Genomic DNA, 54,927 nt, shown 5'->3' on the forward strand with positions numbered 1-54,927 from the left:
CGCATACGGAGACCGAAACCTTATCTGCACATGCCCACCCATGTCAGAATACGAAGACGCAGCAGAATAGCCAAAACCCCCGCCTCGGCGGGGGTTTTTTTCTAGGGTTGAAATCCTTCGGGCACGCCAAAAGGCGGCGTGTCCACGCTGGTTCCGGTCAGGGCGTGCAGAAACGCGATGAGGCTGTCAATTTCGGCGTCGGACAGATCAACAGGGGAGATGTCGATCTTGCTGCGCTGGCGGGCCATTTCCAGTTGGTCGTCCCATACGATGAAGTCTGCCCTTTGCAGCCACGGAACCTCGGGCAGCGCGGCCATGTCCGGGGACCATGCCGCAAGGCTGCGTTCGGGGTCCAGATGGTGGCGGATCATGCTTTCGAGGTCGGGGAATGCGCCGTTATGGCCGTAGGGGGCGGTCAGGGCAACATTGCGCAGCATCGGTGTGCGGAACCGGTAGGCGTCCTGCACCCGGTCGCTTTCGCCCATGCGGCCAACATCGCGGACATACGGGTCCCACTGACGGGTACGACCGGGGCCAAACGGCGGCAGTGCCAGTGCGTGGAACTTCTGATCGGACAATAGTGAACCGGAATGGCAGCTGGAACATCGGGCTTTGCCATAGAACAGGTCCATGCCGGCCCTTTGCGGTTGTGACAGCGCATCGCCCTCACCGGCCAGATACCGGTCAAACGGGCTGTCAGTGCTGCGCCATTCGGTGGCCATGAAGGCAGCGAGTGCGTTGGCGATCTGGGTGATCGTGATGTCTTCGGTCGTGGTAATTTCGCCAAAGGCCGCAACCATGGCCGGGCCATAGCGCGGATCGGTGCGCACGCGTTTAGCAAGGATCGGCCAGCCCTTGTCGATCCGGTCGTGTACCGCGCCGGTCACCTGATTTTCCGCGACATTTCCGGCCATTTCGAATTGCGAGATCAGCGGGAACAGCGCCTGCGCGGCCAACAGCGAGTTCAAACCTTCCGGCAACCATTCCTGCGCTGGTGAGTTGAAGCCGTTACCATAGACGTCCGACAGACTCAGGCGGCCGTCGTGAAACAGGGTGTGAATGTCCCGCGCGCCCAGGTTCCAAAGGCCCGGCGAATTGCGCGGGATACGTTTGCGGATCCGATCCGCGCCGGTGCCGGGCGTGCGCTCGGGGCCCAGGCCCTCACCGCCTTCGCCCATGCCCAGCGACAATCCGTCCGAGGTGCCGAATTCCGGGTGGTGGCAATGGGCGCAGGCGATGTTCCGGTTGCCCGACAGGATCGGGTCGTAAAACAGTTGATGTCCGATGGCCGCCTGTTTCATATCGAAGGGCAGAAAATCATCATCCGTCAGCGGGCGCGGCAAGTCTTGCGCCGCCGCAGTCCCTGCCAAAAGGAACGCAAACCCATGCGCCAGTTTGTATTTGCCCTTTGCCTGTTCGCGACCCCGGCTCTGGCCGAGCTGGAGCAGGCCCGCGATCTTATGGAGGCCGGCGAGTTCGAAGCCGCGCGCGAGGAACTTCTGCCCGCCGCCCGGTCGGGCAATGCCGAGGCCGAGGAACTGATCGGAGTGATGTACGGGCTTGGTCTTGGGGTCGAGCAGGATTACGAACGCGCCTTTGACTGGTATCTGCGCGCCTCGATGAAGGGTCATCCGGGGGCGCAGTCGGGTGTGGGCTGGTATTACGAACTGGGTCTCGGCATGCCCGCGCCCGATCTGGTGCGGGCCTATATGTGGTACACGCTCAGCGCGATTGGCGGTGACCCGGACGCCGCGATCAGCCTTGAGGAAGTGGTCAAGAAAATGTCGCCGGAGCAGATCGAAAGGGCGCATGTTCTGGTGAACGACTACAAAGGGTGGATGTACCCGTTTCGGTAAAGGGCCGGGCTGAATCCGCCCGGCCCGGTTTACATCAGTTCAGGTCCGCGTTGCGCGACGCGTTGACGTCCGCCTCGGCCGCGGCCACGGCTTCGGTCAGGGCGTTAAAGACCTCGTCGCCACGGGTCACGTTGGACTGGAACCATTCATAGACCGGGGTCGCGGCCTCTTTGAACGCGGCTTTCTGATCCGGGCTCGGAACATAGAGGTCACCACCACCGGCGACGAAATCCTCATAAGCCTGGATCGACTTGCGCTTGGGTGAGGCAAATGTGGCCTGTTGCAGCGCATAGAACCCGTCCACCACGACGCGGCGCATGTCTTCGGGCATCTCCTGGAACTTGGCGTTGTTCATCCACCACAGGGCACCCATATAGGCGTGACCGTCCAGCGTGACATATTGCAGACCCGCATCTGGGAATTTCATGCCCATGATGTCGGTTATGCCGTTCTTGGACCCTTCGACAACACCGGTCTGGAAGCTGGTGAACAGTTCCGGCCACGGGATCGGGGTCGGTGACGCGCCAAGTGCCTTGACCAGCTCCTGCGGCAGGTCGGCAACCACGGTGCGGATTTTCAGCCCTTCCATGTCGGCGGGTTCCGCAATCCGGCGCTGCGTGTTGGCGAAGTTGCGCCAGCCACCGGTGTTGCCGATGGTCATCAGGCGGATCGCGCCGCCGGAATCCTCAAGCGCCATGTCCCGCATCTTGCGGGTGAAATCACCGGACAACACATGTTCGGCAATGCGGTCATCGGCCATCAGGTAGGGCAGGTCCAGAACCTGCACGTAGGGAAAGATGCCCGAGGCGCCGCCCGAGGTGGAAATGTAGACGTCGATGGTGCCGTCCGCCACGCCCTGCAGGCATTCGGCCCCGTTCGAACACAGCTGCGTGCCGATGAACAGTTCCACCTCGATGGCGCCGTTCGAGGCCGCTTCGACATAGTTCTTGAAGACGATCAGACCGTCGTAATCCTCGTCGTTTTCATTCGAGTTTGCTGTGGCGCGCAGCGTGTAATCGGCTGCGGTTGCGGCAATGGCGGACGCGGCCACCAGCGATGTGGCCACCGCTGCGGTTTTGATGAAGCTTCTGAGCATGCGTTTCCTCCCTGTGATACTCAGTTAGTTTGCAAATCCCGTTATCCTCGGGATCGTCATGGAGATTGCGGGGACATAGGTGATCAGGAAGATCACTATGATTTCGACGGCCAGGAACGGCAGGATGGCCTTGGCAATGGTCTCGACCCGTTCGCGCGACACGGCAGCCGCCACAAACAGCACCAGCCCCATGGGCGGCGTGGCCAGGCCGACAGTCAGGTTGACGCTCATGATAATGGCAAAGTGGATCGGGTCCACACCAAGGCTGGTGAAGATCGGGGCCAGGATCGGGCCAAGGATGATGATCGCCGGTCCGGCGTCCAGAAACATGCCGACAATGAACAGCAGCAGGTTGATCAGTAGCAGCAGGATCAGCGGGTTTTCCGAAAGACTGAGGATCAGCTGCGCCAGCTGTTCCGGCGCGTGGCTGAGGCTGACCACGGTCTTGAACGCCATCGCGGCACCCACCAGCAGCAGAACAACGGCCGAGGTCAGCCCGGCATTGCTGAGGATCTCGGGCACTTCCTTCAGGGTCAGCGTGCGCAGGACGAAGAACCCGATGATGAAGGCATATCCCACCGCCACGGCGGCGGCCTCGGTTGGTGTGAAGATGCCGCCCAGGATGCCGCCCAGAATGATCACCGGGGTCATCAGCGGGAAAAAGGCCTTGAGGCTGGCTTGACGGCGTTCGGGCCATGTGTATTTGCGGCTGGCGACGGGAAAGTCATATTTGTCGGCCATGAATTTGATCATCAGCATCAGGCCCACACCGACCATCACGCCGGGCACGATGCCCGCCAGGAACAGGGCGGCAACGCTTTCGCCCATGACATAGGCGTAGATGATCATGATGCCCGAGGGCGGAATGATCGGACCGATCACCGAACTGGCGGCGGTGATCGCAGCGGCGAATTTCCGGGAATAGCCCTGCTTTTCCATTGCCGGGATCAGCATCGACCCCAGAGCCGATGTGTCGGCCACAGCCGAACCGGACAGCCCGGCGAACAGGATGGAACTCAGCACATTCACATGCGCCAGCCCGCCACGGAAATGGCCCATCAGGGCCTGGCTGAACTCGACCAGCCGGATGGTGATACCGCCCCGGTTCATCAACTCGCCGGCCAGCATGAAGAACGGAATCGCCATCAGCGGAAAACTGTCCATCCCGTTATAGACATTGCGATACAGCAACGTGATGTCATTGGTCTGACCGTTCAGCCACAGCAGGATGCCCGGCGCGGCCAGAAGCGCGAAAAAGACCGGCAGGCCGATCATCAGGAAGATAAGGAAGGTGGGAAGGAACCAAATCAGCATTTATTCAGCCCCCACTGGTGCTTCGGCAATTTCAGGCAGCAGGTCACCGCCGCCAAGCAAGGTGATGACGGCGCGCAGGATCAGCTCGATATTGACCGAGATCAGCAGAATGACCCCCACCAGCAACGACGCCATCATCCAGCTGCGCGGGACGCGGAACCATTCGTCAAAACCGAAGGAGGTGGGCAGGTACAGCGCCGCAGTGGCGAATTTGCCGCCAAAGCCGGTAACCTCGGACCAGCCAATGCCGACCGCAACCAGCAGCACCGCCAGCGACACCAGCAACAGGAAGATGTTCAGGGTCTGGCCCAGTACCCGGGGCAGCATCATCGGCACCATGTCGATGGCCACGAACCCGCCGCGCCGAAAGGCGGTCGGGGCCATCAGCCCGGTCATCCACAGCATGCAGAACCGCGCGGCTTCGTCTGGCCAGGGCAGGGCGTTGCCCAGCACGTACCGAAAGAAAACCTGAATCAGGATCGCGACCACCATCAGCGCAATTGCAACGACGCCAACCGCGCGGCCCAGTCGCAGCGCGGTTTCGTTCACGAATGCAATCGGCGCAAGCACCGATGTCAATCCGCCCATGCGGATCCTCCCTTTTTCAGCCGCAGGTTTTTCCCGCGGTCGTCATATCGCGCTTATTTATGCGCGAATTGGCCGAGTTTTCCGGCGTAAAAGGTCAGAGCGTCTCCATCCGCCATGCTGGCCCTCAGAACCTTGCCCACCACAATAACGTGATCGCCCGCATCGTGATACGCATGTTGTTCACATTCGAACCGCGCCAGGCAATCCGGCAGCAATGGCGTGCCGTTCTTGCAGTGGTCGTGGTCGATATCCTTCAGGGCATGGGCGTTTTTCGAACACCCGAAACAAAGCTCGGCCTGTTCGGTGGACAGGACATGCACGGTAAAGTGCCGCGCATTCCGAAAATAGGGGAACCGCCGCGAATTGCGATCTGCCGCCCACATCACCAGCGGCGGGTCCAGCGAAAGCGAGGAAAAACTGTTCGCGGTGATGCAGATCGGGCCGTCATCGCTGTTGCAGGTCACGATCGTGACACCGGTGGCAAAGCGGCCGAAGGCGTCGCGCAAGGTTCGGGTGTCGTCCTTGTGCGGGACGAATGTGTGGGTGAAATCCTTTGAGATTGCATTCATCATGGTACCTCATGTCCCAGCGCCGCCTCGTACAGGCGGAACCAGGTTTCGCGATCCAGTTTGACTTTCAAAGCGTCTGAAATGCCTTTGATGCGGTCCAGGTTGTTGGTGCCCAGAACCGGCAGGATGCCCGCCGGGTGCGCCAGCAGGAAGGCCACCGCAACAGCGGCGCGATCGACGCCGAATTCCGCCGCGACCTCGTCAGCCACAACGCCCACCGGAGGGTTCCCGGCCATCAGCATGCCGCCGCCCAGCGGCGACCACGCCATCAGCGGGTGCCCGTGCTGCTGGTGAAACGCCAGATCGCCATTGGTAAAGGCGCTGATTTCGCCCAGCGAGATTTCGATCTGGTTGGTGACCAGCGGGGTCTTCATCGCCGATTGCAGCAGCGACCAGTCCCAGGGTCTGAAGTTCGACACGCCCACCGCGCCCACCTTGCCGCTGGCGACGACCTCATCCAGCGCGGCCCCGGTTTCATGATGATCCATGAACGGGTCGGGGCGGTGGATCAGCAGCAGGTCGATATGGTCGATGGCCATCTCGGACAGCGAGGTTTCGACCGATTTCACGATATGCGCGCGCGACGTGTCGTAGTATTTCACCTTCGCATGCGCGTATCGGCCGCAGGGGGCGACGATGTCGCATTTGGTGACGATCTCCATCTTCTGGCGCAACGCGGGATTTGCGCGCAGCGCGGCGCCCAGCACGGCCTCGGCGTTGTAGTCGCCATAGATATCGGCCTGATCGAAGCTGGTGATGCCCTGATCCAGACAGGCCTGGATCTTGGCTTCGACGTGGCCCGCCGATGTATCGCTGTCATCGCCCAGCCGCCACATGCCATAGACCAGGCGGCTCATCTCCAGCGACTCGGTTAGTTTCACGCGTTGCATCAGCGGCGGACTCCGTTGCCCAGCGGGGTGGCCGGCGTATTTAGCGGCACGCGCCCATAAGCCTCGGGCAGCGAGCAGGTTTTCAGGTTCGGCATCACGCGGGTGCCGAAATGGCGAGCTTCGTCCATATGCGGATAGCCCGAGAAGATGAAAGCGCGGATGCCCATCTTCTGGTATTCCTCGATCTTGGTCATAACCTGATCGGTCGACCCGACCAGCGCTGCGCCGCAGCCCGAACGCGCCCGGCCAACACCGGTCCACAACCCGGGTTCGACATAGCCGTACTCATCCGCAAGATCGCGGTTCCTGGCCTGATGCGCCACGCCCAGCGAGGTTGCGTCCAGCGCCCGTTCGCGGATGGCGCGGCCATATTCGTCGTCCAGTTTGGACACGATGTAATCCGCGTATTCCTGCGCCTCGGCCTCGGTGTCGCGGACGATCATGTGCACGCGCAGACCGTAATCCAGCGTTCGGCTGTAGTTCTCCGCCACCGCGTGGACCGCCCTCATCCGTTCGGCCAGCTGGTCCTTGGTTTCCGGCCACATCAGGTAGACGTCGCAATGCTCGCCGCACAAATCCAAGGCGGATGGGGAATAGCCGCCGAAATACAGCAGCGGCCCGCCGGTCTGATAGGGTTTCGCGGGATCGGTGGTCAGGCCCGAGAAGTTATAGACCTCGCCCGCATGATTGATCTCATCCTGCGTCCAGGCCTGTTTCAGAATCTCCACCACTTCGCGCGAACGTTGATAGCGATAGGCGCTGTCGGCCTTTTCGCCGGGGAAGTCGGATGAGATGATGTTGACCGTCAGCCGCCCCTGCAGCATGTGATCCAGCGTAGCGATGGTGCGGGCCAGCATGATCGGCTGCATCTCGCCACAGCGCACGGCGGCCAGAAGGTTGATCTTTTCAGTGATCGGCGCGCAGCCGGCGACAAAGCTGAGCGTATCCTGACCGACCTGATAGGACGACGGGCACAGGATATTGCGGAACCCCTGCGCCTCGGCCTCTTTGACGATGCCGGAACAATGATCCCAGCTTGATCGCAGATCGCCCTCCGGCACACCGAGGAACTGATAGTCGTCCGAACACAGCGCCGCGAACCACGACACTTCGGCCGCGTCCAGATCGGAGGATGTGATGGGGACGATGGTCATTTGATTCGTTCTCCGGACAACTTTGACTTTCCTCTTGCGTAGCAACCGCTTTGATGTAGATCAATAGTGTATCAATTTTTTCTGCGACTCAGTGAAGCGCCCAAGAATGTCCACCAACGGCCGAAACCCGAACGCCCTTCCGATCTATGTTCAGATCGCCGAGCTTCTGATCCGCGATATCGCCGCCGGACGGCTGATCGACGGTGAGCGTCTGCCGCCCGAACGGGACATGGCGGCAAACCTGAATGTCTCGGTCGGAACGCTGCGAAAATCACTCGCCGAGCTTGAGAAAAAGGGAATGCTTGAGCGCATACAGGGGTCGGGTAATTACATCCGCGAGACAGGAACCCAGAACAGCGTCTATGCGATGTTCCGCCTGGAACTGCCCGAAGGGGGCGGCCTGCCGCGGGCGGATGTCCTGTCGGTCGATCAACTGGCCAAGCCCGGCTATCTGCCGCGTTTCGGAACTTCGGACCGAGGCTCGCGGGTGCGGCGGATGCGCTATCTGAATGACACAATTATCGCGGTTGAGGAAATCTGGCTGGACGAATCGGCCGGACGGATCGATCGGGCGCTGTTGTCGGACTCGCTGTATCGCTACTACCAGCACCAGCTGGGGTTCTGGATAACGCGGGCGGAAGACCGGGTTACGGTGCGCCCCTTGCCCGACTGGACACCGCTTGCCTTTACAAAGCCGGTCGGCGAAACGGCAGGTTATATCGAACGGTTCAGCTGGTCCGACCGGCCCGAGCCGGTGGAGTTTTCGAAAACGTGGTTCGATCCGGATCGGGCCACCTATGTCCAACGCCTGAAGTAAAAGGAAACACGCATGACCCGGACCATCAATTACGGGCTGATCGGATGCGGCATGATGGGGCAGGAGCACCTGCACAATATCGCCCTGCTGGAGGGTACGCGCGTTTCGGCGGTGTATGAACCGGATGCCGGCATGGCGCAGGCCGCGCGGACCATTGCGCCGGACGCGGTTCAGGTGTCCTCGGTTCAGGAGCTTCTGGCGGTCGGGGATCTGGACTGCATCGTGATCGCCAGCCCCAATCACCTGCATGTGGATCAGATCGACGAGATCGCCCGGACCCGGCCGCTGCCTCTGCTGGTGGAAAAACCCCTGTTCACCGATCCCGCAGACGCGACCCGGCTGGACGCCATTCAGCAAAGCTATCCGCATCCGATCTGGGTGGCGATGGAATACCGCTACATGCCGCCAATCGCGGCGCTGATTTCGGAACTGCAGGCAACCGGCGGCGTCAGAATGCTGTCGATCCGCGAGCACCGCTTTCCGTTTCTGGAAAAGGTCGGAAACTGGAACCGTTTCAACCGCAACACCGGCGGCACCTTTGTCGAGAAATGTTGCCATTTCTTCGACCTGATGCGGCTGATCCTGCAATCCGACCCGGTCCGCGTGACCGCAAGCGGCGGGCAGGCGGTCAATCACCTGTCCGAATCCTATGACGGCGAAGTGCCGGATGTTCTGGACCATGGCTATGTCATGGTGGATTTCGCCTCGGGCGCGCGGGCGATGCTTGAATTGTGCATGTTCGCCGAAGGCTCGCGCTATCAGGAGGAAATTTCCGCCATCGGTCCTGACGCAAAGATTGAGGCGCTGGTGCCCGGTCCGGGCCGGTTCTGGCCCGCCCATCTGGGCGCGCCGCCAGTGCCGCAGGTCATCGTCAGCCCGCGCAATCCCAAGGGGCCGGTGGTCAAGGACATTCCGGTTGATCCGCGCCTGCTGGCCGCCGGTGATCACAACGGATCGACCTATTACCAGCATCAGGGGTTTCTGGCGGTTCTGCGCGGTGAAAAGGCGCAGCCGGATGTCAGCCTGCAGGACGGTCTTTGGGCAGTAAAGATCGGTCTGGCGGCGCAACAGGCGCTGGCAACCGGCGAGACGGTTCGCTTTGACGATTGAAGCCGATAGGAAACCTGCGTTCCGGATTCGCACAAAAAGGGGTGTCGTTTTTGGCGTCTGATGGGTCTTTTTCACTTGCTGAGTGAATTTTGACGCAATAGCTCTGTCCGTGGGACACCCCTCCCCAACGAGGGGCGTGTATCTGGAAGGGTAATACAGATGACTATAGAACAACCGGTGTCGCACGACACCGTGCGCAAACCTGATGTGCGGCCGGCGAATCCGCGTTTCTCTTCGGGCCCCTGCGCCAAACCCCCCACATTTGATGTGACCAAACTGGCTGATGCCGCGCTGGGCCGGTCGCACCGGGCCGCCGTCGGCAAGGATAAGCTGAAGGCCGCCATCGAAGGCACGCGCGAGGTGCTGGGCATTCCGGCGGATTACCGGATCGGCATCGTGCCTGCCTCGGACACAGGCGCGGTTGAGATGGCGCTGTGGTCGCTGCTGGGCGAGCGCAAGGTCGAGATGCTGGCCTGGGAGAGCTTTGGCTCTGGCTGGGTGACCGATGTGGTCAAGCAGCTGAAGATCGACGCCGAGGTGAAAACTGCGGATTACGGGCAGATCGTGGATCTGGCTTCGGTCGATTTCGCCAATGACGTTGTGTTTACTTGGAACGGTACGACTTCGGGCGTGCGGGTTCCGAATGGCGAATGGATCACCGATGAACGTCAGGGTCTGACCATCTGTGATGCGACCTCGGCGGCTTTTGCCATGGACCTGCCGTGGGACAAGCTGGATGTGACCACCTTCAGCTGGCAGAAAGTGCTGGGCGGAGAAGCGGCCCATGGCATGCTGATCCTGTCGCCCCGTGCTGTAGAGCGGTTGGAGAGCTATACCCCCGCGTGGCCGCTGCCTAAGATTTTCCGTCTGACCAAAGGCGGCAAGCTGATCGAAGGTATCTTTGCTGGTGCAACGATCAACACGCCCTCGATGTTGGCGGTCGAAGATTACCTGTTTGCGCTGGACTGGGCACGCTCGGTCGGAGGTCTGCAAGGCTTGATCGCACGCGCCGATGCCAATGCCGGTGCAGTGCATGCGTTCTGCGACCAGAACGACTGGATTGCCAATCTGGCCGAGGACGCGGCGACGCAGTCGAACACTTCGGTCTGTCTGAAGTTCACCGACGCGCGCATTCAGGACGGTGCTGCGTTCGCCAAGGCCGTGGCCAAACGGCTGGAGGCCGAAAATATCGCGCTGGATATCGGTGCCTATCGCGACGCGCCCGCGGGTCTGCGCATCTGGTGCGGCGGCACGGTCGAGACCTCGGATATCGAGGCGATGCTGCCCTGGCTGGCATGGGCTTTTGAAACCGAGATCGCGGCGCAAACCGAAGCTGCCTGACATATTTACCGGGCCGTAACTGGCCCGGGCATTTTCCAATACATCAAGGACCAGAGATATGGCCCCCAAAGTACTCGTCTCCGACAAGCTTAGCGAAACCGCCGTGCAGATTTTCCGCGATCGCGGCATCGACGTGGATTTCATGCCCGATCTGGGCAAGGACAAAGACAAACTGGCCGAGGTGATCGGCCAGTATGACGGCCTTGCCATCCGTTCCGCCACCAAGGTCACGCCGACCATTCTGGACAAGGCCGACAAGCTGAAGGTTATCGGCCGCGCCGGGATCGGCACCGACAATATCGACAAGGAAGCCGCCAGCAAGAAGGGCGTGATCGTGATGAACACGCCGTATGGCAACATGATCACCACAGCCGAACATGCCATTGCGATGATGTTCGCCGTGGCGCGGCAAATCCCCGAAGCCAGCACCTCGACGCATGCAGGCAAGTGGGAGAAGTCCAAGTTCATGGGGATCGAGCTGACCAACAAGACGCTTGGCGTCATCGGTGCGGGCAATATCGGCGGCATCGTCTGTGAACGGGCGCTGGGCCTGAAGATGAAAGTGGTGGCATATGATCCCTATCTGAGCCAGGAGAAAGCCGCCAAGATGGGTGTCGAAAAGGTCGAACTGGATGATCTTCTGACCCGCGCCGACTTCATCACCCTGCACGTGCCGCTGACGGACCAGACCCGCAACATCCTGAGCCGCGAGAATCTGGCCAAAACCAAGCCGGGCGTGCGCATCGTCAACTGCGCCCGTGGCGGTCTTGTGGATGAGGCCGCGCTGGCCGAGATGCTGCAATCGGGTCATGTCGCTGGTGCCGCCTTTGACGTGTTCAGCCAGGAACCGGCCAAGGACAACCCGCTGTTCAACCTGCCCAACGTGGTCTGCACCCCGCATCTGGGCGCGGCGACGACCGAAGCGCAGGAGAATGTGGCGCTACAGGTGGCCGAGCAGATTTCCAACTATCTGCTGACCGGGGCCGTGGAAAACGCCCTTAACATGCCCAGTGTGACGGCCGAAGAGGCCAAGGTCATGGGGCCGTGGATCAAGCTGGCCGGTCATCTGGGCAGCTTTATCGGCCAGATGACGGATGAGCCGATCAAGGCGATCAACATCCTCTATGACGGTGTGGCGTCCGAGATGAACCTGGCGGCGCTGAACTGCTCGGTCGTGGCGGGGATCATGAAAAAGGTCAATCCCGAGGTGAATATGGTCTCGGCCCCGGTTGTGGCCAAGGAACGCGGTATTCAGCTTTCGACCACAAACCAGGACAAATCCGGTGCCTTTGAAGGTTATATCAAGGTGACCGTAGTGACCGAAAAGCGCGAGCGTTCGATCGGGGGCACCGTGTTCAGCGACGGCAAGCCGCGTTTCATTCAGATCAAGGGCATCAATATCGACGCCGAAGTTGGGGCCCACATGCTCTATACCACCAACGAAGATGTGCCGGGCATCATCGGGACGCTGGGCCGGACCATGGGGGAAAGCAACGTCAACATCGCCAACTTTACCCTAGGCCGGTCTGAGGCGGGCGGCGAAGCCATCGCGCTGTTGTATGTGGACGAGCCGGTTCCGGCCGAAGCGCGTGCCAAACTGGCGGAAACCGGTCTGTTCACCCAGATCAAACCGCTGGAATTCGACGTTGCCTGAACGGAAGTGTTGAATTTCCGAGACAATTTCTGCCCGCGCCCGCACCGGCGCGGGTATTTTCTTTTCCCGATCCGCATTTCGCGCCACAAGCAAACTATTCAAATCTCTGAGGGTTTTTCGTGACATCCCCCATTTACGCCATTGGCGACATTCACGGTCAGCTTGAGATGCTGGAACATGCCCTGCACCTGATCGCGCGCGACGGCGGGCCGGATGCCCGGATCGTGTTTCTGGGCGATTATGTGGATCGCGGCCCCGACAGCCGCGGCGTTCTGGACCTGCTGATCGCCGGGCAGCGCGCTGGGCGGAACTGGGTCATGGTCAAGGGCAATCACGACCGGATGATGACGCGTTTCGTGCAGGATTGCGAGATTGCGGACAGGCATCTGCCGGTCACGCTCAGCTGGTTGCACCCCCGGTTGGGAGGTCGCGAATCGCTGGCCTCCTACGGCGTCGAGGTGACGGACAATGACCGCATTTTTCAGGTGAACGAACGGGCCCGTGCTGCTGTGCCGCCTGCCCATGTCGATTTTGTCAACGCTCTGCCGACCTATCATCAGCACGGTGATTTGCTGTTCGTGCACGCAGGCATCCGCCCCGGTCTTCCGCTGGAGCAGCAGTCCGAGGACGATCTGGTCTGGATCCGGCACGTCTTTCTACGCCACGCCCAACCGCACCCGTGGCTGATCGTGCACGGGCACACGCCGGTGGACCGGGCCGAACATTGCGGCAATCGCATCAATCTGGATGCGGGCGCGGGCTATGGCCGGCCGCTGGCGACGGCGGTTTTCGAAGGGCGCCAATGCTGGTTGCTGACCGGGGTCGGGCGCGTGCCGCTGGTGCCTAGCCCGTCGTGAACAGGTCTTTGTACGTGTCACGCAGCACGTTCTTCTGAACCTTGCCCATGGTGTTGCGGGGCAACTCGTCCAGTACGATCAGCCTGCGGGGATGTTTGAACCGGGCCAGAGCATCATTTACACGGGTCAGAATGGCCTTTGGATTCAGGATCTGGCCCGGTTCCGGCACCAGAATGCCCAGAACGGTCTCGCCGAAGTCGGGATGTGGCACGCCGATTACAGCGCTTTCCAGCACGCCGGGCTGGTCGTCCAGCACCAGTTCGACCTCTTTGGGATAGATGTTGTACCCGCCCGAGATGATCAGGTCCTTGCCGCGCCCGACGATATGGACATAGCCGTCCTCATCCACGCGGCCCAGGTCGCCGGTGATAAAGAAGCCGTCCTCGCGCAGTTCGGCAGCGGTTTTCTCGGGCATCTGCCAATAGCCCTGGAACACGTTCGGGCCGCGCACCTCGATCATGCCAATCTCGCCCTGCGGCAAAGCCTCGCCTGATTCGGGGTCAGTCACTTTCAACTCGACATCCGGCAAGGGGAGGCCCACCGTCCCCGCGCGACGCTCGCCGTCATAGGGGTTTGAGGTGTTCATGTTGGTTTCGGTCATGCCATAGCGTTCAAGGATGCGGTGGCTGGTGCGGGCTTTGAACCGCTCATGGGTTTCCGCCAGCAATGGGGCCGAGCCCGAGATGAACAGCCGCATATGCCGGGCCAGATCGCCGGTGAAACGATCGTCGCCAAGCAGGCGCGTATAGAAAGTCGGAACCCCCATCATCGCGGTTGTGTCAGGCATCAGGCGCAACATGTCGTCCAGATCGAATTTCGGCAGAAAGATCATCGACCCGCCCGAGGCCAGCACCACATTCGTCGCCACAAACAGCCCGTGGGTGTGAAAGATCGGCAGCGCGTGCAGCAAGCAGTCCTGTGGCGTGAACCGCCATTCCGCTACCAGCGTTTCGGCGTTTGACAGCAGGTTCTGTTGCGTCAGCATCGCCCCTTTGGACCGGCCTGTTGTGCCCGATGTGTAAAGAAAGGCGGCCAGATCGTCCGCCTGGCGCCGGACCGGCGCGAACGCGGGCAGCATTCCCAGCGCCCGCCGTGTCAGGCTGCCTGATCCATCAGCATTCAGCGTTTCAAGCCGGGCGTTTTGCGCCTGCGCAATCGGTGCCAGCCCCTCTTTCCGCGCTGCGTCGCAAACCACCAGCGCCGCGCCACTGTTTTCTATGAAATAGCCGAGTTCGGCCGTTGTGTAGGCGGTGTTCAGAGGCAGGAAAATCAGCCCGGTCTGTACGCAGGCCGCATAGAGCGCCAACGCCTCCGGCGACTTTTCAACCTGAACCGCCACCCGGTCGCCGGGCTCAAGTTCGAACCCGTTCAGCGCGTTGGCGATCCGGGCGGCGGTGTCCAGAAATTCTGCATGGGTCAGGGTCCGGCCGTCAGGCAAACGCAGGAACGGCGTGTCCTTGCCCGCATGAATCCCAAACAAGCGATCATAAAGCGGGTTGCCCATTCCATTGTTCCCTCGTCCCGGATCAGTCTGGTCTGAATCTGGCGCGGATTGAAAAGGGGGTAAAGCCCCGTGCGCAGAATTTGGACCGATGATCAGAACTGTGTGGTCATGCGGTACCCGGCGGCAAAGAACATCTTGGCAAACGTCACCGGCTGGCCCTGTAGCCAGGTGATCCGCTCGGCCGTGAATACCGGCTCGCCTTCCGGCACATCCAGAAAGCCCGCGACCGTGGCATCCGCACGGCTGGCCAGAAAGCTCAGTTCGACATTGGTGAAAGGAACGGTCTGGATCAGCCATTCATTCGGGCCGACATCCGAGAAATCCGCCTGCGCGACCTGCGGAACCGAGGCAGTGACGATCCAGCGATCCTCGTACTGAAACGGGGTGTTGCCGTTGAAATGCATGCAGCGCACATGCACGACGCTTTGGCCGGGCGGCAGCGCCAGCCGCGCGCTCAGCCATTCCGGAGCGGTCTCGGAGCCGGAGGCCACCAGCGCATAGCGATAGGTGCCGCCCAAAGCCTCGACTTCATCGCGCACCATCGGGATGGTGAAACGGGCCTGTCGCCGCGGCGCGCTGAGAACCCGCGTGCCGGCCTTGCGCCGGCGTTCCAGAAACCCCTCATCCGCCAGTTCCCGCAGCGCCCGGTTGACGGTGGTGCGGGTGCAGGAAAACTCGACCGCAAGCTCCTGCTCGTTGGGCAACAGGGAGTCGGGCTGCCATTCGCCAGACCGGATCCGCTCAAGCACGGTCTGCTTGATGTCCTTGTAGCTGGTGGTGTCATTGGGTTGGGGCATGGTGCCGGTTCCTTTAAACCGAGGCCAAAAGGCCCGCAATCGCGGATCTGTATGCAGGAAGGATCTGGTCGCGGGCAACGTGGCGGCCTTGTTTGACCATATGCCGCCCGGCGCTCCACAGGTCGGTGACAAGCCCGTCGGGCGCGGCAAAGCACAGGCCATCCAGAAGCTGATCATCGGTCAGGGCGCAAAGCGCGGGATGCTGCCGGTCGATTGCCACCAGATCAGCCAGCTTGCCTTTGGCGATCACCCCCGCATCGCGGCCAAGGGCCTGAGCGCCGCCCTGTGCCGCGCCGGTATAGATCGCCTGTCCGACTGACCCCTCGCCCGTGATCAGAATGGCGCGTTCCTTGTCACGCAGGCGTTGAGAATATTCCAGCATTCGCAATTCCTCGGACATCGAAACCCTTATATTAGAGTCTGATCCCACGCCAAACCGCCCGTTTTCGACGATGTAGGTGGCACCGTTGAAAATGCCGTCGCCCAGATTGGCTTCGGTGATCGGGCACAGCCCCGCAACCGCACCAGAGCGGGCCAGCGCGCGGGTTTCCGCATCGGTCATATGGGTGGCGTGGATCAGGCACCAGCGCGCGTTGACCTCGGCAATCTCCAAAAGCCAGGCCACCGGGCGCTGCCCCAGCGCGGCCTGAACATCGTCCACTTCCTGAAGCTGTTCAGCGATATGGATATGCACCGGTCCGCCGGGCACGGCCTGAAGCACCGCGTGCAGATCGGCCGGGGACGTTGCCCGCAGGGAATGCGGTGCGATGCCGATTACGGAATCTGAATGGGGCAGGGTCGCACGACACTGTTGGACAAGGTCCAAAAACCGGCCCACATCATTGCCGAACCGCACCTGCCCGCCCGCCAGCGGCTCCTGCCGGACACCGCCATAGGTGTAGAGCACCGGCAAGTGGGTCAGGCCGATCCCCGTCAGATTTGCGGCGGCAAAGATACGCTGGCTCAACTCGGACAGGTGATCATAAGCGGTGCCGCCGGGTTGATGGTGGACATAGTGAAATTCACCGACCGAGGCATAGCCGGCCTCCTGCATCTCCATGAACACCAGCGCGGCGATGGCCTCGATCTGTTCCGGCGTAAGCCTGTCCAGGAACCGGTACATCAGGTCACGCCAGGTCCAGAAACTTTCGCGCCCCGCTGCCCGGCTTTCCGTCATTCCGGCCATGGCCCGCTGAAACGAATGGCTGTGCAGGTTGGCCGGCGCGGGCAGCAGAACGTCAACCCGCGTGTCCTCGGGCGATGCGGGCACATCGTGTTGCACGTCATTGATCCGCCCATGGTCAAGCTCGACCCGAAGGTTGCTGACCCAGTCAGAGCCTAACAAGGCCGTTTTGGCGTGAATCGACATTCCGTTTCCATTTTGTGTAGACTTTATCAAGTTACACATATACGAAAAATCAAGACAAGAGGGGAGCCCAAAAGAATCGCCATGCCGAAAAAAACGGTCCTCACCAGTGCTCAGGTCGCAACGATGGGTGGCGGTGGTACACCCTATGGGCTGTGTCAGGATGCGGCCATTGCCATGTCCGGCGCCGCAATCGACTGGGTCGGGCCCAGGCAGGATTTACCCGCGGAGTTCGCGGATTGGCCGGTCAGGGACTTCGGCGACAGGCTGATCACGCCCGCCCTGATCGACGCGCACACGCATGTCGTGTTTGGCGGTAACCGCGCGGCCGAGTTCGAAATGCGCCTGAACGGTGCGACTTACGAAGAAATCGCGCGCGCGGGCGGTGGTATTTTGTCCACGGTCAACGCGACCCGGGCAGCCAGCGAAGACGCCCTGCTGTCCGATGCTCTGACGCGCGTGGATGCATTGCTGGCCGAAGGGGTCGGCTGCATCGAGATTAAGTCCGGCTATGGTCTGGATACAGAGACTGAATTGAAGATGCTGCGCGTTGCCCGCCGGATCGGTCAGGCCCGCCCTGTGCAGATCAGAACCAGCTTTCTGGGGGCGCATGCGGTTCCGCCAGACTATGCCGGGCATCCGGACGCCTATATTCAAAAGGTCTGCATCCCGACTCTGCGTGCGGCGCATGCACAGGGGCTGGTGGATGCGGTGGACGGGTTTTGCGAAGGCATCGCGTTCACCCCGGACCAGATCGCACAGGTATTCGACGTCGCGCATGAGCTTGGCCTGCCGGTTAAATTGCACGCGGAACAGTTGTCAAACCTCGGCGGGGCGCGGCTTGCAGCTTCATACGGTGCCATGTCGGCGGATCACATCGAATATCTGGATGCCGACGGGGTGGCGGCGATGGCCCAGGCGGGCACGGTTGCCGTTCTGTTGCCGGGTGCGTTCTACACGTTGCGGGAAACGCAGATACCCCCGGTCGAACTGCTGCGCAGCCATCAGGTTCCGCTGGTTCTGGCAACGGATTGCAACCCCGGCTCGTCCCCTCTGGCGTCGCTGCTGTTGACCCTGAATATGGGTTGCACCCTGTTCCGCCTGACCCCCGAAGAGGCGCTGGCCGGTGTCACACGGAATGCCGCGCGCGCGCTGGGGATCGAAAACGCCGGCACAATAGCGCCCGGCCAACGCGCGGATCTAGCGGTCTGGGATGTCGCGCATCCGGCGGAACTCTCCTATCGCATCGGGTTCAACCCGTTGCACACACAAATTTTCGGAGGATCGGGATGACCCCCTTGTCGCTTCGTCCCGGGCAGGTATCGCTGCCGCAATTGGCCGAGATTTATTGGAACGAAACCGCCGCAGTGCTGGATGCCGGGTGCCGGCCAGGGGTGGAGGCCGCGGCGCAGCAGATTGCCAAGGCCGCTCAGGGCGCGGATCCCGTTTATGGTGTCAATACCGGGTTCGGCAAGCTGGCCAGTCACAAGATCGCGCCTGCGGATACCTCGACCCTGCAACGCAACCTGATCCTCAGCCATTGTTGCGGGGTCGGGCCAGCGGTGCCTGTTCGGCTGACCCGGTTGATGATGACGCTAAAGCTTTTGTCCTTTGGCCGCGGCGCTTCCGGGGTGCGGTGGGAGTTGATCGAACTGCTGCAACAGATGCTGGCCCGTGGGGTGACACCGGTGATCCCGGCGCAGGGCTCGGTCGGGGCGTCGGGTGATCTTGCGCCGCTGGCCCATATGACAGCGGTGATCATAGGCGCGGGTGAGGCCGAGGTGAACGGCACCGTCCTGCCGGGTGATCAGGCCCTCAGATTCGTCGGGTTAGAGCCTGTTGAGCTGGGCCCCAAGGAGGGACTCGCCTTCATCAACGGCACCCAGTTTTCCACTGCTTTCGCGCTGGCCGGTCTGTTCGAGGCCTGGCGCGCCGCGCAGAGCGCGCTGGTCATCTCGGCCCTGTCGACCGACGCGATCATGGGGTCCACGGCCCCGTTGCAGCCCGAAATCCACACCCTGCGCGGCCATCGCGGCCAGACCGAAGCCGCCGAGGCCATGCGCGCCGCATTGGCCGGGTCCGAGATTCGCGAAAGCCATCGCGACGGCGACACACGCGTGCAGGATCCCTATTGCATCCGCTGCCAGCCGCAGGTCACCGGGGCGGCCATGGACGTGATGCGGCAGGCGGCCGCGACACTTGAGGTCGAAGCCAATGCCGCCACGGACAATCCGCTGGTGCTGGCCGGGGCAGGCGCCATCGTTTCAGGCGGCAATTTCCATGCCGAGCCGGTAGGGTTTGCCGCCGATATGATCGCCCTCGCCGTGTCCGAAATCGGCGCCATCGCACAGCGGCGCATCGCGCTAATGGTGGACCCGACGCTCAGCTTCGACCTGCCACCGTTCCTGACCCCCGATCCCGGCCTGAACTCGGGCCTGATGATCGCCGAGGTGACCACCGCCGCGCTGATGAGCGAAAACAAACATCTGGCCAATCCCTGCGTGACCGACAGCACGCCGACCTCGGCCAATCAGGAGGATCACGTGTCGATGGCCGCCCATGGTGCTCGGCGACTGACGCGGATGGTCGATAACCTGAGCTATATCCTTGGGGTGGAACTGCTCTGCGCGGCGCAGGGCATTGAGTTCCGGGCCCCTCTGACCACCAGCGCACCCTTGCAACGGGTCATCCAACGGTTGCGCATGGATATCCCCGCGCTGGCTGAGGATCGCTATTTGGCGCCAGAGCTGGAAACCTCCAAACGTCTTGTGGCTGAGGGCGAGATACTCGGGGCCGTGGGCACGCAGATGCCGGAGCTGGCGTGATGCAGGTGGTCAGCGTGCAGCGTGGTGATGGTCCCATTGTGCTGGGGCAGCCGCATGGCGGAACCTTCGTTCCCGACGATATCGCTGTCCGCTTGAACGAAACGGGGCGGGCGCTGACGGATACGGATTGGCACATAAACAGGCTCTATGAAGGGCTTTTGGACGATGTGACGGTCGTTCAGTCTCATGTCCACCGCTACGTGATTGACGCCAATCGCGACCCCGCCGGCGCCTCGCTGTATCCAGGTCAGAACACCACGACGCTGGTGCCGCTGACCGATTTTGACGGGCAGCCGATCTGGGCCGGCGGGCAGGAACCGTCCGAGGATGAAATCGAGGACCGGCGGGCCAGATACCACGCGCCCTATCACGCAGCGCTGGAACAGGAGTTGGAACGGGTGCGCGCAAAACACGGCGTGGCGATCCTGTTCGATTGCCATTCCATCCGTTCGCTGATCCCGTTTCTGTTCGGGGGTGAATTGCCCGTCTTCAACACCGGCACCAACAACGGTGCCACCTGCCATCCGGCCGTCGAACAGGCCGTGCACGGCGTGGCGACCGGGGCGGCAGGCTTTACCTCGGTTCTGAACGGCCGCTTCAAGGGCGGCTGGACCACCCGTCACTATGGCCGCCCCAACGAGGGCATCCATGCGATCCAGATGGAAATCGCACAACGCGCCTATTTGGACGAAACCCCGCCGTGGAAATGGCGCGAGGACCGCGCCGCCACACTCCGCCCGCATCTGAAAGCGATGCTAGAGCGCCTCCGCGACCTCGCCCTGTCGGGCGCATTGACCGAAAAAGGAGCCCAGACATGAGCGATCCGCGCAAGAACACCCGCGACATCTATCCGCCGACCGGCCCCGAACTGAACGCCAAAAGCTGGGTGACCGAAGCACCGCTGCGGATGTTGATGAACAATCTGCACCCGGATGTGGCCGAAAACCCGCATGAGCTGGTGGTCTATGGCGGCATCGGGCGCGCGGCGCGGACGTGGAAAGATTTCGACACTATTGTTGCCGGTTTGAAGGATCTGGAGGAGGACGAGACGCTGATCGTGCAATCCGGCAAGCCGGTCGCGATCATCCGTACCCACAAGGATGCGCCGCGCGTGCTGATCGCAAACTCGAACCTCGTGCCGCATTGGGCAACCTGGGATCATTTCAATGAGCTCGATAAGAAGGGCCTGATGATGTACGGCCAGATGACCGCTGGTTCGTGGATTTACATCGGCACGCAGGGCATCGTTCAGGGCACCTATGAGACCTTTGCCGAGGCCGGGCGTCAGCATTATGACGGTGATCTGACCGGCAAGTGGATTTTGACCGGCGGTTTGGGTGGCATGGGCGGTGCGCAGCCGTTGGCCGCCGTGTTCGCAGGCGCCTGCTGTTTGGCGGTCGAGTGCAACCCGGACTCAATCGACTTCCGCCTGCGTACCAAGTACCTCGACGAAAAGGCCGAGACGCTGGACGAGGCGCTGGAGATGATCGAGCGTTGGACCGAGGCGGGCGAGGCGAAATCCGTGGGTCTGCTGGGCAATGCTGCCGAGATCTTCCCCGAGATCCACCGCCGCATGAAAGAGGGCGGAATGCGGCCCGACATCGTCACCGACCAGACCAGCGCCCATGATCCGATCAACGGCTACCTGCCTTTGGGCTGGACCATGGCGCAGTGGCGCGAGAAGCGGGAAACAGACCCTAAAGCAGTGGAAAAAGCCGCGCGTGCCTCGATGAAGCAGCATGTCGCGGCGATGGTCGATTTCTGGAACGCGGGCGTACCGACGCTGGATTACGGCAACAACATCCGGCAGGTGGCGCAGGATGAGGGGCTGGAAAACGCCTTTGCCTTCCCCGGTTTCGTCCCTGCCTATATCCGTCCGCTGTTCTGCCGTGGCATCGGCCCGTTCCGCTGGTGCGCCCTGTCGGGCGACCCCGAGGATATCTACAAGACCGACGCCAAGATGAAAGAACTGTTCCCCGAGAACGAGCATCTGCACCGCTGGCTTGACATGGCGCGCGACCGGATTGCGTTTCAGGGCTTGCCCGCACGGATCTGCTGGATCGGGCTGGGCGACCGGCACCGCGCCGGGCTGGCCTTCAACGAAATGGTGGCCAAGGGCGAATTGAAGGCGCCGGTTGTGATCGGCCGCGACCATCTGGACAGCGGCTCGGTCGCCAGCCCCAACCGTGAGACCGAGGCGATGCTGGACGGCTCGGACGCTGTATCCGACTGGCCGCTGCTGAACGCGCTGATCAACACAGCCAGCGGCGCCACCTGGGTCTCGCTGCACCATGGCGGCGGCGTCGGGATGGGGTTCAGCCAGCACGCGGGCGTGGTGATCTGCGCCGACGGGACCGAGGATGCGGCGCGGCGACTGGAGCGCGTGCTGTGGAACGATCCTGCCTCGGGCGTCTGGCGGCACGCGGATGCGGGCTATGACATCGCCAGGGATTGCGCCCGCGAACACGGTCTGCGCCTGCCCGGTATTCTGGGCTAGGCACCAAAATCTGTCTCTGGCGAAATCCCCGCTGCTGCGATATGCGCATGTGACCTTGCCGGAGATCGAATATGTACGTTGCCACCCTGTTGACGAACCCAAATGCGCCATCGCTGGAACAGGCTCTGGTCGAGTCCCTGCGTAACGCGTGGGGCGGGGGCGATGTTGTCTGGCTCAGCCCGGATGAGGCGGCTGAGTTCAAATTCGCCGAACTGCCCGACAACCAGTGGAAGGTTTGGGCCGAACTGCAATTGCTTGAGGTCGACCTGATCGTGCAGCCCGTCGAAAAGCGGCGCAAGCTGATGCTGCTGGCCGATATGGACAGCACCATGATCCGGCAGGAATGTATCGACGAACTGGCCGACGAGGCCGGTGTCGGGGACCGGGTGAAGGATATCACCGCCCGCGCGATGAACGGTGAACTGGATTTCGAGGGCGCGCTGACCGAAAGGGTCGGCCTGCTGAAAGGTCTGGATGAAGCGGTGATCGACAAGGTTCTGGACGAACGGATCACGCTGATGCCAGGCGGCAGGGAACTGGTTGCGACGATGCGGATCAATGGCGGCTACACGGCGCTGGTTTCGGGCGGGTTCACGGCCTTTACAGCCAGGGTGGCGGACAGGCTGGGGTTCGACGAAAATCGCGCCAACACCTTGCTGGCTGAACACGGCAAGCTGACCGGAGAGGTGCAGCGCCCCATTTTGGGCCGGCAGGCCAAGGTCGACGCACTGGAACAGATCACCCGGCGGCTGCGTCTGTCCGAGGCGGACGTGATTGCTGTTGGCGACGGGGCCAATGATCTGGGGATGCTGGGCCGGGCCGGGACCGGCGTGGCGCTGCATGCCAAACCCTCGGTGGCCGAGAAATGCGACATCCGGGTCAATTACGGCGATCTGACCGCGTTGTTGTATCTGCAAGGTTACGCGCGAACGGCCTTTGCGCAGGTCTGACAGCTCGGGGCTTCCCTTAATTTAACTTGAGTGTTAAATAGTGGTCATGAACACACTTCTGACCACTTTTTCCGCGTTGTCGGACGCCACGCGCTTTTCGATTGTCGAACAGCTGATGCAGGACGGAGAGATGCCCGCCGGTGACCTGATCCAGGGGCGGGGCATGACGGGGGCTGCGATCTCGCGCCATCTCAAGGTGCTGCGCGAGGCCGGTCTGGTCAAGCAACGGGTGCATGGCACGCAGCGGATGTATTCGATCCGGCCCGAGGGGCTGCGAGCGATTGCCGAGTGGACCATTTCGAAACGGCAGTTCTGGGAAACCAGCCTGGACCGTCTGAACGACATGATTGAAAGGGAGAATTCATGGCCGACCTGAAACTGGAACGTGAGTTCCCCACCAGCCCCGAAAACCTGTTTGCCTGGATCAGCGATGGCGCCAAGCTGCTGCAATGGTGGGGGCCCGAAGGAATGCATGTGCCCGAACATGATCTGGATTTCTCGCGCCTCGGGCCGTGGTATTCGGTGATGGAGAATGCCGAGGGCCAGCGGTACAAGGTGTCGGGTCAGGTCACCCATGTCGACCCGCCCAACTCGGTCGGGTTCACCTGGGCCTGGCATGACGATCAGGATCAGCGCGGGGCCGAAAGCCACGTGATCTTTACGGTAGCGCGAACCGCAACCGGTGCCCGGCTGGTGCTGGATCACCGCGAACTGGCCGATGCCGAGATCGCCGCAAACCACAATACCGGCTGGACCTCGTCACTGCGCAAACTGGAAGCCGAATTGAGATAGATTTCATCAGGGAGGAAAGAAATGCCCCAATATCTGTTTGTCTATCATGGAGGTCATACCCCGACCGATCCCGCCGAAATCGAGGCAACCATGGCCGCCTGGGGCGCATGGTTCCAGAACATGGGCGATGCGCTGGACATCCCCGGCAATCCCGTGGGCCAGTCCTATACCGTCAGTTCGGGCGGCGTTGTGGACAATGGCGGCGCCAACCCGGCGTCGGGCTTTACCGTGGTCAAGGCTGACAGCATCGACGCCGCCACCGAGATGGCCAAGGGTTGCCCGATGGTGGTGAACGGTTCGGGCTCGGTCGAAGTGGCCGAGGTGCACGAGATCGAGATGTAACGGCCTTAGCCGGGAAACCCCGGCGCAGGTCGGATCACACCGCATTCCAGCCCCCGGCGGCTGAATTGCGTGGCGTTCATGAAGGTGCGGGTGGCCGGGTGATCGGCCTCCAGCACGCCAAGGTGGACCAGAAGGGCAGCAATGGCACATTCGCTGGCCCGGGTTGTTCCGTCAGCGATCTTCAGGGCGATGCCCATGCGTTTTTCCGGGACGATGGCCACAAAGACGGCCTCGGCCCCCGTTTTGATGGCGGCGCGGCCATTCATGGCACGCATCAGCTCGGTGCAGGCGCGGGTTTCGCCCGCGACCAGTTCGGGGTGCTTGACCATCGCCGCAACCAGATGCGCTGCCGCGTCGCTGGCCCGGTCCGACCGGTCCGCAGCCGACGCGAACCACGCCATCGACCGCGCCAGCCCCGCCAGTGAGGTGGCGAAATTCGGTGCCGAACAGCCGTCGATGCCATAAGCCGGGCTGGTTTCGCCCGTAGTTTCCTCGATCGCGGCAAGGCAGGCCTGTTGCACCGGGTGGTCGATTTCCAGATATTCCGGCCCCGCACCCATATGCTGCGCCACGGTCAGAAACCCGCAATGCTTGCCCGAGCAATTGTTGTGAAGCTGGCAGGGTGTGTCATCGGCCAGGATCAGCCCATCGCGCGCGGCCATGTCCTGCGGCTCCTGCGGGCCACAGCGCAGGTCGGGTTCCGTGAGGCCCAGATGATCCAGCCAGGCCGCCGCCCGATCCGTGTGGATTGCCGCCCCGCTGTGGGACGCGCAGGCCAGGGCCAGATGCTCGCTGTTCAGACCGTATTTCGCCGCTGCGCCGGACGTGATCAGGGGCAGGGCCTGGATCATCTTGGCCGAGGACCGCGGATAGATCACCGCCTGGGGATCACCCCAGCTCTGCACGATCTGGCCGCTGTCGTCGCAAATCACGGCGTGGCCCAGATGCAGGCTTTCCAGCAAGGGGCCGCGCCACAGTTCGGTCATTGGTACTGGCTGCGTCATCGGGACCCTCCGTAATATGCGCAAAATTCTGCCAATCGCCCTTTCGCCTGTGGCGAAACCTGCGTTAGTGTGTGTATGTCGGCAATCATCGGAATACGCAACTTACAGACGAACCGGCAGGGTTCGCAGGCAGTTCCGATGGGTATGAGGTATTAGGTCGGGCTAGGAGGCTGGACAGATGGGATCAAAGCTTGTCCGCGTGATCGCGGGCCTGTGCGTGGCAGGGATGGCCACAGCTGCAACCGCTCAGCAGGCGACCAGCACCAATCGCGTGGCAGCAAAAACGGATTGGAGCGTGTTCGTTGAGGATGATCCCACCGAATGCTGGAGCGTGTCCGCCCCCAAGGAAACCGTCAACACGCGCGGCGGGCGGGTTGTTTCGGTGCGCCGCAGCGACATCCTGCTGTTCGTGTTCTATCGCCCCAATGCCGAGGTCAAGGGACAGGTCACCTTTACCGGCGGCTACCCGTTTGCGGCCGGGTCGACCGTCAACCTGGATATTGATGGTACCAAATTCGAACTGATCACCGAAGGCGAATGGGCCTGGCCTGCAACAGAAGGTGAAGACCTGAAAGTGGTCGCCGCCATGAAGCGCGGCACCGAGGCGGTGCTGACCGCCCGGTCCGAGCGTGGCACACAGACAAAAGACACGTTTTCGTTGCTGGGCTTTACCGCGGCAATCGAAGACGCGGAAAAGCGCTGCACCAACTAAGCAAACGCGCCACGTAGCCAAAGGCCCCGTCATCCGCCGGGGCTTTGTTGCGTTTTGGGATCGCCTGATCCGCCTTTACGCCACGTTCCCACGCCCGAATTGATCCGCATCAATGTCAACCTCGCGCCTGTCTGAACTAATCGGTTCAAGAGCATGGAAGGAGCTTGCAAATGCTGAACAAACCTCTTGCCGCCTTGTTGATGATGGCAGCCGTGGTGCTGGGCGCCTGTGACAAGAGCAACGAAACCTACCCGGTCTCGGGTGAACAATGCGGCCCGGAAGACCCGGTCAAAACGCTGGATGCCGCGGATTGCGATATCCTGCCTGCGGGTGTCTGACCGTCCAACCGCAAGGATGACCAGATGCACTCGGTCGCTTCGGCCTTACCGTTGCGGCCGATTTGCAATTGAGGTCCGCACCACCGCGATCTGGCAATCCACGCGGGGGTGAATGGCTGCTATGCGCGCAGCGGGCGCACGATTTCTTTTGATCTTTGCGCGCAGTCCTATATAGAGGCGCATCCCAAGCCAGAATCCTTCGAGATAGCCACATGTCGCCCAAAGCGCCGATCACTCAAGACGTCATGACCATCCCCCGCAAGCTGCCCGAGGGGAAGATCAACCTTGTCGGCCTCACCCGCGAGCGCCTGCGTGAGGTGCTGATCGAGCATGGCACACCGGAAAAGCAGGCCAAGATGCGCACTGGCCAGATCTGGCAGTGGATCTATCAATGGGGCGTGCGCGATTTCGGCGAAATGACCAATCTGGCGAAAGCCTATCGCGCGCAACTGGCAGAGAGCTTCGTAATCGAGATTCCCGAGGTTGTGACCCGTCAGGTGTCCGAGGACGGCACCCGCAAGTATCTGTGTCGCATCGCGGGCGGGCATGAGGTCGAGGTGGTCTACATCCCCGAGGATGATCGGGGCACAATGTGCATTTCATCGCAGGTCGGCTGCACGCTGACCTGTTCCTTCTGCCATACCGGTACACAGAAACTGGTGCGCAACCTGACCGCGGCTGAGATTGTCGGGCAGGTGATGATGGCCCGCGACGATCTTGAGGAATGGCCGACCCCCGGCGCGCCCAAGGACGAAACCCGCCTTCTGTCAAACATTGTTCTGATGGGCATGGGTGAGCCTCTTTACAACTTTGAGAACGTCCGCGATGCGATGAAGATCGCCATGGACCCCGAGGGGATTTCCCTGTCGCGCCGTCGCATCACCCTGTCGACCAGCGGCGTTGTGCCCGAAATTGCGCGGACGGCAGAAGAGATCGGCTGCCTTCTGGCGATTTCCTTCCACGCCACCACGGATGAGACCCGCGACGTGCTGGTCCCGATCAATAAGCGCTGGAATATCGAGGAGCTGTTGCAGGCGCTGGCCAGCTATCCCAACGTGTCGAATTCCGAGCGGATCACCTTTGAATATGTGATGCTGGATGGCGTCAACGACAGTGACGAGGACGCGCACCGCCTGATCGCGCATATCAAGCGCCATAACATCCCGGCCAAGATCAACCTGATCCCGTTCAACGAATGGCCCGGCGCGCCGTACAAGCGCAGTTCGAACAACCGTATCCGGGCCTTTGCCAATATCATCTACCAGGCGGGTTATGCCTCGCCGATCCGAAAAACACGGGGCGAGGACATCATGGCGGCCTGCGGTCAGCTGAAATCTGCAACCGAACGCGCCCGCAAGTCACGCAGGCAGATTGAAGCCGAAGCGGGGCTTCAAAGCCAGTAAACCCAAAGTCGGAACAGCGGCCTTAGTAATTTAATGTTTCCGCCGTTGTTTTTTGTATGCACAATTTGATATGTTTCAGGTGTCAATCCCGGATGGGCGCAATTCACTCTTGCGCACAAAGCGGTGAGAGTCGCGATCCGGGTGTGGCACGTTTGTTCAGGGCCGCTATCTTTTTTCAAGCATGACGTGCGGCGTTCAGGCGAACCTTACGAACCAGGTGGGCCATCCAAATGTTATTACGATTTACACGATTGCTATTCATCTTCATTGCAGCATCGGCGCTTTCGGGCATAGCCGCAACGGAATCTGCGGCTCAGTCCAGCGGCGAAGATGCGCATCTTGCCATTGAAAACCCCGCGGATCTGTCCAAGGAAGAGGCGTTGCGCATCTACGCATCGTTGCAGCGGCGCATGGCGCGCGGATATGCGGCGGCGCAGCTGGATCTGCTGCTGAACTATCAAAACTGGCCGCTGTTCAACGATGCGCCCTATATCTCGGCGACGCATGGTCAGCGTTATGTGAACAGCTATGCCAATCGCATGGCGCATAATTACGGCACCCTGAAAGAGGGTGAGAAACTGCCCCTGGGCTCGGTGCTGGCCAAGGACAGCGTAACAGTCACGGATGAGGGCAACGTCCATCCGGGCGCCCTGTTCGTGATGGAAAAGCTGGCTGAAGGTGCCAGCCCCGAAACCGCCGACTGGCGCTATATCATGGTGATGCCGGACGGGTCGCTGTTTGGCGACACGATGGGCGCGCGCTCGGGTGCGGTGGTCTATTGCCATGAATGCCACGAAGCGGTGGCTGACCGCGACTACACGTTCTTCGTGCCCGAGGATTACGCCACCGGAAACTAGGCGCCGGTTACTTGCGGCCGAACCGGGCGGTTCCGATAACCTCGATCAGGGTCTGCCGGACCGGCTCGGGCTGTGCGTCCACGGCGTTCAGCACCTCGCGCAGTTCGGCGCGCAGACCGTGCAATTGGTCGATCAGCGAAATCATCATCGACAGGGCGTCCGGCTCCATCTCGTACTGGTCATGCAACTCGCAGGCCAGTTCCAGCCGGGCCACGTCGAGACTGTGATAGACCAGGCCGCGCTCGGTCTGTTCCGGGATCACGATCTCTGCCGCCAGATACTGGGACAACCGGGTCGAGGTCAGCCGGGCGACCACCGTGATCAGTTCGTCTTCGGTCAGGGTGCGGGTCATGACGGCATTCCTTTGCGCGGATCATAGCGGTGGGTGTCGCGCCATGTTTCCATGAACTGCTTCAACTCGTCGTCGATCCGGTCGGGCATCGTAACGGTCAGTTCGATCAGCTGATCCCCCCGTTCGGACGAGCCGCGTTTTTTCACCCCTTTGCCACGCAGGCGCAGGGTCTTGCCGCTGCTGGTGCCGGCCGGGACGCTGACATTGACACCGCCGTCGATCGTGGGGGCGGGCACCTTGCCACCAAGAACGGCCTCATCAATCGTGATCGGCAGGGTGATGTGGATGTCATCGCCCTGACGGTCGAATACCGGATGTTTCGCCACCGAGACGGTCACCAGCGCGTCGCCCGGCGGCCCCTCGCCAAAACCCGGGTCGCCCTTGCCGCGCAAGCGGATGGTCTGGCCGTCGGTAATGCCGGCGGGGATTTTAACCTCGATCCGGTCGCCATCGGGCAGCGTCAGCTTTTGGCTGGCCCCGAACACAGCATCCAGAAAACTGATCTGCAAACTGTAGCTGCGGTTGTGCCCTGGTGCATGAAAGCCCTGCCTGCGCTGGCCATATCCCTGCCGCCCCCGCATGAATTCGGCGAAGATATCCGACATGTCGTCGGGGTCCGCCGCGCGCCCGCGATAGGGGTTGCCGGCGGCTTCGGCGTAATCGCGGTAATAGTGCTGCTGCGGGCGTTCCTGCCCCGAGGCGTCAATCTCGCCATTGTCATATTGCGCCCGTTTTTCCGGATCCTTGAGCAGATCATAGGCGGCCGCGGCGGCCTTGAATTTGGCTTCGGCTTCGGCATCGCCGGGTTTCAGGTCGGGGTGGCATTCCTTGGCGATGCGCCGGTAGGCCTTTTTGATATCTGCGTCGCTGGCGTCTTTGGCGACACCGAGAACGGAATAGGGATCGTCGCTCATCTCACCTCTCGTCAATGTGGGGTGGGTCTGATCTGAATGGCTGGGTTTTATCATGCGGTTTCAACGGCCCAAAAGGAAGAGGCATTTGAAACCGCTCGCAAAATCCCGCAGGTCTGTTACCATCTGTCCAGTTCGAAAACGTACTGACGGGGAAACGCATGTCGCGCCGAATCAAGTCCGTACTGGCCCTGGTGGCGGGGAATGCCATCGGATTGCTGCTTGCGGCGCTGATTTTGTCGGGCTTTGCGATCAGGCCGATCTCGTTCATCGTCGTGGTGATCGTCTTTACGCTGGTGCAGGTGGTGGCCGAGCCGCTGATCCTGAAGTTAGGGGAAAAGAAGGCGCCGGCACTGAAAGGCGGCATCGCGCTGATCGTGACCTTCGTGGGTCTTCTGGCGACCGATCTGATCACCGCCGGGTTGACCGTCGGGGGTATTTCGAACCTGCTGGCCGCGACGCTGTTGGTCTGGCTGGGCGCGCTGATCGCCAGCGTTGTGCTGCCGATCTATGTGTTCAAGGAACTGCGCGAGACCAAGAAGTAGTCAAAGCGTGTTGAGGCTGGCCTCAATCGCCTGCCACAGTTCTTCCACCGGTTCGCACCCGACAGACAGGCGAATGAAGGCGGGGTCAACGTCATCGCCCCACCGCGTGCGCCGCTCGGCCGAGCTGTGGACGCCGCCGAAGGACGTGGCGGGGCGCAGCATCGGGCAGTTGTTGATGAAGGCTTCGGCCTTGGCCTCAGACTCCAAAGTGATCGACAGCAGAAAGCCGAACCGTGCCGTTTGCGTCTTGGCCAGCGCGTGCGAAGGATCGCCGGGCAGGCCGGGAAAACGGATATGTTTAACCGCCGCGTGATCTACCATCCGTTCGGCCAGCACCTGCGCCGACGCGCACATACGGTCGAAACGTACGTCCAGCGTTTCCAGCCCGCGATGCAGCAGCCACGCCTCATGCGGGCCGGGGATGGCACCCGAAACGCGCCGCCATTCTTCGACCCGCTCCATGATCTTGGCGTTGCGGCAGGCCACATGCCCCATCAGCAGGTCGGAATGCCCGCCCATGGCCTTGGTGTCCGAGGCCACCACAATGTCAATCCCCATATCCAGCGGCCGTTGGCCCAAAGGCGTCAGGGTTGTGTTGTCGGCAATGGTGAGACCGCCAGCGGCGCGTACGGCAGCGGCGATGGCGGGCAGGTCCATCATGTCCAGCCCGGGGTTCGAGGGGCTTTCGACAAAGACCACATCGAACCCGTCAAACCCTCCGTCGGCAAATGCGGTGGTGGGGCGTTCGGTGACGGAAACACCCAAGTGGGACAGAAACCGACCCGCAAGCAAACGCGTCACATAATAGCCGTCCGACGGAATCAGGATGCGTGACCCGGCCTGCACCGTGGCAAACAATGCGGCCGAAATCGCCGCCATGCCCGAGGGAAAGCTGAGGCAGGGCGCGTCTTCCAGATGGGACAGAACGTGTTCCAGATGCTCCCACGTGGGGTTGTCGACCCGACCATAGGTCGCGTACCCCTCGGGCGCGCCGGGCAGGTGGAACATGCTGCTTTGGGTCAACGGCAGGGCGACAGGGTCGCCCTTGTCCAGGGCGTTTCCACGCAGATGCAGCATCTCGCCGGTCTTGGGTGCCATCGTTCAGCGCCCCGGGATTTCTTCGCGCGCGGGGGCGGGTTCCCAGTTCTCGATGATGTCGACCGCCTGTTGCGCAGTGTCGACAAAACGGAACAGATCCAGATCCTCGTCCGAAATGGTGCCGGCGTCGGCCAGCGCCTCCCAGTTGATGACCTTTTCCCAGAATTCACGACCGAACAGCAGGAAGGGCACGCGCTCCATCCGCCCGGTCTGGATCAGGGTCAGGGACTCGAACAGTTCGTCCATGGTCCCGAACCCGCCGGGGAAGATGGTGATGGCGCGCGCGCGCATCAGGAAATGCATCTTGCGGATCGCGAAATAGTGGAAGTTGAAGCTGAGGTCCGGTGTGACAAACAGGTTCGGCGCCTGCTCATGCGGCAGCACGATATTCAGGCCGATGGAACAGCCGCCCGCGTCCTGCGCACCGCGGTTTCCGGCCTCCATCACACCGGGTCCACCGCCGGTGACGATGACATTCTCGCGGCATCCGGTTTCGTTCGATTTTTCGGTCATCAGCCGGGCGAATTCGCGTGCCTCGTCATAATATTTCGACAGGTTGGCCAGCGTGTCCGTACGGGCGGTGTGCTTCTGCGACGGTTCCGGAATACGTGCGCCACCGAACATGACGATGGTCGAGGTGATCTCACGCTCGGTCATGATCATTTCCGGCTTCAGCAGTTCCAGCTGCAGGCGCACCGGGCGCAATTCGTCCCGGCACAGGAAATCGTCGTCGGCAAAGGCAAGGCGATAGGCAGGTGAGCGGGTCTGCGGCGTATCCGGCACCTCGCTCGCGGTCGAACGGTCGGTCTGCGCGTCGCGGAAGGGGCTGAGGCGGTCTTCTCTCATCGGTTGTGGTTCCCTGCTTGCGTGTTTCTCAAACAGCTATAGGGTTCGCGCCCAGAGTGCCAGTCACGGAAAGACAAGAATGAATTGGAAGAGCGAGATATTGGCCGCGCGCGAACGCATCGCCGGATACGCGCAGGTCACGCCGGTGATGGAAAGCCACGCCCTGGGGCTGAACCACCCGGTTGAGATGAAGCTGGAACAGTTGCAGCACACCGGCAGTTTCAAGGCTCGTGGGGCGTTCAACACATTGCTCAGCCTGGAGGTGCCAGAGGCAGGTGTCGTGGCGGCGTCCGGTGGCAATCACGGCGCGGCGGCGGCTTTTGCCGCGCAGCGGCTGGGGCACCCGGCCAAGATTTTCGTCCCGGAACTTGCCGGACCGTCCAAGATCGCGCTGATCGAGCAGACCGGCGCGGATCTGAGCGTGGTGCCGGGTGAATACGCCAATGCGCTGACTCTGGCACAGGCGCATGAGGAAGCCAGCGGCGCGATGCAGATTCACGCCTATGACGCGCCGGCCACCGTGGCCGGGCAGGGCACCTGTTTCGCTGAGTGGGAGGCGCAGGGTCTTGCGGCCGATACCGTGCTCGTCGCGGTCGGTGGCGGCGGCCTGATCGCGGGCGCTTTGGCGTGGTTGCAGGATGCGCGCAAGGTCGTGGCGGTTGAGCCGGAGACCTCCTGCGCGCTGAACGCGGCATTGCGGGCAGGCGTGCCGGTGGATGTCAGCGTCTCGGGCGTGGCCGCCAATGCGCTGGGCGCGCGGCGGATCGGTTCGATCTGTTTCAGCCTGGCCCGGGGGATGACTTCGGTTCTGGTGAGTGACGCGGCCATCACGCAGGCGCAAAAGATACTGTGGCAAGCCCATCGCATCCTTGTCGAACCCGCCGGCGCAACCGCGCTTGCCGCCTTGCTGTCCGGCGCGTACCGACCGGAACCGGGTGAGAAGGTGGCCGTTCTGGTTTGCGGCGGGAATATCGCCTCGGACCCGTTGCGGGATTGAAATCCTGGCTTGTGAAAGCTGAGTGTGGATTTTATCTATAATTCATGACCGCGACGATCGCAGACCGAATCTATCAGGAACTGAGCCAGCAAATCATCACCGGGGACCTGACCGCCGGGGAAAAGCTGCGTCAGGACCATATCGCGCGGGCGTTTGAGGCCAGCCATGTGCCGGTGCGCGAGGCGCTGCTGAAGCTGCAGGCGCATGGGCTGGCCAAAAGCGAGCCCCGGCGCGGCATGCGGGTCACCGCGCTGGACCCGGCCGAAGTGCGCGAGGTGATCGAAATGCGTGTGGCGCTGGAAAGTCTGGCGCTGCAGCATGCGGTGCAGAACATGACGCCGGCCGCCCTGAAGGCGGCCAATGACGCCCGGGTCGCGTGTGATCAGGCCGAAACCATGCCGCAATGGGAAGCCCGCAACCGGGTTTTTCACAGGACCATTCTGACACCATGCGGGATGCCGCGGCTGTTGCACACGATTGACGATCTTCACATCGCAAGCGCCCGCCATCTGTTCGCACATTGGCGACCGAAATGGGTGCAGCGTGTCGACACCGACCACGCGGCCATCGTGCAGGCCCTGAAAAGCCGCGACGCCGCCGCTGCCTCGTCGATTCTGGTGCGCCACATTCGGCGGGCAAGTTAAACCGCAGGAATCCTTTGAAAACAGGGCGAAAATTTCACAGAGAAGATTTCTCTTGATTTTTAATAGATAGTAATAATGCTGCTGTGCAGAAATGAGCCAAAAAAATCTATAAAATAGGGAAAGATGAAAATCGCACTCGACTCCGCTCTGCCATCCATAGGCGCTCTGACGCCCACCGGTCAGGTTCTGCGCATTGTGGCAGGTATCCTGCTGCTGACGGCAAGCGCCAAGATTCAGGTCCCCTTCTGGCCCGTGCCGATGACATTGCAGGTGGCCGCCGTCATGGGCATAGCCGCGGCCTATGGTCTGCGGCTGGGCGGTGCGACGGTGATCGGATACTTGATCGCAGGGGCAGCCGGGTTGCCGGTCTTTGCAGGTACGCCTGAAAAAGGCATCGGTCTTGCCTATATGATCGGCGGCACTGGCGGGTATCTGCTGGGCTTTGTCCTTGCGGCCCTGCTTGTCGGCTGGGCCGCCGATCATCTGCGCAAGCTGTTCCTTGTTCCGGCCATGCTGGCGGGTCTGTCCGTGGTTTACGCCTTGGGTCTGGGGTGGCTGGCGCAGTTTGTGCCGGCGGACAAGCTTCTGGCCTATGGGTTCACGCCTTTCATTGCCGGGGATCTGATCAAGGTCGCACTGGCCGCGGTTCTGGTGATCGGCCTGCCCGCCGGGCTGATGCGGAAAATCCGCGGGGCGCAACCGGATGCCTGATACAGCTCAGAACTTCCGCGCCGACTGGGCCGTGGACGAGGTGGAGGCGCTGCTGCGTCTTCCGCTTCTTGAACTGATCGGGCGTGCCAACAGTATCCACCGCGCTCATCACGATCCGGATGACATCCAGAAGGCCAGCCTGCTGTCGATCAAGACCGGCGGCTGCCCCGAGGACTGCGCCTATTGCCCGCAATCCGCGCATCACCGCGAGGTAGAACTGACCCGGGAAAAACTGATGAACCCGGCGCATGTCCTGTCGCTGGCCAGACGCGCGAAACAGGCCGGAGCCGAGCGGTTCTGCATGGGGGCTGCCTGGCGACGGGTTCGCGATGGCGAAGAATTCGACAATGTTCTGAAAATGGTCTCGGGCGTGCGCGAGCTGGGCATGGAGGCCTGCGTGACCCTTGGCATGTTGCAGCCGCATCAGGCCCGGCGTCTGGCCCGGGCCGGTTTGACGGCCTATAATCACAATCTGGACACGTCACCGGAATTCTATGGCGAAATCATCGGAACCCGCACCTATCAGGACCGGCTTGAAACCCTTGGATATTGTCGGGACGCGGGGATCGATCTGTGCTGCGGCGGCATTATAGGCATGGGTGAAAGCCTGCGTGACCGCGCGTCGATGCTGCAGGTGCTGGCGAGTTTCAGCCCGCACCCTGAAAGCGTACCGATCAACGCCCTGATCCCGGTCGAAGGCACCCCGCTGGCGCATCGCGACAAGGTCGGTATCTTTGATCTGGTGTGCATGGTTGCAACGGCGCGCATTACGATGCCCAAGACCCGGGTGCGGCTGTCGGCCGGGCGGTCCGATTTCTCGGCGGCTGAGCAGACGCTGTGCTTTCTGGCCGGGGCGAATTCGGTATTTTACGGGGATGTGCTGCTGACGGCGCCGAATGCCGGTACCGACAGCGACCGCGAAATGTTCGCCGCTTTGGCCGCCCAGACCGAAGACTGACGTAAACGGGCCCGCCTGCGTCGCATTGCGCCATGGGTTGCGCTTGCGTATAGGCAAAACCAACGTGAACAGATTCAGCAGGGAGCATCCCATGTCCAACGCGCAACTGGAAGCCGCCATCGAAGCCGCCTGGGAGGCGCGCGACACCATTACCCCCGCCACCACTGGCGAACAGCGCGAAGCGATCGACGACACGCTGAACGCGCTGGACAGCGGGTCGCTGCGCGTGGCGGAAAAGCTGGAGAACGGCGATTGGCACGTGAACCAGTGGGCCAAAAAGGCGGTCCTGCTGGGCTTTCGCATCAAGGACATGGAAATCCAGCCGGGCGGTCCGCAGGCTGGCGGCTGGTGGGACAAGGTCGACAGCAAATTCGCGGGCTGGGGCGAGAACCAGTGGCGCGCGGCGGGGTTTCGCGCCGTGCCGAACTGCGTGGTGCGCAAGTCGGCCTATGTCGCACCGGGTGTCGTTCTGATGCCATCCTTCGTGAACCTTGGCGCATATGTCGACGAAGGCACGATGGTTGATACCTGGGCCACTGTCGGGTCCTGCGCGCAGATTGGCAAGAATGTCCATCTGTCGGGCGGTGTCGGCATTGGCGGCGTGCTGGAGCCGATGCAGGCCGGGCCGACGATCATCGAGGACAATTGCTTTATCGGTGCCCGTTCCGAAGTGGTCGAGGGCTGCATCGTCCGCGAGGGCTCGGTTTTGGGCATGGGCGTCTATATCGGTAAGTCGACCAAGATCGTGGATCGCGAAACCGGTGAGGTCATGTATGGCGAGGTGCCACCCTATTCGGTGGTTGTCGCCGGCGCGATGCCATCCAAGAACAACATCAGCCTCTATTGCGCCGTGATCGTGAAGCGGGTCGACGAAAAGACCCGCTCGAAAACCGGCATCAACGAATTGCTGCGGGATTGATGTAAAAGAAAGACAGAGGAAAGGCCGGGGACTCCAGGCTCCCGGCCTTTCTTCTTTTTGCGAAGTTCGGGTGCGTCTCTGCCCGGAGGTCACGCCCGAACTCGTCTGTCAGGACAGTTGTAACTGCCGTTACTCGGTGGTGATAACCCGTGCGGGTGTCTCGCCGTCCTTGTCGCGGCCATAGTCGTCCTCGGACTCACCGTCGTCGCCGTTGGACTCGCCTTCACCGTCGTCGCCGTTGGACTCGCCTTCACCGTCGTCGCCGTTGGACTCGCCTTCACCGTCGTCGCCGTTGGACTCGCCTTCGCCGTCGTCGCCGTTGGACTCACCTTCGCCGTCGTCGCCGTTGGACTCGCCATCGCCGTCGTCGCCGTTGGACTCGCCTTCGCCGTCGTCGCCGTTGGACTCGCCTTCACCGTCGTCGCCGTTGGACTCACCTTCACCGTCGGATTCGCCTTCGCCGTCGGACTCGCCTTCACCGTCGGACTCACCTTCACCGTCGGATTCGCCTTCGCCGTCGGACTCACCTTCACCGTCGGATTCGCCTTCGCCGTCGGACTCGCCTTCACCGTCGGATTCGCCTTCGCCGTCGGATTCGCCTTCGCCGTCGGACTCACCTTCACCTTCGGACTCGCCTTCACCGCCATTGGTGCTTTCTTCCGCATAGGCCGGGTCTGAAGAGAACATGGTCAAAACAAACGCCGCTGGCGCCAGTGCCAAAGCAAATAGGCTCGCCAAGGTCGTTAGTAGCCTGGACAACTTACTCATCGAACGTCCTTTCTCTAAAAATTTTTTCAATGCTGATATTCTAGATTTTGCTGTTTTCACCTCGTAACGGCTCGGTAAGGCAGAGCCGCGGTAAGCCAAATCCCGCGCATAGCATTGCAATCCGTCGGCGAACTGACGCCGTTTTCAACTTAGCGGATTCTTGCTGGAAACCATGTCAATCTCCCGGAGATAATTTTGCTGATTGGCTGTGTCTCTTCGGCACGGTTCGACGGGCCAATTGAACAGGACATGACGCCGGACGCCTGCGAGAATCGCGAATCGGACTGCACCGAAAGACGGTTGAATGAGTTGACCGTCCCGCGTTCCGCTCGTAAGGCAGGCGGCATGGAAAAGCATAAAAAACCCTCGCGTCAGCAAGTCTATACTCTACTGGTTCAGATCGGCCGCAAGGATGGCGACGGCCTGCCTGACGGCGCCACCGGCGCGGCGCTGATGTGTTTCGCCAGCGGCGTCGATGAGGCCGAAGCTGTACGTGAAACGGTGGCTATTCTGAAACAGGCCGATACCGCGCCGCTGGATGTGACAGGGTATGGCACCCTGGCCGAGCGTGAGGCGCAGGGGCACGAAATTGATCCGGATGAACGGGCGCTGATGCAGCGGGCGCTGGATGAAAACGCGGTGATTGTTGCGCAGATGACCCCGTTCTACGGGGATCAGGACCCGGCCTAGTTCCGGGATCCGAACCACTTGCGATAGATCTCGTCATAGGTGCCGTCTTCGCGCAGCGCCAGCAGCGCCTGATTGACGTCCTCGACAAGCGGTGATCCGGTCGGGAAGGCGATGCCGTAATTTTCGCGCAGGAAGACACCGCCTGTCACCGATGCGATCCTGCGGCCTTCATGCGCCGCGTAGTAGGACAGGATCGGCGCGTCGAATACAACGGCATCCAGCTCGTTGGTCTGGAATGCGGTCAACATCTCGTCCAGCCCCGGATAGCCGGTGAATTCGATGTCGCGACGGTCCAGAAAACCCGCGGCGGTGGAACCCGAGATCGTGCCCACCTGCTTGCCGTACAGGTCGTTGACGGAATTCACGTTGCCGCTGATCGCATCCACGGTCATGACCGAGGTGATCCGGGCCGTGAAAACCGACACGATGAACAGCGACGACACGACCAGAACGACGCCCAGCAACCGGCCGAACGGCGTGCGTGGCATGCGCTCTTCAAAACCGCCGTTCACCACCAGGTTCAGGGCCCACCAGAAGGACGGAAACCATGCCTCATCCAGGTTGCGGTCGAAATAAGGTTGCGCGCGCCGCTCGAACAGCCACATCAGCATCCCGCCGCCCAACAGAATGGCAAACGCCAGGCCGATGGCGATGAACAGCTCGCGCGACAGCAGCGCCTGTAACAGAGACGGCCGGCGCGCGGCATCGGACGGCACCATGATTTGCAGGCCGGCCTCGAATATCGGCTGGCTGAAATCCATCTGCGTTTCGCGCGACGCGGTGATCGAGATATTGGCAATGGCCAGATCCGCAGACCCGTCCTGAACCGCGCTCAGCATGTCGCTGAAGACCTCGACCCGGTTGACCGAATATTCCCAGTCCAGCGACTGTGCAAGGGCCTGAAGCAGATCCATGGAAAACCCCGACTGTGCCCCGTCCTCGACATAGGAAAACGGGGGGCGGGTCACCGTGGTGACCGTCAGTGTCTGGGCCTGGCCTTGCTCTGCCAGAACGGCGAAAGTCAGGCAGATCCATGCGAAAAGGGCGCGTATCATCGGCATTTCACCTGTTTCGCGGCGCTGTAACGTATTTTTGAACGGGGCAGCAAGGTGATCGCAGGGTCAATGTCCATGATTTATTGGGGTATCAATTCGGGACATGGGCGAAAAAGCAGGCCAATCTGGGCGTGTTGGGGTTGGCAATCTGTCCAAATCGTTGAATCTGTGCGTGAACCTGCGCACGCACAATCCAAGGGGGACAATCCATGACAGATCCTGTACAGCTGACGGCGGATCTGATCCGTTGCCCATCGGTCACACCCGAGGAAGGCGGCGCACTGGTTCTGCTGGAGACTCTGCTGTCGGATGCAGGGTTCAGTTGCACGCGCGTCGATCGCGGCGGCGTCAGCAACCTGTTCGCGCGATGGGGCAACAAGGGCCACGCGCGCAGCTTTGGCTTCAACGGCCACACCGATGTCGTGCCGGTCGGGGATCAGGCGGCGTGGACGATGCCGCCTTTTGGCGCCGAAATTCGCGATGGCGTGATGTACGGGCGCGGCACCACCGACATGAAATCCGGCGTGGCGGCCTTTGCGGCAGCGGCGGTCGATTTCGTGCGCGCCACACCGCCGGAAGGTGCCATCATCCTGACAATCACCGGCGATGAAGAGGGTGACGCCGTCGACGGCACCACCGCGCTGCTGGACTACATGGCTGAGGCCGATGAGAAGATGTCGGTCTGTCTGGTGGGCGAGCCGACCTGCCCCAACACCATGGGCGAGATGATGAAGATTGGGCGGCGCGGATCAATGACCGCGTGGTTCACGGTGACCGGCGTGCAGGGCCATTCCGCCTATCCGCACCGGGCAAAGAACCCTCTGCCCGCCATGTCGCGGCTGATGGACCGGTTGGCCAGTCATGAACTGGATCGTGGGTCGGACCATTTCGACGCCTCGACTCTGGCGGTTGTGAACATCGATACGGGCAACCAAGCGACCAATGTGATCCCGGCGCAATGTTCTGGGGCTGTGAATATCCGGTTCAACGACCTGCACTCCGGCGCGAGCCTGAGCGAGTGGTTGCAGGCCGAGGCCCGTTCCGTGGCCGACGCCTATGACGTCGAGGTGGGTGTCCGCATCAAAATCTCGGGCGAGAGCTTTCTGACTCCGCCCGGCCCGCTGTCCGATCTGGTGGCCCGGGCGGTCGAGGCGGAAACCGGTATCCGGCCCGAGATGTCCACAACAGGGGGTACCTCGGACGCGCGGTTCATCAAGCATCATTGTCCGGTGGTCGAGTTCGGCCTGGTCGGCCGCACGATGCATCAGGTGGATGAATGCGTTGAGGTGGCGCAGATCGAAAAGCTCAAGGGGATCTACACACGCATCCTGCGGGACTATTTTGCCTGATCCATGCAGCGCACTCTGGTGATCATGGTGAAAGAACCACATCCGGGCCGGGTCAAGACCCGGTTGGGGCGCGATATCGGTATGGTCGGCGCGGCCTGGTGGTTCCGTCATCAGACCCGGTCGCTGATCCGGCGATTGCGCGACCCGCGCTGGCAGATCGTTCTGGCGGTCTCGCCCGATCGCGTGGGGCTGATCAGCCGCGTCTGGCCCGCCGACCTGCCACGCGCGGCGCAGGGGCGGGGGGATTTGGGGGATCGCATGGGCCGGATGCTGCGCGATATGCCGAAAGGGCCGGTCTGCCTGATCGGCGCGGATATTCCCGGCATCCGACGCGCACATATCGCGCGGGCGTTTCAATCGCTGGGGCGGGCGCAGATGGTGTTCGGTCCGGCCCCGGATGGCGGCTATTGGCTGGTGGGCGCGCAACGGTATGGCGCGCTGTCCTCCGGCTTGTTCCACAAGGTTCGCTGGTCCACCGAACACGCGCTGGCTGATACGCTGGCCTCGGTCCGTGGGTGCCGCGTGGCGCTTTTGGACACGCTGCATGATGTCGATACGGTGGCCGATCTGCATGCCTGAGCCGCGCAGCGCCTTTTTTGGTCATGACGCAGTCGCATCCCCGTGCTAGGCCGAACCCATGACTCGCATCCCCACCAAGCAAGAGGTCCTGGACTGGATCTCGGCGAACCCAACCCTGACCTCGAAACGTGACATCGCCAAGGCTTTTGGCATCAAGGGCGCGGACCGCATCGACCTGAAGCGCATCCTCAAAGAGCTTGAGGCCGAGGGCCATCTGGAAAAGCGCAAACGCAGCTATCGCGACCCGGATCGTCTGCCGCCGGTCAGCGTATTGCAGGTGAAAGCGCCCAATGCCGATGGCGATCTGTTCGCGCGTCCACTGGAATGGCATGGCGAAGGGGTTGAGCCGATTGTCCTGATCGTCGCCCGCGCCAGCGATCCGGCGCTGGGCGAGGGCGACCGCATTCTGGCCCGGCTGACCGTGGTGCATGAGGAAGACCACAATTACGAGGCGCGCCTGATCCGCCGCATCGGCACCAACCCGCGCAAGATCGTGGGTATATTCCGCAAGGGGGCTGAGGGCGGGCGGATTGTGCCCATCGACAAGACCGGGCAGAACGAATGGCTGGTCCATGATGGGGCCGTGATGGGCGCAAAAGACGGGGAGCTGGTCGAGGCCGAACAGGCCGGGCCAAAGAACCGCATGGGTCTGCCGCGGGCGCGTATCGTGGAACGGCTGGGCGATCCCTCGGCCCCCAAGGCGGTTTCGCTGATTGCGATCCATCAGCACGGCATCCCCGACGATTTCCCGGACAAGGTGATTGCCGAGGCCGACAAGGCCAAACCCGTCGGCCTGAAGGGGCGCGAGGACTTACGCGACATGCCGTTGCTGACCATCGACCCCTCGGATGCGCGCGATCATGACGACGCCTGTTACGCCCATGCCGATGATGACCCGAAAAACCCCGGCGGCCATGTGATCTGGGTCGCCATCGCCGATGTCGCCGCCTATGTGCAGCCAGGCACTGCGCTGGACCGTGAGGCGCGCAAGCGCGGCAACTCCAGCTATTTCCCCGACCGCGTTGTGCCGATGCTGCCGGACCGCCTGTCGGGCGATCTGTGCTCGCTGCACGAAGGCGTCCCGCGGGCCTGTATCGCGGTACGGATGCAGATCGACGCCGATGGCAACAAGATCGGCCACCGGTTTGTGCGCGGGCTGATGCGCTCGGCCGCGTCGCTGCATTACGCCGAAGTGCAAGAGGCCATAGACGGCACCCCCAATGACCGCACCGGGCCTTTGCTGGAACCGGTGCTGAAGCCGCTCTATGCCGCTTATGTCGCGTTGAAAAAGGCAAGGGCGGTGCGCCAGCCACTGGAACTGGACCTGCCCGAGCGCAAGATCGTGCTCAGCGACAAGGGCGAGGTCGAAAGCGTTGCTTTCCGCGACCGGCTGGACGCGCATAAGCTGATTGAGGAGTTCATGATCCTCGCCAATGTGGCCGCTGCCGAGACTCTGATCGCCAAGCGCCGTCCGCTGCTGTTCCGGGTACACGAGGAACCCGCGCCCGAGAAACTGGAAAGCCTGCGGGAAACGGCGCAGGCGGCGGGTCTCAATCTGGCCAAGGGACAAGTGCTGCAAACCCGGCATCTGAACGCACTGCTGAATGCGGCGGCAGGGACCGAGGATGCTGAGCTGATCAACCTGACGACGCTGCGGTCGATGGCGCAGGCCTATTACAACCCCGAGAACTTCGGCCATTTCGGGCTGGCGCTGCGGAACTATGCGCATTTCACCTCGCCCATCCGCCGCTATGCCGACCTCATCGTGCACCGGGCGCTGATCTCGGCCCATGGCTGGGGGCAGGACGGGTTGACCGAGGATGAAATCGCGCGGCTGGAGGAAACAGCCACGCATATCTCGGACACGGAACGCCGCTCGATGATGGCCGAGCGTGACACGACCGACCGGTATCTGGCGGCCTATCTGAGCGAGCGGGTAGGCAATGAGTTCTCGGGCCGGATCAGCGGCATCGCCCGCTTTGGCGCTTTCGTGAAGATGGACGAAACCGGCGCGGATGGGCTGGTTCCTGTACGCTCCCTGGGGCGCGAGTTCTTTCATTTCGACCGCGAGGCGGGGACTCTTATGGGTTCGGATACCGGGCTGATCATCGCCATCGGCCAGCGTGTCACCGTGCGTCTGACCGAGGCGACGCCAGTGACCGGCGGGCTGGAACTGGAACTGCTGTCCATCGACGATCAGGCCTTGCCGCGTGGGCGTGGTCCGAAAGGCCGGCCGACCCGCCGCAAGGCGGTCAGCGCCAAGCGCAAGAAAGACAAGATCAAGCGCAAGGTCGAACGCAAACGCCGTCAAAGGTGATAGGTCAGCGCCCGCGCAATCAGCCAGCCGTGGCGGGTATGGTCGATCTGATCCGGGTCGTCGAATAGTACAGCGCGATTGCCGTCGATCCGATCCTCACCAGGAAAAGCCGAGGTGAAGTCGCCCATGAGGCGGCTCTGACAATGCACGAACAAGGCAAAGCTTGCAGCTTTGTGCCCGCCCAGCCGGATCGTAGAGCCTTTGGGCGACAGATAGGCAGGCTGACCCCAGCGCAGCGCCTCTTGCAGGGGTTGCGCCGCGGGCAGCGACCCTGCCGTTTCAAATACTAGCTTGCGTAGGGCCAGAACACCCGCGCGGGTGTTTTCGGGAAATGCCTGAAAAGCGGCTTCTACGGCAGGGTCGTCAAACGGTGTCATGTCAGCGGGATCGCCTGTTCGATGCGGTCAATATAGCTGCTGAGCAGGTTATCCTGTTTGATCCGACGGGTCAGCGCCGTTTCCGCAGGTGTCGCGCGCATCGCGGCTAGAACCGGCCCAACGCTCATATCTGCCGCGGTCGGGTGCTCGCCCAGCAAAAACGGCGACTGCCACAGAAAGGCCGAGATCGCCTCCAGATCGCGTTCCAGCCTGTCCGTGCGATCTGCGTCCGAGAATCGCGACACGCCGACACCATCCATCCGTTTCAGCACGGATTTGCGAATTGAGTTGGTCACGGGCCGGCGGATCAGGGCCGGGATTTCATTGAAAAACGTGTCCCGCAGGATCGGCCAGACCTGATCATTGCCCCAGCGGTCCAGTACGATGTGGTAATAGATATGCTCTTCGGCCATGCGGATCAGCGCGCGGGACTGAGCTTTCTGCACATCGCTCAGACCTTTGTCAAAGTCGGCACCCTGCGCTTCCAGCCAGTCGCGGATCAGGTCGCTGTCTGGCAGCAGGCGATCCGGTGTGCGCAGAACCGGCAGCTTCTGATGCGGCATCTTTCTGGGGTCCAGCATATCCGACCGCTGCCAGTGCTGGCCGGAACGTTGCAGCATCAGGGCGGTCTTGACGCAGAAGGGGCTGGCGCTGAACAGGCCAAAGGCAGAAGGGAAGGTCAATAGGGTCAGCATCGGTGGCTCCGTGATTGGGATGCCAGAGGGATACGTTGGGCTAATGACATTTCCTGTCATCAGGTTTAGGGTAGCTTGCAGTATGTCCCGCACCGCCCGCCTGTTTCAGCTGATGCAAGCCCTGCGCTCTGGCCCGTCACCGAAGACCTCGGTCCAGCTGGCGCAGGATCTCGGCGTATCGCCCCGAACGGTTCATCGCGACATCGACGCGTTGCGCGGCCTGGGCGCGGTAATCGACGGCGAGGCCGGGTTTGGCTTTACCCTGATCGAAGACGCCACCCTGCCACCGCTGGGCTTTACCGATGATGAGCTTGAGGCGCTGGTCCTGGGTCTGCGCGAAGTGCAGGCGATCGGCGACCCCGGTCTTTCGGACGCGGCCGGTGCGGCGCTGCACAAGTTGCAGGGGCGCTTACCGCACCGGCAATCTCATCGGCTGAGCCACGCCGTCCTGACGGCAACACGTTTTGACCGCCCAAAAAAGCCGACCATCGACGTCTCAAACCTGCGGCAGGCGACCTGGGACGAGCGGGTCGTTCAGTTCGCCTATACCGACGCCAAGGGGGACGACACCCGGCGCCGGGTCAGCCCGCTGAGTATCGTCTATATGGATCGCGCCAGCGTGCTGCTGTCATGGTGCCACCTGCGCGAGGATTTCCGCGTCTTCCGGCTGGACCGGATGCAGGAGATGACGGTGACCGACGACAGTTTCAGACCCAACCGGGTGCCGATGCTGCGCGCGGCGCTGGTGCAGATCCGCGCCGAGCGGGAGGCAAAAGAGTGTGATCCCCCGTCCTGAGCGCTTTGTGAATTTCCGATTTTGCGCTATCCTGCTGTCGAGCAGTGATCAGGACAATTCGGAATGCGTGTATGCACAGGTGGCGTCATGACCGCCGCACTATGGGCATCCGTTCTACAGGCGGATCCAACAGGACATTCATCACAGTCACCGGACGGCAAACAGCCCGGCACGTATCAGCTGGCCTCGGCGGATGTGGCCGTATCGATCCGGCCCGTCCTGCGGCCATCGACAAGGGAGTACCGGGTGTCGACCGAAGGAAATGCACGCTTTCAGGCGTGGCTGGGGGCGTTCCGTGAGCGGGCGCTGTCGCAGGGCATCACGGCATCCACGCTGGACCGGTCGCTGGCTGGCCTGACCTATGACAAAGAGGTCATCGCCCGCGACCGCAATCAGGCCGAGTTTTCCAGACCCATCTGGGAGTATCTGGATGCAGCGGTTTCCGACGCGCGCGTCTCCAATGGCCGTGCAGGGCTGGCGCGCCATCACGCGGCGCTGACCCGGATCGAGGCCGAATATGGCGTCAGGAAAGAGGTGGTGGCGGCGATCTGGGGTCTTGAAACGTCGTACGGAACGTTCCGGGGCAGCGATCACACGATCCGGTCGCTGGCGACCCTGGCCTTTGATGCCCGGCGTGCGTCGTTTTTCGAATCCCAACTGATCGCCGCGTTGCAGATTGTTCAGGCCGGGGATGTCCGCCCCGCGGACATGGTCGGCAGCTGGGCCGGGGCGATGGGGCATACGCAGTTCATGCCGACCTCGTATCTGGATCATGCGGTGGATTTCGACGGTGACGGACGGCGCAATATCTGGTCGGACGACCCGACCGATGCGCTGGCTTCGGCGGCAGCCTATCTGACGCGGCACGGCTGGACGCCGGGACAACCCTGGGGCGTCGAAGTACGCCTGCCCAGGGGGTTCGATTATGCGCTGGCCAGACGGGATCTTACCCTGTTGCCGTCGGAATGGGCGGATCGCGGAGTCATGACGCCGCACGGCGAGCCTGTGCCGGATCACGGGCAGGCGGCGATCCTGCTGCCCGCGGGCGGTCAGGGCGTGGCGCTGATGATCTTTGACAATTTCAGGGTGATCGAAGCCTATAACGGCGCGGACGCTTATGTGATCGGCATAGGCCACCTGTCCGACAGGCTGGCGGGGCAGGCCCCTTTTCACGCCGCATGGCCGCGCGATGACCGGGTGCTGAGCTTTACGGAACGCAAGGAACTGCAATCGCGCCTGACCGAAGCCGGATTCGACACGCAGAGCGTTGACGGCCGCATCGGGCCGAATACGACCAACGCCGTGCGCGCCTATCAACTGGCTCAGGGGTTGCTGCCCGATGGATATGCCAGCCTGAACTTGCTGGAGCGGCTGCGGTAGCCTTGTGTCAGGCGGCCCGCCGCCGCCTGTACCCGTAGCCGTCCTTGCTCAGTGCACGAAATGCAGGCGCGAGAACTCTTTCCGCCAGGCGGCGACCTCTGGTTGGATCGGCTCATCGTTTAACCCGCGCCGGATCAGATCCGCCAGTCGCGCTGCGTCCCCGGAGGTCATACCCCAGCGCACCAGTTCGGGCGTGCCGATCCGAAGCCCGTTCATATCACCCTCGACCGCTGGAACAGGCAAGCCGATGCCGCAGGCGAGGAACCTGTTTTTGCGCAACTGTTTGGACGCAGCCTGCCCCCCGCCAAAGCCCTGTGCCAGAACGGCAAACTGGTGCGAGTTGGTGAACCCATGCGCGCCGGAAAACACCGGCACGCCATTTGCATCCAACGCCGCGGCCAGCGCCTGCGCCATAGCAATCATCTCATGCGCATAGGCGGTGCCGAAATCCTTCCAGTCCAGCATTGTCACTGCCAGAGCCGCCGTTTTCGCCGCGTCGAAGTTTGCCGTCATGCCCGGGAAAGCGATGGCATCAAGCGCTTTTGCAATCGCGGCGTCGTTGGAGACGATCAGGCCACCGGCAGGCCCGCCCAAGCTTTTGTAGGTGCTCATGGTCATGAAATGCGCGCCTTCGGTCAGGGGGTTTGACCACGCCCGCCCCGCAATGATCCCGCATTGATGGGCGGCGTCAAACATGACCTTCGCCCCGACTTCATCAGCGATTGCCCGGATGTCGGCCACAGGATGTTCGAACAGGTTCAGGCTGCCCCCGATTGTGATCAGCCTGGGGCGTTCAGACAGGGCCAGGGCGCGCAACAGGTCCAGATCGATGGTATAGCCGTCGGCATTGACCGGGGCTTCGACGATACGCAGACCGTAAAGACCGGCACATCCCGAAACGTGGTGGGTGACGTGGCCGCCAATGGAAGCCGGTGGCGCAATAATGGTGTCACCCGGTTTGCAGGTCGCCATGAAGCCATAAAGATTGGCAATGGCCCCGGAGGGCACCCGCACCTCGGCATATTGCGCATCAAAGACTTCCGCACATAGCTGAGCGGCGATCACCTCAATCTCTTCTATCGCTTCCAGCCCCATCTCATATTTGTCGCCGGGGTAACCAAGCGACGGGCGCGAACCGATGCCCGAGGACAAAAGCGCCTCGGCCTTTGGGTTCATCACATTGGTCGCAGGGTTGAGGTTGAAGCACATTTCCTCATGGATAACGCGGTTCTGTTCCGCAAGATCCCCGATCCGCTCAAGAAGCGCCCCGGAAGAAGTCGACGCGGCGCGGGTCGCGATATCCTGAACCAGAGTTTCGCAGTTGCCGGGTACCCAGTCTCTTTGTGCAAGTGTCATGACACGCCTCCTTGGTCGCGCCCATCTTGAAAGCCGAACGATGACAACGCAAAGCAGATTTGCTATTTCTTGCCGTAGAAAAACTAAGGCTATGAAAATGAGTGTCGCCCCCAAGCGCCCCAAAGGCCCGCCCTTGAACGCCATGCGCGCCTTTGAATCCGCCGCCCGCCACGTCAGCTTTGTCGCCGCCGCCGAAGAGCTGAATGTCACGCCCGGCGCGATTTCTCAGCATATCAAGACGTTGGAAGGCTGGGCCGGAATGCCGCTGTTTCGCAGAAATGCGCAGGGTGTCGAGCTGACCCGGGCAGGAAAGGCCCTTGTGCCGGGTTTCACATCGGCCTTTGACGGGCTTGCAGATGCCACCCGCGCCCTGCGCAACCTCAAGCCGCACGCCGAATTTCACATCGCGGCCCTGCCGTCGATTGCGCAGCTCTGGCTGCCGAAGCGGCTTGGCAAGATCCGCGCCCACTTTCCCCAGATCAGCTTTTCGGTCACCGCGATGGAAAGCCCGCCCAGTCTGTCACGGGAGTTGTTCGACTTGTCGATTTTCTTTGCCGTTCCCGACGGTTCCGCATGCCAGATCAGCATTTGCAGGGACGAGATTGCCCCCGTCTGTGCCCCCGAACTTCTGGATCGTGCACGGGGCGATAACGGCTTTGACACTTTGCCCCTCTTGCATGACCTGACCTGGGTGCAGGACTGGTCCCTTTGGTCACAGGAATCCGGCGTTCCGATTCAGGACCCCGAAAGCGGCCCACAGTTTTCCTTGTACAGCCTGGCGGTGGAAGAGGCCAAGGCAGGGGCGGGAGCGATTATGGGGCATCTGTGTCTGATCGAAGACGCGCTGTCCGCCGGAGAGTTGAGGCGGATGCACAGCACCTCATGTTTCGCGGGACAGTCGCTTGTGCTGCAACTGCCCCAAAAACAGCAGCGGCGTTCTGAAACAGATCAGGTCGTCGCATTGCTGACCGACAGCGCCTGAGAGCGTCCACCGTCGATCGGCAACCCTGGCTTAAGACGCGGCTTTCATCAGCCCCTGTTCAATGATGTCAGACTGCGCCTCATCCAGCGATTTGTAGATGCGCACGAACATCTCGTCGATATCCGCAGGTGTCAGGATCAGCGGTGGTGAAATGATCATCCGGTCGCCGACATGGCGCATGATCAGGTTATTGCCAAAACAGCGGTCGCGGCAGACATAGCCGACCGTGCCCGGATCTGACGCAAACTTGGCGCGGCTGGCCTTGTCCGGTGTCAGCGCGATGGACGCCATCATGCCCACGATCTTGGCCTCGCCCACCAGCGGGTGATCGACCAGAGCTTCCCATTTCTTTTTCAGATAAGGGGCGGCGACATCGCGGACGTGATCGACGATCTTTTCCTCTTCGAGGATGCGCAGGTTTTCCAGCGCCACGGCAGCCGCGACAGGATGACCGGAATAAGTGTAACCGTGGTTGAACTCGGTTCTGCCGATCACCTCGGCGATCTCGTCATTGACGATCGAGCCACCGATGGGCGCATAGCCCGAGCTGAGGCCCTTGGCGATCGTCATGATATGCGGCCTGATCCCGACAGTCTGCGATCCGAACCAGTTGCCGGTGCGGCCAAAGCCGCAAATCACCTCATCCGCGATCAGAAGGATATCGTACTTGTCGCAGATGCGCTGAATCTCGGGCCAGTAGGTATCCGGCGCGACGATAACGCCGCCAGCGCCCTGCACCGGTTCCGCGATGAACGCCGCGACCCGGTCTTCGCCCAGTTCCAGAATGGCCTCTTCCAACTCGCGCGCGCGGGCCAGTCCGAAATCCTCGGGCGTCATGTCGCCACCTTCAGCCCACCAGTTCGGCTGGTTGATGTGATGGATGTTCGGGATCGGGATGCCGCCCTGCGCATGCATCCCCGCCATTCCACCGAGCGAGGCCGAGCCCACCGAGGAACCGTGATAGGCGTTCTTGCGGCTGATGATGATGTTCTTGTCGGGCTGGCCCTTCTCGGCCCAGTAGGTGCGCACCAGCCGGATGTTGGTGTCATTGGCCTCGGACCCGCCTGCGGCGAAAAAGACATGGTTCAGATCACCCGGCGCGATCTCGGCCAGTTTCGAGGCCAGCGCGATGGCGGGCACATGGGTCGTTTTGAAAAACGTGTTGTAATAGGGAAGCTCGCGCATCTGGCGGGCTGCGGCCTCGGCCAGTTCGTCGCGGCCATAGCCGATATTGACGCACCACAGGCCCGCCATGGCGTCCAGAATCTCTTCGCCTTCACTGTCGGTCAGGTATACGCCCCGGGCCCGCGTGATCACACGCGCGCCCTCGGTTCCCAGCGGCCCGTTGGCCGAGAAAGGGTGCATGTGATGCGCCGCATCCAGCGCCTGCAATTCGGCGGTCGGCATGTGATTGGTGATGGTGGACATCAGAGAATCTCCTGCAAGCGAGGTTGGCGATCACAATATGATCAAATTTTTTCCTGTCAATCGAATCGGGTGACGCTAGGGGGCTGTCAGCGCGTCCGCCATCAGTTCCATCCCCTGTTCGATGTCCTGCGCCGTTGCTTTCGCCACGCCTTCGGCATCGCCCGCGCGCAGGGCCGAGATGATGTCCTTGTGCCGGTCCGGCAGGCTCTGGGTGCCGAACCGGCCGCAGACCACACGCAGGGACGGACCGAATCGCAGCCACAGCCGTTCTGCGAGATCGCTGAGAATCGGCGCGTCCGCATGGGCATACAGAGTTTCGTGAAAAACATGGTTCAGATGCAGATACCCGCCGACATCGCCATCCGCGATGGTTCGATCCAGACGCTGATCCAACCGCTCAAGCCGGTCGATGTCAGAGGCGGTCATTACGCTTGTTGCGCGCCTGGAAAGTTCTGATTCTATTGATGTTCTTGCAAATATCAGCTGTTGAATATCGCCGTCGGACAACAAGGGCACACTGACCCGACGGTTGCCCTGAAACACCAGCGCGCCATCTGAAATCAACCGACGAATCGCCTCGCGCACCGGCGTCATCCCAACGCCAAGGGAATCGGTCAGGCCCTGGATGGTGACAGGCTGCCCGGGCACCAGTTCCCCATACAGGATCTGCGACCTGAGGGTCTGATACACCGTCTCATGCGCGGGCCGTTTCTGATCACCCGACGTTGAGCCGGATGCCGTATTTTTGATCAAATCCAATCGATTTGCCCTGTTTCCATTGAAGTTAACTTGTCAGGTGCCAGACCCCGTGAAACCATACGCGGGATCGGGGGAAAACGCAAAACTTGATCAAATCCAAAAAAACGGGAAAATACCCGTACACTTGCAGGGAGAATAATATGTCAATCAAAACGCTGACCATGACAGCGGTCATCGCATTGGGGACTTCGGCGGCTTCCGCCGAAGAGGTGCGTGTTTACAACTGGTCCGACTATATCGACGAAGAACTGCTGGAGAAGTTCGAGGCCGAAACCGGTCTGACCCTTGTCTATGACGTGTTCGACAGCAACGAGGTTCTGGAAACCAAGATGCTGGCCGGTGGATCGGGCTATGATGTGGTGGTGCCGACCGGGACGTTTCTGCAGCGCCAGATTCAGGCCGGCGCTTTTCAGGAACTGGACAAGGCGAAACTGTCGAATGCGGGCAATCTGTGGGACGTCATTCAGGAACGCACCGCAGGCTATGATCCGGACAACGCGTATTCCATCAACTACATGTGGGGCACCACGGGTCTTGGGGTGAATGTCGCCAAGGTCAGGGAAGTGCTGGGTGATGATGTTGCGCTGAACAGCATGGATCTGGTGCTGAAGCCCGAGAATATGGAAAAGCTGGCCTCGTGTGGCGTGCATTTCCTGGACGCGCCGACCGAGATCATACCGATGGCATTGCAGTATATCGGTGAAGATCCCGACAGCCACGACAAGGACGTCATCGCCAAGACCGAAGAGGTCCTGACCGGTGTGCGCCCCTATGTGCAGAAATTCCACAGCTCTGAATACATCAACGCGCTGGCGAATGGCGACATCTGTCTGGCCGTCGGCTGGTCGGGCGACATCCTGCAGGCGCGGGACCGTGCAGCCGAGGCGGATAACGGTGTGGAAATCGAATACCACCCCTTTGCCGAGGGGTCGCTGATGTGGTTCGACCAGATGGCGATTCCGGCGGATGCGCCAAACCCCGAGGGCGCGCATCAGTTCCTGAACTTCATTCTGGACGCCAATAACATGGCGGCCGCGTCGAACTATGTGTATTACGCCAACGGCAACAAGGCCTCACAGGAGTTCCTTGAAGAAGATGTGATCGGCGATCCGGCGATCTATCCGGATGATACGACGATGCAGAACCTCTACATCACGACACCCTATCCGGCGAAAACACAGCGGACCGTAACCCGCCTGTGGACCAAGATAAAATCGGGCACCTGATCCGATCTGTCTGCGCAAGGCGGCCCGTCCGCCTTGCCCCTTTTTTCAGATAGTCGAACGGGGGCCGTTTTGAACTCTGACGTCTTTGCGCCGTGGGATGACCCGCAGGCGAAACCCTTGATCCAGTTCCGGAATGTCACCAAACGGTTTGGAGAATTCACGGCCATCGACGATCTGTCCCTGGATATCTTCGAGAAAGAATTCTTTGCCCTGCTGGGCCCCTCGGGCTGCGGCAAGACCACGATGATGCGGATGCTGGCCGGGTTCGAAACCCCGACCGAGGGGCACATCCTGCTGGGCGGACAGGATATCGACCCGATCCCGCCGAACAAGCGGGCGGTGAACATGATGTTCCAGTCCTACGCCCTGTTCCCTCACCTCAGCATCTGGGACAACATCGCCTTTGGCCTGCGCCGGGACAACATGCCCAAACACGACCTTGAAGACCGGGTCGAGGAAATGCTGCGCCTGACCCGGCTGGAACAATTCGCCCGACGCAAGCCGCATCAGATTTCGGGCGGGCAACGTCAGCGGGTGGCGCTGGCGCGGTCACTGGCCAAGGCGCCCAAGCTGTTGTTGCTGGACGAACCCCTGGGGGCGCTGGACAAGAAGCTGCGGCAGGACACGCAGTTCGAACTGATGGACATTCAGGAAAAGACCGGCACCACCTTTGTGATCGTGACCCACGATCAGGAAGAGGCCATGACGGTCGCCAGCCGCGTTGCGGTGATGGATCAGGGCCGGCTGATGCAGGTGGCGACGCCGGACAAGATTTATGAAAACCCGAATTCTGTCTATGTGGCCGATTTTATCGGCGATGTGAACATCATCGAAGGGCGCGCCACCGCAAACGGGGATGACACCTATCAGATCGACTGGGCCGAAGGTCAGGCGCCGCTGACGGCAACCTCGTCGGCGGGTTTGTCGAACGGGCAGGGATGCCATCTGGCGATCCGGCCCGAAAAGGTTACGATTTCAGCCGACCGTCCGACCGACGCGATCAACGCGGTGCAGGGAAAGGTGCATGACATCGCCTATCTGGGCAACCTGTCGACTTATCACGTCGAGTTGCCGAACGGCACGATCATCAAGGCGCAGACGGCCAATACCCGCCGCATCTCGCGCCGGTCGTTTACATGGGAAGACCCGGTCTGGCTGTCCTGGACAGCGACGGCTGCGGTTTTGTTGGCCAGCTGATGCGCCGCGCGTTTCTGATTGCGGTTCCTTATGTCTGGCTGCTGGCCCTGTTTCTGGTGCCGTTTTTCATCGTTCTGAAAATCTCGCTGTCGGATATCGAGCTGGCGATCCCGCCCTATACGCCGACGCTGGACCTGTCGCAGGGCTGGGCCGGGATCAAAGAGTTCTTCAGCCAGCTGGATTTTGAGAACTTCGTCTGGCTGACCGAAGATGATCTTTATTGGAAAGCCTATCTGTCCAGCGTCAGGATCGCCGTGATTTCGACCTTGCTGACGCTGCTGGTCGGCTATCCCATCGCCTATGGTATGGCCCGCGCGCCTGCGGAATGGCGCCCGACGCTGATGATGCTGGTCATTCTGCCGTTCTGGACTTCGTTCCTGATCCGCGTCTACGCGTGGATGGGGATTCTCAGCAACGAAGGCTACCTGAACCAGTTCCTGCTGTGGATCGGCATCATCTCGACCCCGCTGACCATTCTGAATACCAACACGGCGGTCTATATCGGCATTGTCTATACCTACCTGCCCTTCATGATCCTGCCGATCTATTCCGCGCTGGAGCGAATGGACGAATCCCTGATCGAAGCGGCTGAGGATCTGGGCTGTTCGCGTGTTCAGGCGTTCTGGCTGGTGACGATCCCGTTGTCGCGCCCCGGCATCATCGCCGGGTGCTTTCTGGTGATGATCCCGGTTATCGGTGAGTTCGTGATTCCCTCGCTGCTGGGCGGGTCAGGCACGCTAATGATCGGCAAGGTTCTGTGGGAGGAGTTCTTTTCCAACCGCGACTGGCCGGTGGCCAGCGCGGTGGCGGTTGTCCTGCTGCTCATCCTCGTGGTTCCGATCGTGCTGTTCCAGCGCAACCAGCAAAAGCAGACGGAGGCCGAACGATGAACAGGCTCAGCTGGTTCAATGCGGTGTCGCTGACGCTGGGATTTGCGTTTCTTTACATCCCGATGATCATCCTGATCATCTTCAGCTTCAACGAGAGCAAGCTGGTGACGGTCTGGGCCGGGTTCTCGACCAAATGGTACGGCGAACTGGTCCAGAACCAGGCGTTTCTGGATGCTGCATGGGTGACCTTGCGGGTTGCGGTATTCTCGTCAACTCTTGCGACCATTCTCGGCACGGCGGCGGCCTATGTGCTGGTTCGCGGTGGGCGGTTCTTTGGCCGAACACTGTTTTCGGGCATGATCTACGCGCCGCTGGTGATGCCCGAAGTGATCACCGGCCTGTCGCTGTTGCTGCTGTTCATCGGAATCGGTCTGGATCGCGGTATCCTGACCATCGTGCTGGCCCACACAACCTTTTCGATGTGTTTCGTGTCGGTCGTCGTGTCCTCGCGCCTTGTGACCTTTGACCA

The 54,927-nt window shown here is 61.6% G+C and carries 57 protein-coding genes (1 of these 57 only partly in view); 35 read left to right on the forward strand and 22 right to left on the reverse strand.

Features of this window, described 5'->3' with window-relative positions; all coding sequences use genetic code 11:
- Positions 1 to 101: 101 nt before the first annotated feature.
- Entirely contained in the window at positions 102 to 1,370 is a 1,269-nt protein-coding gene (locus ACR0D8_RS18540; protein ID WP_480648733.1) for a cytochrome-c peroxidase, read from the reverse strand.
- A 15-nt stretch (positions 1,371 to 1,385) separates the two neighbouring features.
- On the opposite strand from ACR0D8_RS18540, the gene ACR0D8_RS18545 reads away from it, so the two are divergent.
- Positions 1,386 to 1,856 carry a tetratricopeptide repeat protein gene (locus tag ACR0D8_RS18545; RefSeq protein ID WP_475157151.1) on the forward strand — a complete coding sequence of 157 codons (471 nt, stop codon included), beginning with the start codon at positions 1,386 to 1,388 and terminating at the stop codon, positions 1,854 to 1,856.
- Positions 1,857 to 1,890: 34 nt separating this feature from the next.
- On the opposite strand, the gene ACR0D8_RS18550 is transcribed toward ACR0D8_RS18545, so the two are convergent.
- From ACR0D8_RS18550 to ACR0D8_RS18575, 6 genes are read right to left on the reverse strand one after another with little or no spacing between them, the layout of a single operon-like run.
- Positions 1,891 to 2,952 carry a TRAP transporter substrate-binding protein gene (locus ACR0D8_RS18550; RefSeq protein ID WP_480648736.1) on the reverse strand — a complete coding sequence of 354 codons (1,062 nt, stop codon included), beginning with the start codon at positions 2,950 to 2,952 and terminating at the stop codon, positions 1,891 to 1,893.
- A 24-nt stretch (positions 2,953 to 2,976) separates the two neighbouring features.
- Positions 2,977 to 4,266 (reverse strand): TRAP transporter large permease, encoded by a 1,290-nt coding sequence (locus tag ACR0D8_RS18555; RefSeq protein WP_475157159.1) that lies wholly within the window; start codon positions 4,264 to 4,266, stop codon positions 2,977 to 2,979.
- A complete protein-coding gene (locus tag ACR0D8_RS18560) occupies positions 4,267 to 4,854 on the reverse strand; it encodes a TRAP transporter small permease (RefSeq protein ID WP_480648738.1) in 588 nt (195 codons plus the stop codon).
- Between the two features lie 53 nt (positions 4,855 to 4,907).
- A complete protein-coding gene (locus tag ACR0D8_RS18565; RefSeq protein ID WP_480649048.1) occupies positions 4,908 to 5,423 on the reverse strand; it encodes a flavin reductase family protein in 516 nt (171 codons plus the stop codon).
- Positions 5,423 to 6,313: an aldo/keto reductase gene (locus ACR0D8_RS18570; protein WP_480648740.1), complete on the reverse strand. Its 891-nt coding sequence runs from the start codon at positions 6,311 to 6,313 to the stop codon at positions 5,423 to 5,425. The genes ACR0D8_RS18565 and ACR0D8_RS18570 overlap by 1 nt, the downstream gene beginning before the upstream one ends.
- The gene (locus ACR0D8_RS18575) at positions 6,313 to 7,467 is read right to left on the reverse strand and encodes an LLM class flavin-dependent oxidoreductase (protein WP_480648742.1); all 1,155 of its coding nucleotides are present in this window, start codon (positions 7,465 to 7,467) and stop codon (positions 6,313 to 6,315) included. Before ACR0D8_RS18575 ends, ACR0D8_RS18570 begins: the two co-directional genes overlap by 1 nt.
- A 106-nt stretch (positions 7,468 to 7,573) precedes the next feature.
- Here ACR0D8_RS18575 and ACR0D8_RS18580 point away from each other — a divergent pair, with 106 nt between their 5' ends.
- The 5 genes from ACR0D8_RS18580 (at position 7,574) to ACR0D8_RS18600 (ending at position 13,246) form a co-directional block, all read left to right on the forward strand.
- A complete protein-coding gene (locus ACR0D8_RS18580) occupies positions 7,574 to 8,284 on the forward strand; it encodes a GntR family transcriptional regulator (RefSeq protein WP_480648744.1) in 711 nt (236 codons plus the stop codon).
- A gap of 12 nt (positions 8,285 to 8,296) precedes the next feature.
- Positions 8,297 to 9,394, forward strand: coding sequence for a Gfo/Idh/MocA family protein (locus ACR0D8_RS18585; protein ID WP_480648746.1), 1,098 nt, complete (start codon positions 8,297 to 8,299; stop codon positions 9,392 to 9,394).
- A 159-nt stretch (positions 9,395 to 9,553) separates the two neighbouring features.
- A complete protein-coding gene (locus ACR0D8_RS18590; protein WP_480648748.1) occupies positions 9,554 to 10,735 on the forward strand; it encodes a phosphoserine transaminase in 1,182 nt (393 codons plus the stop codon).
- Positions 10,736 to 10,793: 58 nt separating this feature from the next.
- Complete coding sequence (gene serA, locus ACR0D8_RS18595; protein ID WP_480648750.1) at positions 10,794 to 12,389, forward strand: phosphoglycerate dehydrogenase; 1,596 nt, start codon at positions 10,794 to 10,796, stop codon at positions 12,387 to 12,389.
- 119 nt (positions 12,390 to 12,508) lie between these two features.
- Positions 12,509 to 13,246, forward strand: coding sequence for a metallophosphoesterase family protein (locus ACR0D8_RS18600; RefSeq protein ID WP_480648752.1), 738 nt, complete (start codon positions 12,509 to 12,511; stop codon positions 13,244 to 13,246).
- Here ACR0D8_RS18600 and ACR0D8_RS18605 read toward each other — a convergent pair.
- The 3 genes from ACR0D8_RS18605 to ACR0D8_RS18615 all read right to left on the reverse strand — a co-directional run bounded on the left by ACR0D8_RS18605 (position 13,233) and on the right by ACR0D8_RS18615 (position 16,916).
- Positions 13,233 to 14,750, reverse strand: a complete 1,518-nt coding sequence (locus ACR0D8_RS18605; protein ID WP_480648754.1) for a malonate--CoA ligase — start codon at positions 14,748 to 14,750, stop codon at positions 13,233 to 13,235. The genes ACR0D8_RS18600 and ACR0D8_RS18605 overlap by 14 nt on opposite strands.
- Positions 14,751 to 14,842: 92 nt before the next feature.
- On the reverse strand, positions 14,843 to 15,547 hold the full coding sequence (locus ACR0D8_RS18610) for a GntR family transcriptional regulator (protein ID WP_480648755.1): 705 nt from the start codon (positions 15,545 to 15,547) through the stop codon (positions 14,843 to 14,845).
- A 13-nt stretch (positions 15,548 to 15,560) separates the two neighbouring features.
- Positions 15,561 to 16,916 carry a formimidoylglutamate deiminase gene (locus ACR0D8_RS18615; RefSeq protein WP_480648757.1) on the reverse strand — a complete coding sequence of 452 codons (1,356 nt, stop codon included), beginning with the start codon at positions 16,914 to 16,916 and terminating at the stop codon, positions 15,561 to 15,563.
- Between the two features lie 81 nt (positions 16,917 to 16,997).
- Here ACR0D8_RS18615 and hutI point away from each other — a divergent pair, with 81 nt between their 5' ends.
- From hutI to ACR0D8_RS18655, 8 genes are all read left to right on the forward strand, one after another.
- The gene (gene hutI / locus ACR0D8_RS18620) at positions 16,998 to 18,206 is read left to right on the forward strand and encodes an imidazolonepropionase (RefSeq protein ID WP_480648759.1); all 1,209 of its coding nucleotides are present in this window, start codon (positions 16,998 to 17,000) and stop codon (positions 18,204 to 18,206) included.
- Positions 18,203 to 19,738 (forward strand): histidine ammonia-lyase, encoded by a 1,536-nt coding sequence (gene hutH, locus ACR0D8_RS18625; protein ID WP_480648761.1) that lies wholly within the window; start codon positions 18,203 to 18,205, stop codon positions 19,736 to 19,738. The genes hutI and hutH overlap by 4 nt, the downstream gene beginning before the upstream one ends.
- Positions 19,738 to 20,556: an N-formylglutamate deformylase gene (gene hutG / locus ACR0D8_RS18630; RefSeq protein ID WP_480648763.1), complete on the forward strand. Its 819-nt coding sequence runs from the start codon at positions 19,738 to 19,740 to the stop codon at positions 20,554 to 20,556. Before hutH ends, hutG begins: the two co-directional genes overlap by 1 nt.
- Positions 20,553 to 22,235 (forward strand): urocanate hydratase, encoded by a 1,683-nt coding sequence (hutU, locus tag ACR0D8_RS18635; RefSeq protein WP_480648764.1) that lies wholly within the window; start codon positions 20,553 to 20,555, stop codon positions 22,233 to 22,235. The genes hutG and hutU overlap by 4 nt, the downstream gene beginning before the upstream one ends.
- 71 nt (positions 22,236 to 22,306) lie before the next feature.
- The gene (serB, locus tag ACR0D8_RS18640; protein ID WP_480648766.1) at positions 22,307 to 23,185 is read left to right on the forward strand and encodes a phosphoserine phosphatase SerB; all 879 of its coding nucleotides are present in this window, start codon (positions 22,307 to 22,309) and stop codon (positions 23,183 to 23,185) included.
- A 46-nt stretch (positions 23,186 to 23,231) separates the two neighbouring features.
- Positions 23,232 to 23,561, forward strand: coding sequence for an ArsR/SmtB family transcription factor (locus ACR0D8_RS18645; RefSeq protein ID WP_480648768.1), 330 nt, complete (start codon positions 23,232 to 23,234; stop codon positions 23,559 to 23,561).
- The gene (locus ACR0D8_RS18650) at positions 23,549 to 23,977 is read left to right on the forward strand and encodes an SRPBCC family protein (protein WP_480648770.1); all 429 of its coding nucleotides are present in this window, start codon (positions 23,549 to 23,551) and stop codon (positions 23,975 to 23,977) included. The genes ACR0D8_RS18645 and ACR0D8_RS18650 overlap by 13 nt, the downstream gene beginning before the upstream one ends.
- Positions 23,978 to 23,998: 21 nt before the next feature.
- The gene (locus tag ACR0D8_RS18655; RefSeq protein ID WP_475157258.1) at positions 23,999 to 24,319 is read left to right on the forward strand and encodes a YciI family protein; all 321 of its coding nucleotides are present in this window, start codon (positions 23,999 to 24,001) and stop codon (positions 24,317 to 24,319) included.
- A gap of 5 nt (positions 24,320 to 24,324) precedes the next feature.
- Here ACR0D8_RS18655 and ACR0D8_RS18660 read toward each other — a convergent pair whose 3' ends face one another.
- Entirely contained in the window at positions 24,325 to 25,323 is a 999-nt protein-coding gene (locus ACR0D8_RS18660) for an asparaginase (protein WP_480648772.1), read from the reverse strand.
- A 178-nt stretch (positions 25,324 to 25,501) separates the two neighbouring features.
- Here ACR0D8_RS18660 and ACR0D8_RS18665 point away from each other — a divergent pair, with 178 nt between their 5' ends.
- The 4 genes from ACR0D8_RS18665 to ACR0D8_RS18680 all read left to right on the forward strand — a co-directional run bounded on the left by ACR0D8_RS18665 (position 25,502) and on the right by ACR0D8_RS18680 (position 28,633).
- Complete coding sequence (locus ACR0D8_RS18665; protein ID WP_475157270.1) at positions 25,502 to 26,035, forward strand: invasion associated locus B family protein; 534 nt, start codon at positions 25,502 to 25,504, stop codon at positions 26,033 to 26,035.
- A 170-nt stretch (positions 26,036 to 26,205) separates the two neighbouring features.
- Positions 26,206 to 26,373, forward strand: a complete 168-nt coding sequence (locus ACR0D8_RS18670) for a hypothetical protein (RefSeq protein ID WP_475157272.1) — start codon at positions 26,206 to 26,208, stop codon at positions 26,371 to 26,373.
- Between the two features lie 212 nt (positions 26,374 to 26,585).
- The gene (rlmN, locus tag ACR0D8_RS18675) at positions 26,586 to 27,776 is read left to right on the forward strand and encodes a dual-specificity RNA methyltransferase RlmN (RefSeq protein WP_480648775.1); all 1,191 of its coding nucleotides are present in this window, start codon (positions 26,586 to 26,588) and stop codon (positions 27,774 to 27,776) included.
- Between the two features lie 230 nt (positions 27,777 to 28,006).
- Positions 28,007 to 28,633 carry a cytochrome P460 family protein gene (locus ACR0D8_RS18680; protein ID WP_475157283.1) on the forward strand — a complete coding sequence of 209 codons (627 nt, stop codon included), beginning with the start codon at positions 28,007 to 28,009 and terminating at the stop codon, positions 28,631 to 28,633.
- Between the two features lie 7 nt (positions 28,634 to 28,640).
- Here ACR0D8_RS18680 and ACR0D8_RS18685 read toward each other — a convergent pair whose 3' ends face one another.
- Together ACR0D8_RS18685 and ACR0D8_RS18690 are read right to left on the reverse strand one after the other, a co-directional pair.
- Positions 28,641 to 28,985, reverse strand: a complete 345-nt coding sequence (locus ACR0D8_RS18685; protein ID WP_480648776.1) for a hypothetical protein — start codon at positions 28,983 to 28,985, stop codon at positions 28,641 to 28,643.
- Positions 28,982 to 29,899: a DnaJ C-terminal domain-containing protein gene (locus ACR0D8_RS18690; protein ID WP_480648777.1), complete on the reverse strand. Its 918-nt coding sequence runs from the start codon at positions 29,897 to 29,899 to the stop codon at positions 28,982 to 28,984. The genes ACR0D8_RS18685 and ACR0D8_RS18690 overlap by 4 nt, the downstream gene beginning before the upstream one ends.
- 158 nt (positions 29,900 to 30,057) lie before the next feature.
- Between ACR0D8_RS18690 and ACR0D8_RS18695 the strand changes: the two genes are divergently transcribed.
- Positions 30,058 to 30,441 (forward strand): hypothetical protein, encoded by a 384-nt coding sequence (locus tag ACR0D8_RS18695; RefSeq protein WP_480648779.1) that lies wholly within the window; start codon positions 30,058 to 30,060, stop codon positions 30,439 to 30,441.
- Here ACR0D8_RS18695 and ACR0D8_RS18700 read toward each other — a convergent pair whose 3' ends face one another.
- Both ACR0D8_RS18700 and ACR0D8_RS18705 read right to left on the reverse strand, forming a co-directional pair.
- Complete coding sequence (locus tag ACR0D8_RS18700; RefSeq protein ID WP_480648781.1) at positions 30,442 to 31,539, reverse strand: cystathionine gamma-lyase; 1,098 nt, start codon at positions 31,537 to 31,539, stop codon at positions 30,442 to 30,444.
- Between the two features lie 3 nt (positions 31,540 to 31,542).
- Positions 31,543 to 32,385: an LOG family protein gene (locus tag ACR0D8_RS18705; protein WP_480648782.1), complete on the reverse strand. Its 843-nt coding sequence runs from the start codon at positions 32,383 to 32,385 to the stop codon at positions 31,543 to 31,545.
- Between the two features lie 79 nt (positions 32,386 to 32,464).
- On the opposite strand from ACR0D8_RS18705, the gene ACR0D8_RS18710 reads away from it, so the two are divergent.
- From ACR0D8_RS18710 to dapD, 5 genes are all read left to right on the forward strand, one after another.
- Positions 32,465 to 33,382: a serine/threonine dehydratase gene (locus ACR0D8_RS18710; RefSeq protein WP_480648784.1), complete on the forward strand. Its 918-nt coding sequence runs from the start codon at positions 32,465 to 32,467 to the stop codon at positions 33,380 to 33,382.
- 44 nt (positions 33,383 to 33,426) lie between these two features.
- Positions 33,427 to 34,026 (forward strand): GntR family transcriptional regulator, encoded by a 600-nt coding sequence (locus ACR0D8_RS18715; RefSeq protein WP_480648786.1) that lies wholly within the window; start codon positions 33,427 to 33,429, stop codon positions 34,024 to 34,026.
- A gap of 123 nt (positions 34,027 to 34,149) precedes the next feature.
- Positions 34,150 to 34,737, forward strand: a complete 588-nt coding sequence (locus tag ACR0D8_RS18720) for a biotin transporter BioY (protein ID WP_480648787.1) — start codon at positions 34,150 to 34,152, stop codon at positions 34,735 to 34,737.
- Positions 34,730 to 35,695: a biotin synthase BioB gene (gene bioB, locus ACR0D8_RS18725; protein WP_480648789.1), complete on the forward strand. Its 966-nt coding sequence runs from the start codon at positions 34,730 to 34,732 to the stop codon at positions 35,693 to 35,695. Before ACR0D8_RS18720 ends, bioB begins: the two co-directional genes overlap by 8 nt.
- Positions 35,696 to 35,786: 91 nt before the next feature.
- The gene (dapD, locus tag ACR0D8_RS18730) at positions 35,787 to 36,614 is read left to right on the forward strand and encodes a 2,3,4,5-tetrahydropyridine-2,6-dicarboxylate N-succinyltransferase (protein WP_480648790.1); all 828 of its coding nucleotides are present in this window, start codon (positions 35,787 to 35,789) and stop codon (positions 36,612 to 36,614) included.
- Between the two features lie 129 nt (positions 36,615 to 36,743).
- On the opposite strand, the gene ACR0D8_RS18735 is transcribed toward dapD, so the two are convergent.
- Positions 36,744 to 37,382, reverse strand: coding sequence for a hypothetical protein (locus ACR0D8_RS18735; RefSeq protein ID WP_480648792.1), 639 nt, complete (start codon positions 37,380 to 37,382; stop codon positions 36,744 to 36,746).
- 345 nt (positions 37,383 to 37,727) lie between these two features.
- Between ACR0D8_RS18735 and ACR0D8_RS18740 the strand changes: the two genes are divergently transcribed.
- Positions 37,728 to 38,072 (forward strand): hypothetical protein, encoded by a 345-nt coding sequence (locus tag ACR0D8_RS18740; protein WP_475157322.1) that lies wholly within the window; start codon positions 37,728 to 37,730, stop codon positions 38,070 to 38,072.
- On the opposite strand, the gene ACR0D8_RS18745 is transcribed toward ACR0D8_RS18740, so the two are convergent.
- Positions 38,069 to 39,127: a transporter substrate-binding domain-containing protein gene (locus tag ACR0D8_RS18745; protein ID WP_480648794.1), complete on the reverse strand. Its 1,059-nt coding sequence runs from the start codon at positions 39,125 to 39,127 to the stop codon at positions 38,069 to 38,071. The two genes, ACR0D8_RS18740 and ACR0D8_RS18745, sit on opposite strands and share 4 nt — an antisense overlap.
- A 209-nt stretch (positions 39,128 to 39,336) precedes the next feature.
- Between ACR0D8_RS18745 and dapE the strand changes: the two genes are divergently transcribed.
- From dapE to rnr, 3 genes are read left to right on the forward strand one after another with little or no spacing between them, the layout of a single operon-like run.
- Entirely contained in the window at positions 39,337 to 40,476 is a 1,140-nt protein-coding gene (gene dapE, locus ACR0D8_RS18750) for a succinyl-diaminopimelate desuccinylase (RefSeq protein WP_480648796.1), read from the forward strand.
- A 3-nt stretch (positions 40,477 to 40,479) separates the two neighbouring features.
- Entirely contained in the window at positions 40,480 to 41,055 is a 576-nt protein-coding gene (locus ACR0D8_RS18755; RefSeq protein ID WP_480648798.1) for a TIGR04282 family arsenosugar biosynthesis glycosyltransferase, read from the forward strand.
- A gap of 58 nt (positions 41,056 to 41,113) precedes the next feature.
- Complete coding sequence (gene rnr / locus ACR0D8_RS18760) at positions 41,114 to 43,372, forward strand: ribonuclease R (protein ID WP_480648800.1); 2,259 nt, start codon at positions 41,114 to 41,116, stop codon at positions 43,370 to 43,372.
- On the opposite strand, the gene ACR0D8_RS18765 is transcribed toward rnr, so the two are convergent.
- Positions 43,363 to 43,749 (reverse strand): DUF1801 domain-containing protein, encoded by a 387-nt coding sequence (locus ACR0D8_RS18765; RefSeq protein ID WP_480648802.1) that lies wholly within the window; start codon positions 43,747 to 43,749, stop codon positions 43,363 to 43,365. The two genes, rnr and ACR0D8_RS18765, sit on opposite strands and share 10 nt — an antisense overlap.
- Entirely contained in the window at positions 43,746 to 44,444 is a 699-nt protein-coding gene (locus tag ACR0D8_RS18770) for a glutathione S-transferase family protein (RefSeq protein ID WP_480648804.1), read from the reverse strand. The genes ACR0D8_RS18765 and ACR0D8_RS18770 overlap by 4 nt, the downstream gene beginning before the upstream one ends.
- A gap of 82 nt (positions 44,445 to 44,526) precedes the next feature.
- Here ACR0D8_RS18770 and ACR0D8_RS18775 point away from each other — a divergent pair, with 82 nt between their 5' ends.
- Positions 44,527 to 45,240, forward strand: a complete 714-nt coding sequence (locus tag ACR0D8_RS18775; protein WP_480648806.1) for a helix-turn-helix transcriptional regulator — start codon at positions 44,527 to 44,529, stop codon at positions 45,238 to 45,240.
- A gap of 63 nt (positions 45,241 to 45,303) precedes the next feature.
- Complete coding sequence (locus ACR0D8_RS18780) at positions 45,304 to 46,620, forward strand: lytic murein transglycosylase (RefSeq protein ID WP_480648808.1); 1,317 nt, start codon at positions 45,304 to 45,306, stop codon at positions 46,618 to 46,620.
- 48 nt (positions 46,621 to 46,668) lie between these two features.
- Here the strand turns inward: ACR0D8_RS18780 and ACR0D8_RS18785 are convergent, their stop codons facing one another.
- Positions 46,669 to 47,976 carry an aminotransferase class I/II-fold pyridoxal phosphate-dependent enzyme gene (locus ACR0D8_RS18785; RefSeq protein ID WP_480648810.1) on the reverse strand — a complete coding sequence of 436 codons (1,308 nt, stop codon included), beginning with the start codon at positions 47,974 to 47,976 and terminating at the stop codon, positions 46,669 to 46,671.
- Between the two features lie 97 nt (positions 47,977 to 48,073).
- Between ACR0D8_RS18785 and ACR0D8_RS18790 the strand changes: the two genes are divergently transcribed.
- Entirely contained in the window at positions 48,074 to 48,958 is an 885-nt protein-coding gene (locus ACR0D8_RS18790) for a LysR family transcriptional regulator (protein WP_480648812.1), read from the forward strand.
- A gap of 30 nt (positions 48,959 to 48,988) precedes the next feature.
- Here ACR0D8_RS18790 and ACR0D8_RS18795 read toward each other — a convergent pair whose 3' ends face one another.
- Complete coding sequence (locus ACR0D8_RS18795) at positions 48,989 to 50,386, reverse strand: aspartate aminotransferase family protein (protein WP_480648814.1); 1,398 nt, start codon at positions 50,384 to 50,386, stop codon at positions 48,989 to 48,991.
- Between the two features lie 75 nt (positions 50,387 to 50,461).
- On the reverse strand, positions 50,462 to 51,145 hold the full coding sequence (locus ACR0D8_RS18800) for a GntR family transcriptional regulator (RefSeq protein WP_480648816.1): 684 nt from the start codon (positions 51,143 to 51,145) through the stop codon (positions 50,462 to 50,464).
- 140 nt (positions 51,146 to 51,285) lie between these two features.
- Between ACR0D8_RS18800 and ACR0D8_RS18805 the strand changes: the two genes are divergently transcribed.
- The 4 genes from ACR0D8_RS18805 to ACR0D8_RS18820 all read left to right on the forward strand — a co-directional run.
- On the forward strand, positions 51,286 to 52,371 hold the full coding sequence (locus ACR0D8_RS18805) for a polyamine ABC transporter substrate-binding protein (protein ID WP_480648818.1): 1,086 nt from the start codon (positions 51,286 to 51,288) through the stop codon (positions 52,369 to 52,371).
- Between the two features lie 69 nt (positions 52,372 to 52,440).
- Complete coding sequence (locus tag ACR0D8_RS18810) at positions 52,441 to 53,568, forward strand: ABC transporter ATP-binding protein (RefSeq protein WP_475157379.1); 1,128 nt, start codon at positions 52,441 to 52,443, stop codon at positions 53,566 to 53,568.
- Positions 53,568 to 54,458, forward strand: a complete 891-nt coding sequence (locus ACR0D8_RS18815; protein ID WP_475163375.1) for an ABC transporter permease subunit — start codon at positions 53,568 to 53,570, stop codon at positions 54,456 to 54,458. Before ACR0D8_RS18810 ends, ACR0D8_RS18815 begins: the two co-directional genes overlap by 1 nt.
- Positions 54,455 to 54,927 carry the 5' portion of an ABC transporter permease gene (locus ACR0D8_RS18820; protein WP_475157382.1) on the forward strand. 346 nt of this gene lie beyond the right edge of the window, so the window shows 473 of its 819 coding nt (coding positions 1-473); it begins with the start codon at positions 54,455 to 54,457; its stop codon lies beyond the right edge, outside the window. The genes ACR0D8_RS18815 and ACR0D8_RS18820 overlap by 4 nt, the downstream gene beginning before the upstream one ends.

The sequence above is a fragment of the Ruegeria sp. BG10 genome (genome assembly GCF_056538575.1).

Coding starts and splice junctions, on each gene's coding strand:
- ACR0D8_RS18560 (WP_480648738.1), bottom strand. CDS start 4,854: ATGGGCGGATTGACATCGGTGCTTGCGCCGATTGCATTCGTGAACGAA.
- rnr (WP_480648800.1), top strand. CDS start 41,114: ATGACTCGCATCCCCACCAAGCAAGAGGTCCTGGACTGGATCTCGGCG.
- ACR0D8_RS18665 (WP_475157270.1), top strand. CDS start 25,502: ATGGGATCAAAGCTTGTCCGCGTGATCGCGGGCCTGTGCGTGGCAGGG.
- ACR0D8_RS18780 (WP_480648808.1), top strand. CDS start 45,304: ATGCGTGTATGCACAGGTGGCGTCATGACCGCCGCACTATGGGCATCC.
- ACR0D8_RS18705 (WP_480648782.1), bottom strand. CDS start 32,385: ATGAGAGAAGACCGCCTCAGCCCCTTCCGCGACGCGCAGACCGACCGT.
- hutG (WP_480648763.1), top strand. CDS start 19,738: ATGCAGGTGGTCAGCGTGCAGCGTGGTGATGGTCCCATTGTGCTGGGG.
- ACR0D8_RS18740 (WP_475157322.1), top strand. CDS start 37,728: ATGGAAAAGCATAAAAAACCCTCGCGTCAGCAAGTCTATACTCTACTG.
- ACR0D8_RS18545 (WP_475157151.1), top strand. CDS start 1,386: ATGCGCCAGTTTGTATTTGCCCTTTGCCTGTTCGCGACCCCGGCTCTG.
- hutH (WP_480648761.1), top strand. CDS start 18,203: ATGACCCCCTTGTCGCTTCGTCCCGGGCAGGTATCGCTGCCGCAATTG.
- ACR0D8_RS18605 (WP_480648754.1), bottom strand. CDS start 14,750: ATGGGCAACCCGCTTTATGATCGCTTGTTTGGGATTCATGCGGGCAAG.
- hutU (WP_480648764.1), top strand. CDS start 20,553: ATGAGCGATCCGCGCAAGAACACCCGCGACATCTATCCGCCGACCGGC.
- hutI (WP_480648759.1), top strand. CDS start 16,998: ATGCCGAAAAAAACGGTCCTCACCAGTGCTCAGGTCGCAACGATGGGT.
- rlmN (WP_480648775.1), top strand. CDS start 26,586: ATGTCGCCCAAAGCGCCGATCACTCAAGACGTCATGACCATCCCCCGC.
- dapE (WP_480648796.1), top strand. CDS start 39,337: ATGACAGATCCTGTACAGCTGACGGCGGATCTGATCCGTTGCCCATCG.
- ACR0D8_RS18660 (WP_480648772.1), bottom strand. CDS start 25,323: ATGACGCAGCCAGTACCAATGACCGAACTGTGGCGCGGCCCCTTGCTG.
- bioB (WP_480648789.1), top strand. CDS start 34,730: ATGCCTGATACAGCTCAGAACTTCCGCGCCGACTGGGCCGTGGACGAG.
- ACR0D8_RS18685 (WP_480648776.1), bottom strand. CDS start 28,985: ATGACCCGCACCCTGACCGAAGACGAACTGATCACGGTGGTCGCCCGG.
- ACR0D8_RS18655 (WP_475157258.1), top strand. CDS start 23,999: ATGCCCCAATATCTGTTTGTCTATCATGGAGGTCATACCCCGACCGAT.
- ACR0D8_RS18795 (WP_480648814.1), bottom strand. CDS start 50,386: ATGTCCACCATCACCAATCACATGCCGACCGCCGAATTGCAGGCGCTG.
- ACR0D8_RS18550 (WP_480648736.1), bottom strand. CDS start 2,952: ATGCTCAGAAGCTTCATCAAAACCGCAGCGGTGGCCACATCGCTGGTG.
- ACR0D8_RS18645 (WP_480648768.1), top strand. CDS start 23,232: ATGAACACACTTCTGACCACTTTTTCCGCGTTGTCGGACGCCACGCGC.
- ACR0D8_RS18585 (WP_480648746.1), top strand. CDS start 8,297: ATGACCCGGACCATCAATTACGGGCTGATCGGATGCGGCATGATGGGG.
- ACR0D8_RS18695 (WP_480648779.1), top strand. CDS start 30,058: ATGTCGCGCCGAATCAAGTCCGTACTGGCCCTGGTGGCGGGGAATGCC.
- ACR0D8_RS18755 (WP_480648798.1), top strand. CDS start 40,480: ATGCAGCGCACTCTGGTGATCATGGTGAAAGAACCACATCCGGGCCGG.
- ACR0D8_RS18680 (WP_475157283.1), top strand. CDS start 28,007: ATGTTATTACGATTTACACGATTGCTATTCATCTTCATTGCAGCATCG.
- ACR0D8_RS18570 (WP_480648740.1), bottom strand. CDS start 6,313: ATGCAACGCGTGAAACTAACCGAGTCGCTGGAGATGAGCCGCCTGGTC.
- ACR0D8_RS18670 (WP_475157272.1), top strand. CDS start 26,206: ATGCTGAACAAACCTCTTGCCGCCTTGTTGATGATGGCAGCCGTGGTG.
- ACR0D8_RS18770 (WP_480648804.1), bottom strand. CDS start 44,444: ATGCTGACCCTATTGACCTTCCCTTCTGCCTTTGGCCTGTTCAGCGCC.
- ACR0D8_RS18610 (WP_480648755.1), bottom strand. CDS start 15,547: ATGCCCCAACCCAATGACACCACCAGCTACAAGGACATCAAGCAGACC.
- ACR0D8_RS18580 (WP_480648744.1), top strand. CDS start 7,574: ATGTCCACCAACGGCCGAAACCCGAACGCCCTTCCGATCTATGTTCAG.
- dapD (WP_480648790.1), top strand. CDS start 35,787: ATGTCCAACGCGCAACTGGAAGCCGCCATCGAAGCCGCCTGGGAGGCG.
- serA (WP_480648750.1), top strand. CDS start 10,794: ATGGCCCCCAAAGTACTCGTCTCCGACAAGCTTAGCGAAACCGCCGTG.
- ACR0D8_RS18735 (WP_480648792.1), bottom strand. CDS start 37,382: ATGAGTAAGTTGTCCAGGCTACTAACGACCTTGGCGAGCCTATTTGCT.
- ACR0D8_RS18555 (WP_475157159.1), bottom strand. CDS start 4,266: ATGCTGATTTGGTTCCTTCCCACCTTCCTTATCTTCCTGATGATCGGC.
- ACR0D8_RS18790 (WP_480648812.1), top strand. CDS start 48,074: ATGAGTGTCGCCCCCAAGCGCCCCAAAGGCCCGCCCTTGAACGCCATG.
- ACR0D8_RS18815 (WP_475163375.1), top strand. CDS start 53,568: ATGCGCCGCGCGTTTCTGATTGCGGTTCCTTATGTCTGGCTGCTGGCC.
- ACR0D8_RS18575 (WP_480648742.1), bottom strand. CDS start 7,467: ATGACCATCGTCCCCATCACATCCTCCGATCTGGACGCGGCCGAAGTG.
- ACR0D8_RS18615 (WP_480648757.1), bottom strand. CDS start 16,916: ATGTCGATTCACGCCAAAACGGCCTTGTTAGGCTCTGACTGGGTCAGC.
- serB (WP_480648766.1), top strand. CDS start 22,307: ATGTACGTTGCCACCCTGTTGACGAACCCAAATGCGCCATCGCTGGAA.
- ACR0D8_RS18700 (WP_480648781.1), bottom strand. CDS start 31,539: ATGGCACCCAAGACCGGCGAGATGCTGCATCTGCGTGGAAACGCCCTG.
- ACR0D8_RS18650 (WP_480648770.1), top strand. CDS start 23,549: ATGGCCGACCTGAAACTGGAACGTGAGTTCCCCACCAGCCCCGAAAAC.
- ACR0D8_RS18565 (WP_480649048.1), bottom strand. CDS start 5,423: ATGAATGCAATCTCAAAGGATTTCACCCACACATTCGTCCCGCACAAG.
- ACR0D8_RS18765 (WP_480648802.1), bottom strand. CDS start 43,749: ATGACACCGTTTGACGACCCTGCCGTAGAAGCCGCTTTTCAGGCATTT.
- ACR0D8_RS18720 (WP_480648787.1), top strand. CDS start 34,150: ATGAAAATCGCACTCGACTCCGCTCTGCCATCCATAGGCGCTCTGACG.
- ACR0D8_RS18805 (WP_480648818.1), top strand. CDS start 51,286: ATGTCAATCAAAACGCTGACCATGACAGCGGTCATCGCATTGGGGACT.
- ACR0D8_RS18710 (WP_480648784.1), top strand. CDS start 32,465: ATGAATTGGAAGAGCGAGATATTGGCCGCGCGCGAACGCATCGCCGGA.
- ACR0D8_RS18690 (WP_480648777.1), bottom strand. CDS start 29,899: ATGAGCGACGATCCCTATTCCGTTCTCGGTGTCGCCAAAGACGCCAGC.
- ACR0D8_RS18775 (WP_480648806.1), top strand. CDS start 44,527: ATGTCCCGCACCGCCCGCCTGTTTCAGCTGATGCAAGCCCTGCGCTCT.
- ACR0D8_RS18785 (WP_480648810.1), bottom strand. CDS start 47,976: ATGACACTTGCACAAAGAGACTGGGTACCCGGCAACTGCGAAACTCTG.
- ACR0D8_RS18745 (WP_480648794.1), bottom strand. CDS start 39,127: ATGATACGCGCCCTTTTCGCATGGATCTGCCTGACTTTCGCCGTTCTG.
- ACR0D8_RS18715 (WP_480648786.1), top strand. CDS start 33,427: ATGACCGCGACGATCGCAGACCGAATCTATCAGGAACTGAGCCAGCAA.
- ACR0D8_RS18590 (WP_480648748.1), top strand. CDS start 9,554: ATGACTATAGAACAACCGGTGTCGCACGACACCGTGCGCAAACCTGAT.